This window comes from Exiguobacterium sp. s7 (assembly GCF_018618195.1).
Taxonomy (GTDB): Bacteria; Bacillota; Bacilli; order Exiguobacteriales; family Exiguobacteriaceae; genus Exiguobacterium; species Exiguobacterium mexicanum_A.
On the sequence record NZ_JACSLO010000009.1, the window covers coordinates 1 to 57215 of the forward strand.

Sequence of the window (57215 nt, forward strand, 5' to 3'; positions counted from 1 at the left end):
GTATGCTGACTTCTCGCCATAAAAAAACACTCCCCAATCAGATAAACAGATTTGTTATTTCATCTGTCTACCTATTGGGGAGCATATCAGCTTCGGGTGTTGATTTATGCTTTCGTGATGGCTTCACCACTCCAACGGATATTCGCTTCTAAGACGTTGCCGTTATCGTCGATATGTTCAAAACTCAGTTTCCCGTCGACGATGATCTCGCAGAGGCCGACGCGGACGTCGTCGCTCCAGGCGCGACGTGTCTGTGTCGACGCGTCGAACGTCGGGATTGATTCAGGAAAACGTTCCTGTAAGTGGGCCAAGTTATGATGGTCGAAGTGATACGAACGTTTGGACAATTCATTCGGTGCTTTGATGTCAAACGGCTCGAATCCTCGAACGAGTCGATTATTCCGGTAGAAGGCGAACACGCCGTTGTTCGGGTGGAGCGCTTTAATGTCATCGATTTCAATCACATAGGTCAGTCGTTGAATCCAACCGTTTTTTGCATCTTGACGCATCAAAATCCCTCCTTGTTCAATGGAACACGCCTTATTTTAGCGCTGACGCCCATGAAAATCAAGTTCAGGTTCTCGGTTGTCATTTCTCGGGTTATCCGCTACAATGGGTAAAGTGACTATGAGGTCTGGGCAATCGCGGGACGCAAGTCTTGAGGAAAGTCCATGCTCGCACAGCCTGTGATGGCTGTAGTGATCGTGCTACACGAAAAGATAAGTGTAGGCAACGCAAGTTGACGGCAGAAGAAGCACCTAAGTCCTCGGATATGGTGCAAGCTTCTTGAAAGTGCCACAGTGACGGAGTCTGATCGGAAACGTTCAGAGTGGAACGAGGTAAACCCCACGAGCGAGAAACCCAAACTATGGTAGGGGAACTTCCTGACTGGAACCGAACGGGACGGAAGGCGCCAATCGGCGCAGATAGATGATTGTCACTCCATCGTGCCAGGGAGACCGTTATGAGCACCGGAGTACAGAACATGGCTTACAGGGCAGCATAGTCTCTCATTTAACATTGACCAGGAGTTCAAGCAATCCTACTTGAGCTCCTTTTTACATGACCATTTTAGGAGTTACACTATAGAAAGTAGGGATAGTATGGCAAAACGTAAACTGATCGCCACCGCGGCGATGGGCATCGAGGCTCTCGTCGCCAAAGAAGTACGTGACCTCGGCTACACGTGTGAGGTCGAGAACGGACGCGTCTATATCGACGCGGAGATGGAGGACATTCCACGTCTCAACCTTTGGCTCCGGACGGCCGACCGCGTCAAGCTCGTCGTCGCCGAGTTCAAAGCGACGACGTTCACGGAACTGTTCGACGGTGTGGTCGAACTGCCTTGGACGGATCTCATGCCGTGGGACGCCCGGTTCATCGTCGACGGCCGCTCGGTCAAGTCGAAGTTGTTCTCGATCCGCGACTGTCAGAAGATCACGGAGAAGGCGATTGTCGACGCGATGCAACGCGGATACGACAAGCCGGGCGAGTGGCTTCCGAAGACAGGCGCGTACTATCCAATCGAAGTCGCCTTGTTGAAAGATGTGGCGACGATCACGATCGACACGTCAGGTGACGCGCTTCACCGTCGCGGGTACCGTGAGCTTCACTCACAGGCACCGCTCAAAGAGACGATGGCCGCGGCGATGATCCAGCTGACGAACTGGAAGCCGGACATGCCGTTCTATGACGTCTTCACCGGTTCTGGGACGCTCGCCATCGAGGCGGCGCTCATCGGTCGCAACATCGCACCTGGTCTCAACCGTGAGTTCTGTTCACAAGACTGGCCGTGCGTACCGAAGAAAGCTTGGTATGAGGCAATCAATGAAGCGAACGAGAAAGCGGAGTGGGACAAACCGCTCAAAATCTACGGCATCGACCTCGACCCACGCATGGTCAAGCTCGCCAAGGACAACGCCGAGCTCGCTGACGTCCGTGACGCCATCACGTTCGTCCACAGCGACGCGGCTGCCTTGAAGCCGAAAGAAGAGTACGGTGTCATCATCGGTAACCCGCCATACGGCGAACGGTTGCAGACCGAGGAAGAGATCATCGACCTGTACGAGCGGATCGGCCAGCAGTTCGCCAAGTATCCGGGCTATAGCGTCTACATGTTGACGAGCTATGAGGACTTCGAGAAGGCGTACGGCCGTCCGGCGACGAAACGCCGTAAGCTGTACAACGGAAATATTGAGACGCAATACTACCAGTTCTTCGGCAAGCGTCCGCCGAGACGTCCTGTTGAGTCGGCTGACTCAAAATAACAATTGGTCGAAGGATCGTAGACACTCGTCTATGGTCCTTTTTTGCTTGATTTTATGTTTTACAATATCGAAGGGCCGACAATTCAATCTCATATCGACGCGCCATAAAAAAACGCTCTCCCTTTGATCAGGAAGAGCGTGACGTCGATGATTCTTTCATATCGTTGTGGGTGATCCCGATAGCTTATTCTCCGACCATCCCGTCGCCATCATTGTCATGCATGTAAGGATAGAGCCAATGATCGCTTGTGATCGGCATGCTGAACCCGGCATCTTTTGCTTCTTGGATCGTCACTTGGCCGTCCCCATTCATATCGATGCTCGCGACGTCACCGTCTTCAGACACGGACTCGGCTTCAGTCGCACTCTCGGTCAGCCCGAGCGACTCGTTCACCTCGTCCGGGTTCACGTTGTCGAACGAATCGGTAATGACATTTCCTTTGACAGTGTATGTGTACTCATAGTGTGAAGGGATTTGTGTCTCCGTATCCGGATAGGTGATGATGGCCTCGAAGTCGGTCGCGCCGCCTGCGCTCCGGATCACGCTCTCCATGTACGCCTGGTCCCCGTGGCGGTTGAGCGTGCTGTCTTGCGGAGTGATGTTGAAGGCGTTCGAGACGCCGCCGAGCGAATCGGCGATGACGTGCCCTTCGTCGAGGTCGCGATGCTCGACACCAGGCACTTTCGCCTCGTCTGAATAATAGCGACCCGAAGACGTGACGTCCTCGAGCTCATCATCTTGCAAGACAATCTCGTCGGCGAGCACTTTCACGAGTTGTCCGTGCTCGTTCGTGAACGCCCAGTACTCGCGTTCCCCGTATCCGATATCGACGACGACATTATGCTCGCGGTCGCCTGACAAATCTCCACCCTCGACTTCAATCAAGTCGTAGCCCGTGAAGTGATCGTTCGTTCCGGTCTGGTCAGGGGGCTCCGTCTCAACGGTAACCTGTTCCTGAGGTTCCGTCTTCGACTCGGGATTCGGTTCTGTCTCGTTCGTGCAACCGGCCAACAACAGCATGGCCAGCGGGAAGGCAAGATAAGTAAGATTGTTTTTCATGTTAAAACTCCTATGTCTTTGATGCATACTTGTCCATTCTAGGAATCTTCGCCCACATTTACAAGCAAACGGATTGGAGGCGGTTTTAATCGTGCTTCCGACAAACGAGACAGATTTTGTCACAGATGGGGGAGGCGTCGCCCTAGGTACGAATGGTACAATGGGGGAGAACGGGTCGAACAGGGGGCTCTCGAGCGATTTGAGTCGCACACCCGAGGCGTTTCAATCATTTCGTTTCAGGCTATACATACGTATATATCGCTTGAGAGGAGACATATCATGCAGACATATACGATTGAATATGCGTTTCAAGATAAGGAACAGACGACACGAACGTGTGAAGTCGAGCTCGACCGGACGCCAGATTTAAAGGATAATGAGCAACTCGCCGACCTATATCAAATCGTGTCGGATGCGATTCGCAAGCCGATCACGAGTTTTGAGATTCTTGCCGTCCATTAAGTGAACCATCGACCCCGGGCGTACGCCATGGGGTTTTGTTCAGTCCATCGAAGAGGAGAGATGTTGAAATGAAGATCGTGGTTGTTGGGTTAGGGGATGTCGCGAAAAAAGCGTATTTACCGGTTTATGCCGGATTAGAAGGGGTGGACGTCTATCTCGTCTCGAGAGATGAGGCGAAAGCGGGGCAGCTCGTCGACAAATACCGATTCAGCGGCCATTACCGGTCATTACAAGACGTGCCGCTCGATGAGGTGGATGGCGTGTTGATCCATTCGACGACGTCGGCCCACGCGGACCAGGTCGGCTACGTGCTCGAGCGGGGCGTCCATGTGTTCATCGATAAGCCGGTCACGTTCTCGCTCGACGAGACGGAGCGGCTCGTGCGGCTCGCGGCAGACAATGGGGTCGAACTCGTCACCGGCTTCAATCGTCGTTTCGCGACGGCGACGGCGGCCTTGAAGGAAGTCACGGACCAAAACCTCGTCCTCATTCAAAAGAATCGCACGTATCAACCGGCGACGCTCCGAGAGTTCATCATCGAGGATTTCGTCCACGTCGTCGACACGCTCCGTTACTTGACGGGGCTCGCACCGGTTGAGAATTTGTCGGTGCGGACGCGCTATGAAGGAGAGACGCTGAAACAGTTGCAGATTCAATTCACGGCGGATGGGATCGAAGCGCTCGGGATCATGAACCGCGACAACGGTTGTACGGAAGAAGTGATGGAAGTGATGTCTCCGCGTCTGAAGCGGGTGTCCCGCGACGTCGAGCGCGTGTATGACTTCACGCGCGACGGCATGCTCGAGCGGGCTCTGAGTCCGTGGGAGTCGAACCTTATGCGTCGCGGTTTCACGACGATGATCGATGCGTTCATCAAGCTACTGAACGGCGAACCGAACGAGTCGGTGCTCGCTGCCGATAGTCTGACGACGCATGCGCTCTGTGAACGCATACTAGAAGAGGCTTCGCGCTGACCGTCTCGTTTCTGCGGTCCGTCGAGCGGGTAATAACTCCGTAAAAGGAGGGGATGCGCATGGACATTCGCGAGCTCGTCATGCAGGCGAATGATTTGTTATGGACGTACGTACTCATTTTCGTATTGATTGCCGGTGGGCTTTATTTCACGATTCGGATGGGGTTCGTCCAGTTCCGGATGCTGCCCGAGATGTTCAAGCTGTTATTCGTCAAAGGGATCAAGCACGAAAAAGGACAAGTATCGTCGTTCCAGGCGTTCGCCATCGGGACGGCAGCACGGGTCGGGACCGGGAATATCGCCGGCGTCTCGACCGCGATTGCACTCGGGGGACCGGGTGCCGTGTTTTGGATGTGGCTCATCGCGTTGATTGGTTCGGCGTCAGCGTTCGTCGAGAGCACGCTCGCCCAAGTGTACAAAGTGCATGATGGCAAAGCGTGGCGCGGCGGACCGGCCTACTATATCGAACGGGCACTCGGTCAGCGATGGCTCGGTATCGTGTTCGCCATTCTGATCACGTTCGCCTTTGGATTTGCATTCAACTCGGTCCAGGCCAACACGATCGCCTTGTCGGTCAACAACGTCTTCGAGATCGACACGCTTTGGATCGGGATTATTTTGGCCGTCGTGACGGGGATCGTCATCTTCGGTGGGATCCGGTCCATTTCGACGCTGTCAGGGATCATCGTCCCAATCATGGCTGGCGGTTATATCTTGCTCGCCCTGTGGGTCGTCTTGACGAATTTGGAGGTCGTCCCGGCCGTGCTCTCGGCCATTTTCTCAGAAGGTGTGCTCGGGTTCCGACAACTACTGGGCGGAGCGGTCGGTGCGGCCGTCTTGCAAGGGATTCGCCGAGGCTTGTTCTCGAACGAGGCGGGGATGGGGTCGGCCCCGAACGCGGCTGCGACCGCCGAGGTCAGTCACCCGGTCAAGCAAGGTCTCATTCAGTCACTCAGCGTGTTCGTCGATACGCTCTTTATTTGTACGGCGACGGCGATGATCGTCCTCATTTCTGGCGTGCCGGGTTCTGAGGATTTCCAAGGCATCGAACTTGCCCAAGAGGCGCTCCTCACCGAGATCGGGCCGGTCGCGACATCGCTCATGACGATCGCGATTTTATTGTTCGCCTTCAGCTCGATCTTGGCGAACTACTATTACGGGGAGACGAACATCGAGTTTATCTCGGAACGGAAAGTGTATCTCGTCATTTACCGGATCGCCGTCATCGGGATGGTGTTGTTCGGTTCGGTCCGTTCGGCCGGGCTTGTCTGGTCGATCGCAGACATCTTCATGGGTCTGATGGCACTCGTCAACATGTACGCCATCTTCCGGCTCAGTAAAGTCGCGAAACTGTTGCTTGATGATTACGTGGCCCAGAAACGAGCAGGGCGCGATCCGGTGTTCAATCGGGACGACGTCGAGCTGCCAGGGAAAGAGCACGTCGAAGCATGGGAAGCGAAACGAGAGAATATTAGTTGAGCGTAAGGCAAGGATTGACGCACAGCGCCAGCCTTGCCTTTGCTTGTTGAATGTTTTTATTTCACGTACCGCATTTATATAATAAAAATAGAAAAGAGAGCACGACATGATACAACCCTTTCTTCACACATTCAAACGATTTTTTGCCGAACGATTCTTCGATCAAGCCGCGATGTTGGCTTACTATTTCATCCTGTCCACATTCCCATTTCTATTGTTCGTCCTCGGTATCGTCGGGTGGCTGCCGTTCTCGAGCGGAGACGTCATCTCGGCGTTGTCCTTGGTGATGCCCGAGGCGAGTTATCGATTGTTACAAGGGAACATCGAGGCCATTTTTGATGATTCGAGACTACGCTTGGCCTCGCTCAGCATCTTACCGGCACTTTGGATCTCTTCGATGGCCGTCCAATCGCTCGTTCGCTCCTTGAACGACGCCTATCGACTGATCCGAAACAAAGCGTTCTGGCGCGGGGTGTTGCAAGACATCGCCGTGACGCTCGCGCTCATGTTCGTCCTGCCGTTCTCGTTGCTCGTCCCGGTCATCGAGACGGCGCTACGAGAGTTGGCGACCCATATCATCTTTATCGATGACATCGTCGCCCGATATGCCCAGATTTGGTTCTACTTCCGTTGGATCATCGGGACACTCATCCTGTTCAGTGTCTTCCTGCTCGTCTATAAGTGGTTGCCGAGCCATCGCGGCACATTCCGAGACAGCTGGGCCGGGGCGGCTTTTGCGACAATCGGCATCTTGACAGTTTCGAACGTATTCAGCTACTATTCACAGTATGCAAACTATGAACAGTTTTACGGTCAGCTCGGTGCCTTTATCATCTTGTTGATCTGGTTCTACCTGGCGGCCTCGGTCATCCTTCTCGGGGGACTCCTGAACGCCACGCTCATCGAACAAAAAGAAATATCCGGTTGACGTGTAAATCGTTGTTATCAATCTTTGATTCAGGGAATGATATCGATAAGATCACATCTTTTAATCGGAGGTGGGAAACATGGATATGCAACGGCTCGTACACAATCGTCGTTTCATCGATCAAACATTGTTTTACCTCGCCTTACAATTATGGAAGTGGGTCATGTTACTGCCGATCTTGTTCTATTTGGACGTTGAGATGAGTAGCGCTCCGTTCACCCAGTATGTGATGGTCAGTCTGTTACTGTACGTGGCCTTCCGCGTCATGCAGTACGTGATTGCCGGTCGAGCCTCTTTGATGGAGCTCCTTGAGTTCGGTTATGCGGTCTTATCGCTTCTGCTCGTCCTCTCGTTACTGCTTGAAGTGGCCGCCTCACCGGGAGCCATCGCTTTGATCATTGGTGTGTTCTTGGTTCATCCGTCGCTCGCCTTGCATCATTACCGTGACTTCTCGGAGCGGAAATGGTTGAACAAACAGTTTCAACTGTTTAGCCCGATGTTACGAAAAGGTGAGATTCCAGTCCATGTGCTCGTATTGACAGAGGATGAAATCATCATCACGGCAGAGAGTGGTAAAGAATACACGTATCGACATATTTACTGGGGCGGGTTCTATATTGAAAATGTCTCATGAAGGTGGTCTAGTCATTGAATAGTATCATTGTGATGGTGTTTTGGATCGTGACGTTTATCGTATTCTTCAAAGGGGCGTTCGACATGTGGCGCGAATGGCGCACCACGAAACAACGCTCTGTGTTATATTTTTTTATCGTATTGATGCTCACCTGGTTCTGGTTCAACCCATATCAGCTGACGGCGCTACATCCGTTCGTCTTGATGGCGTACTACTGGAACCGTAACCGATGGATGCGCAATGCGATGCTCGTCCTCGTGTTGGTGCCATTTTTCATTCAATTATGGTTCATGGCGAGAGCGATGTAATCGAGTCTCAAGCCCGCAGATATCATATCTGCGGGCTTTTCTTTAATGCATTGATCACAGTGCTCTATAAAACAAGCCGCGTTAAAGTAAAGATACATGACCGTACGCAACAAAAAAAACGCGAGCCGTTCGGCCCGCGTTTTTGATTGATGTTATTCTTTTTTCGCAACGGCGAGTTCAGCTTCCATTTCACTGAATTCACGGTTGATTCGTTTTTGTTCACGTTGGCTCGTGAACGTGCTGACGAGAACGATGGCAAGCATACTGAGGAAGAAGCCTGGCACCATCTCATAAATCACGCTCGAGAGTCCAGTCACGATCCAAAGGATGACCGTAATGGCACCGACAAGGATTCCGGCGAGGGCACCTTGACGCGTCATCTTGTTCCAATAGAGCGACAAGAGAATCGCTGGACCAAAGGCTGAGCCGAAGCCTGCCCACGCATAGCCGACGAGCGTCAAAATCGTGTTCGACGGGCTGAGCGACATGAGAGTCGCGACAACTCCGACCGTTAAGACACCGATTCGACCGGCGAGAACCATCGTCTTCTCACTTGCTTCTTTATTGAAGAACTTGCGATAGAAGTCTTCTGTCAACGCTGACGATGTCACGAGAAGCTGTGACGATACGGTCGACATGACCGCCGCTAGAATCGCAGCGAGCAAGAATCCAGTGATGAACGGGTGGAACAATACTTCTGAGAAGCGGATGAACACCGTTTCCGGGTCAGCCAGGGCATTCCCTTGACCACGGAAGTAAGCGATTCCGACGAGACCTGTCATAACGGCACCGATGATCGAGACTGTCATCCAGCCCATACCGATACGGCGTGCCGTCTTCAATGATTTCACATCACGAATCGCCATAAAGCGGACGATGATGTGCGGTTGACCGAAGTAACCAAGTCCCCAAGCGAGGAGACCGATAATCCCGAGCGTCGACGTCCCTTTAAAGAGGTCGAACAAATCTGTGTTGAGCGTCGTGGCCGTGTTGACGGCGTTTGAAACACCACCGACGTCTGTCAAAGCGACGATTGGGACGAGTACGAGCGCAAGGAACATGATGACACCTTGTGCAAAGTCTGTCCAACTGACGGCTGTGAAGCCACCGAAGAGCGTATAAAGAATGACGACGCTAATCGTCACGATGACGCCCATCTGATAGTCAAGCCCGAACGAGCTTGCGAACAACTTCCCGCCAGACACAAGTCCGGCTGACGTGTAGAACGTGAAGAAGATGATGATAACGGATGCAGACAGGATCCGTAGCCAGTTCGAGTGATCTCGGAACCGATTCTCTAAAAAGTCAGGAATCGTGATCGAGTCATTTGCCATCTCCGTGAAGACGCGTAGACGGGGAGCGACTAACAAGTAGTTCAAGTAAGCTCCGATGACCAATCCAACGGCTAACCAAATCGCTGATAATCCCGTGGCGTACATTGCGCCCGGAAGCCCCATTAACATCCAACCACTCATATCCGAAGCTCCGGCTGACATGGCGGTAACACCTGGCCCCATTTTACGGCCACCTAACATATAATCTGATGAATCGGTCGTTCGCTTATAGGCGACGTATCCGATGAGGAGCATCATCACGAGATAAAGCGCGATGGATACCCATTCTTGCCATAACATTTGATTACCTCCTGTACGTGTTCAATTGTTGTCGTTTTATCAATCGTAGTTCAACCATGTGTGAATCTCACACAAATGCGTCAAACTTGAATGACTCGGCGAACTTGTGACTAACCATAACGGACCTACTTAATCATTGCAAACTGTCATCTTTTCATAAAAATGGCTTTAAAGCGCATTGTATCAACGGATAAGACCGATATTTTTCACGGTTAAAGCTTAAATATTCTGACAATTAGTCATATAGGTGTTATCCCTGTGTCATCTGATTGTCATATAACTCGTCTATTTTCTGATGTTTTAACGCAACCACCCGCTCTTCCCTGTACAGGGAAGAGCGGGTGGTTGCTGTCCATTTATTCATAAGTAATGCCGAAAGCAATCTGTTCAACCGTACGCATCGTCGGGAACGTCTGTCCTGACTTGGCCTGCATGGTTACCAAAGCGTATTGTTTGCCGTCGCGTTCCATCAAGAACACCATCGTGTAGCCTGATTCGTCCGTATATCCGGTTTTCGTTGCGGTGACGAGCTTCGAATAGTGGATGCTCCGCTCGTTGATGGCTGATCCGAGATGATACCACCAACGTCGTTTCAAATCTCCGGCCTGATCGACAAACTTCGCCTCGTATTCGTACGTCCCGGCGATGTCGACTAGCTCTGGATACGTGCCGAACGCGTAGGTGATTTTAGCCATGTCGAGTGCAGTCGTAAAGTGTTCCGGGTCGGAGTAGCCGTGCGCATTCCGAAATTGGGTCCCGGTCAACCCGAGTACTTTCGAACGGGCGTTCATCAAGTCGACGAACTCGGATGTCGAACCGCTTACGTATTCGGCGAGGCTATTGGCGGCGTCATTCCCCGACTCGAGTAACGTCGCATAGAGCGCCTGGCGGACGGTGAGTCGGTCACCGACTGCGAGATGGACGATGTGACTGTCCCACGGGATATCGAGTGTCGACTGTTTCACGACGACCACGTCTTTGTCGAGCTCGTCTTTGTCGACTGCCGTCTCATACGCGAGGAGGGCGGTCATCAGTTTTGTCGTACTGGCGGGAAAGACGCGTTCCGATGCGTTCTTATCCACTAAAATCTGACCGTCCGTCAAATTGACGAACGCCATCGACCCGACGAGCAGATCCGGTGTATCGGCTGCTGCAATCGGTTGATGTGTCCATTCCTTGATTGGAATCTCCGGGAAAGTCGGTCCGGATTTGACGGGGACGGCTACCGGAGCGGATGGTTCTGCTTTTGGTTCTGAGTCTTGCTTGAAGCCGATTAGGGCAGGGATGATGGCGAGTAGTCCGATCAGGGCGAGGCCGACGGTCAATCGCCTCATGATGTACGTCTTTCTACGGTGTCTGCGGTTTCGTTTCACTATGTAATCGCTCCTTCATTGTTTACTTTTCTACCATAATGGATGGAGCCTCTTGAAATCGTCATCAAAATAAAGAATCAGGTCAATAATTGACGCGTATGAAATGAAGTGGAATGGGTATACACAATAACAGACACTCAACCCACTAAAGGAGGCACCTTCATGCATCGTTATCCATTCACCAATTCCCTGTGGCGTCAACACGACGAGACCGTACCGTATCCAAAGTTAGAAAGCTCGGTCTCATGTGACGTCGTCGTCATTGGAGCGGGCATCGCCGGGCTCGTGACAGCCTACGAACTACAGCGACGCGGTAAACAAGTCGTCCTGCTCGAGGCGGCCGAGGTCGGACGGGGGACGACCGGTCATACGACGGCGAAATGTTCCGTGCAGCACGGGACCGTTTACTCCAAATTGATTCGAACGTTCAATCATGAGACGGCCCGACTTTATTATGAGTTCAATCAAGAGGCCCTTCGCTATTTGCAGGACCAGGTCGCGGACGGTTTCGACATCGATTACGAGACGAAAGATTCTTACTTATATTCTATCGACGGATCGAGCCAACTCGTCGCCGAACGGGAGGCGTATGAGCAGCTCGACCTCGCAGGCGGGGACGCGAAGGAGGAAGTGAATGCCGCGCTCCCGCTCCAAGTGAAACAGGCCCTTGTCATCCGGGACCAAGGCCAATTCCACCCGGTCAAGTACTTGAACGAGCTAGCCGTTCGTTTCGTTGAGGCGGGCGGTCGACTCCATGAGAAGACGCGGGCGACTGAGATCAGCTCCGGACCCCGACCGATCGTCACGACATCGACGGGACGGCGGGTCCAGGCGAACCAAGTCGTCGTCGCCACCCATTACCCGTTCAATGATATCCGGGGACTTTATTTCTCGAAGTTCGAGGTCGAACGCTCTTATATCGTCGCTTGCGAGACCGAGCAAAGCGTGCCTGAGGGGATGTATTTGAGCGTCGATTCACCGAGTCGGTCGTTCCGTACGTTTCAGGAAGGGGAGAAGTCGTACATGCTCGTCGGAGGGGAGGGTCACTTGAGTGGTCACGTGACGGAGACACGCTCGCGTTATGACCGGCTCGAGCGGTTCGCCCATGACGTGTTCGAAACGAAGAAGGCCAGCTTCCGTTGGTCCTCACAAGACTTGATCACACTCGACCATCTCCCCTATGTCGGACAGATGTTTAGCCGGGAGCCGGATGTGTTCGTCGCGACGGGATTCGCCAAGTGGGGGATGACGAACGGGATCGCCTCGGGGCTCCTCTTGGCTGATCTGTTGACCGGTCAGGACAATCGCTTCCGAGAACTATTAAATCCACTCCGTTCCAAGTTCAAGTCGGCGGATGTCGGTCAGTTCTTGAAAACGAACCTCGACACGGCGACCCAGTTCGTCAAAGGTTCACTCGAGAAACCCGGTTCGCTCGACGACCTGCAACTGGACGAAGGAGGCATCGTCCAAGTCGACGGAAAGAAGGTCGGTGCCTATCGAGACCTCGACAACGAATGCCATCTCGTCTCGACACGGTGCACGCATATGGGCTGCACGGTCAATTGGAACGACGCCGAACGCTCGTGGGATTGCCCTTGCCACGGGTCACGATTCGATACGAAAGGGAACGTATTGGAGGGGCCGGCGACGAAGCCGCTCTCATATGAACGGAAAACCGATGTGTCGAAAGAATAGGCAACTTCCTTCGTCTATATTAAAGTAAAGAAGTAACGATATAACTGTCATAGGGGTGGAATCAGAATGGAACTAACAAAGCAGTGGCGTGACCATTTCAAACAATTGCGTGCCTTCGATGAGGCGATTTCTTTACTATACTGGGATATGCGCACCCAGATGCCGGAACAATCGGCACCGCTTCGGGCCGAGACGATCGGCTATCTGTCGACCGAGGCGTTCAAGCGCCAGACGAGCGAGTCGTTCAAAGACTTGCTCGCGCAAATGACCGAGACCGAGGAATTGACGCCGATTGAAGTCCGGTCGGTCGCCGTCGCCAAGACACAGTATGAGCGGAACGCTAAAATTCCTTCATCGGAATATCAGGCGTACGTGACGCTCGTCTCTGAAGCCGAGACGGCATGGGAGAAAGCGAAGGACCAGGATGACTGGCACATGTTCGCCCCATATCTCGAGAAGATCATCGGGTTCCAACGCAAGTTCGCGGAGTATTTCGGCTACGAGTCTCACCCGTATGATGCTTTGCTGTACGACTATGAACCTGGCATGACGGTCGAACAGCTCGATGCGTTGTTCCAGACGCTCCGGGACGAACTCGTCCCGCTCATCCGCGAATTGCCGGAACCTGTACAAGGACTCGACTGGGCGATGGACAAGTCGGTCCAACAGCGGTTGTGCGAGGATTGGATGCGTGTCGTCGACTACGATTTGACACGGGGCCGACTCGACGCGACGGTCCATCCGTTCGAGATCACGATCAACCGGCGCGACGTGCGCATTACGACAAAATATGACGAGGCCGACTTCCGCAACGCCTTGTTCGGGACGATGCACGAAGCGGGCCATGCCACGTATGAGCAACATATCGACTCGGAACTCGACGAGCTCGGGCTCGGAGGCGGGGCCTCGATGGGAATCCATGAATCACAGTCGCTCTTTTTCGAGAATTTTGTCGGGCGAAGCGAAGCGTTCCTGAAGAGCGTCTATCCGCGTCTTCAAACAGAACACCCTGCGCTTCAGGACGTTTCTTTCGAGACGTTTTATGCCGGGGTGAACGAGGCGAAACCCTCTCTCATTCGAATCGAAGCGGACGAGTTGACGTATAGTCTGCACATCATCATCCGCTATGAGCTCGAAAAGAAACTGATTCAAGGCGATCTTTCGGTCGAGGAATTACCAGAGGCATGGAACGCGCTGTATAAGGAATATCTCGGTGTCGATGTCCCGAGTGATGCGAAAGGCGTCCTGCAAGACGTGCACTGGGCCGGCGGTTCATTCGGTTACTTCCCAAGCTATGCACTCGGCTTGGTCTATGCCGCCCAATTGACAGAGGCGCTTCGTGATGCCCATCCAGAGTTTGAATCGCTCGTCAGCAGTGGCGAGTTCGGCCCGATCAAACAGTGGCTCGAAGACAATGTCCATCGTCATGGGAAGGCGCTCACCCCGAACGAGTTGATCAAACAAGTGACCGGGGAAGACATCTCGGTACGTCCGCTCGTGCGCTACTTGACGAGCAAATATAAAACGAACTGAGGCGAATACAGATGAGATTCTTCGCGCATCGAGGAGTGATGGCCCGCCATCCCGAAAATACGATGACAGCGTTCCGGGCTGCACTCGAGGCCGGGGCAGATGGGATTGAAGCGGACGTTCATATGACGAAAGATGGACGTCTCGTCCTCATCCATGACGAGACGATCAATCGGACGACAGATGGTCAAGGGCGGATCGCCGATATGACGCTATCAGAACTGCGAGCGGTCAACGCGGGCGTCACGTTCGCGGTCCACGAGCAGATTCCGACGTTAGATGAACTGTTCGATTTGTGTCAAGGGACGTCGGTGGTACTGAATCTCGAGGTCAAGACCGATATCGAACGGTATCCCGGGATTGAGCAGCGCCTGGTCGACACGATCCGTAACCGACGTGTCCCTATTGAACAAGTCGTGTTCTCTTCATTCAATCATGCGACGCTCAAACGTTTGAAACGGTTGGCGCCAGATATCGAGTGTGCGGTGCTCTTGGCCCAACCTCTCTATGACCTTGTGGCGTACTGTGCGAAGGTCGGGGCGACCGCCGTGCATCCGAACGTCCGGACGATGACCGATGAGGAAATCCAACAGCTGCAAGCAAAAGGGCTCGCCGTGCGTCCCTATACCGTCAAGACGGTGCATGACCTCGAACGGTTTCGCCGGCTCGGGGTCGATGCGGTGTTCGTAAACGACATCGACTGGGCCAAAGCACATTCAACCCCGTAACGTTACGCGTTGCGGGGTTTTTACATTAAGGTGAAGGGGAAGTGCGGGTAATGTAAAGAAAGCGGTTTCTTCTCGATGTGCCCAGCGGCATATTCAGAGCACACCGTCACCTTTACGCCATTGCTCCGTTGTCTTAAATTTAAGATGTCACCAGCTACATAGCAATCAGATGTAGCACACTTTGTAGCACGTATCAAACTTGTCGTACGCAGTCAATCGGTCAACCCAAGCAGAAAAAGGAGGAAATTTCACATGAAGAAATTGATGTCTTTACTTGGTACACTCGCCTTGGCGTTTGCACTCATCGTACCGGTCAGTGCGGATGGACACGAGAACGCGATGGTACGTGTACTCCATGCTTCACCTGATGCACCGGCGGTAGATGTCTACGTCAACGGTGAAGTCGCAGTCGAAGGCGCAGAGTTCAAAGCGCTCACCGACTATTTGACACTCCCGGCTGGAGATTACAATGTTGAGATCAAGCCGGCAGGTGATGCCGAGACGGTCGTCGTTGCGGCAGACCTCTCGATCGAAGCAGGCAAGTTCTACACAGCGGCAGCAATCGGCCAACTTGAAAACATCGAGATCGCGGCAATGGAAGACGATGCGAACTTTGAAGACGGTAAATCGAAAGTCCGTGTCGCTCACTTCTCACCTGACGCACCGGCAGTCGATGTAGCCCCTAAAGGTGGCGACCCGCTCTTCTCGAACCTTGAGTTCAAAGCAGTCAGCGACTATGGCACACTCGACGCTGGCACGTATGACCTCGAAGTTCGTCCGGCCGGCGCGACTGACGTCGTGAAGGCACTTGACGGTGTTGCCCTCGAAGGCGGTAAAAACTATACGGCGTTCGCCATCGGACTCCTTGAAGGCGAACCAGCGTTTGAAGTCCTCCTTGCAGCAGACGGCGGTGAAATGGCCGGAGCTCCAGAAACAGGACAAGGCGGTCTCGCTCAGACAGCATCAATGAACTGGTTGCTCGCAGCAGCGGTCCTTGGTGCAGCAGCAGCTGGCTTCTACGTCTTTCGTCGTCAGAAGCAAGACGCTTAAGCTTCTCTTGATTGGAACGCTATCGTTCCTTATGATCGCACCGGACGCGGACGCACCGGACGCGGACTCGAAACTGACGACCGTCGGTTTCGCCGAACCGCTCGTCCTGTCAGCGACCGAGATCGATCGTCAATCTTTTCACACAGAGACGTTCGTCCCAAAACGACTGAAGATTCCGTCGATTGATGTTGATGCCGTCATCCAACCGGTCGGGAAAGACCGACTCGACCGGATGGATACGCCGACAGACGCTGATGAGGTCGGATGGTATCGTTACGGGGCCAAAGCGGGTGCGACGGGTAACGTCGTACTATCCGGTCATCTCGATGACCTTCGCGGACCGGCCATCTTCGCAAACCTTGGCGAACTGCGCCTCGGAGAATCGGTGACGCTCCAGCGTAGCAAAAAGGTGATCGAATATGAAGTCGTCTCCGTCGAACGGTACCGACTCGAAGACGTTCCGCTCGCCTCGATCTTTGCGGCGACCCAAGCGACACGGCTTCAGCTCATCACATGTGCGGGCCCGTATGACCCGGAACACGGATATCGTGACCGCATCGTCGTCACGGCAATCGCCAAAGCATGAGCGAAAAAACCCTCGCACAAGGCAACTGCCTTGACCGAGGGTTTTTTCGTTTGTAGGACGACACAAGAAAAACGACTGCGGCCGAAATGAATCGGGCCCAGTCGTTTTTATGCGTCCATTCGATCAAGCAATTTGGACAGAAGAATCAATTCGTCATCTGAAAAGTCTTCGAACACGTCCATCAAGTACTCGATTTTCATATCTTCTAACGTCTCGAACAAGGCACGACCTTCCTCGGTCGCCTGTAACTCGACGACGCGACGGTCGCGTTCGCTACGTTCGCGTGAGATCAATCCTTTTTTCGTGAGCTCATCTGCGAGGGCCGTGATCATCGAAGCCGAGAACTGAAACTCGTTCGATAAGGCCGAGGCGATTTGAGGACTATTTTGACAAAGCGAACGAAGGATGAAGAATTCGTTGCGCGTCAAGTATTGAGAGAACATCGACCGGAGGTTTTTCTTCACTCCGCGATAGTTCATGCGAATCCCTCGCTCAGCATCAGCGACGAGCTGACGGCGGGATGCTGTTTGTACAGGCGTTGTCATCCTCAAGCGTACCTCCTAGGTAAATATCATTATTTGCATATATTTCAGAACATAAAAACATTCTACAACAAAAACATGAAGTCTGTAAAGTTATGATGGCTCTTCACGGATGCGAAGTTCTTGGATGACTTCATCGTAATGTTTTAAGTCCGGATAGAAGCGGCGGAAGAAGAACTCGATCTGCTGGTCATCCCCTTCGGCGAGCAGCTTGGCAAGGACTGCGTAAACGACACCCATCCCTTGCCGCGGCAATAATGACGACGGTAAGAGCGTCGCACATTGGATGGCCCGGTTGAAGTAACGATCGAGTGTGTCACTCAAGTCCTGGAACGTGCGAATCTCGGCATAATGGAACATGCGCGTCAATTCGATGATCGTCGACAGGTCGGTGTCGAGCAACCAGTCGCTCTGGAAGATGGCATTATCAAGCTTCTCGACAGTGACGTCATTGGCGATATAATAGTTCAAGTTGTCCCGGGTGATGCTCACTTTGTCCGGTGACTCGACAATCCGTTCGACCGTCTCCTGCTCGAACGTCCGCAGCTGCTTGCGGATGTTGACGAACTCGGAATCAGCGATTTCGAGCAGTCCCGCGACACGGCTGAAGCTGCGTTTGATCTCCGGCGGGACGGCGTTCGGGTTTTTATAACCTAGGTCGTGCTCAATCTCGGCCCAGGCGTGTTGCAAGATGGACCGGACTTGAATCTCGGCCTCTTTCTCCTCGAAGCGGCGATACTCCCCGAGAGCGAGCCGCTTGTCACTCAAACCGACGACGTAATGGACCGAGAGGTAGCCGAACTCGTTCGGGTCGAGCAGGGTGGATTTATCAATCGACTGTTCACGGTCGATTCGGAACTCGTCCTCAAGGATTTGGGCCACGGCCCGGACGTCGTCATGGAAATAGGTCACGATCCGAATCCCCGCCAAGTCTTGGACGTCGCGCAATGACCGGTATTGGTACGGTTTGCGGGACAGTTTGGCATATAGACTCTCCGCTTCCTTGGCCCGGGCGACGATCGAGTGGAACTGAATCCCGGCGTCATTCAATAGTTCACTGAGAAGCGACTTCAGTTTGGCGGCGAACGCCTCGTAATCCTCTTTCTCATTCATATAGTCGAGCATGATCGTATTCATATCCTGTCTCGGCATCTACATCACTCCTTGTCTCATTATAAGTAGTATAGCATCATTGAAATCGCTGTCGCACCTGTCTGCCGTCCCTATGATACAATACGGCTTGGAACGGGAAGGAGTGTCGCATGTGAGAGTGAGCCATACATTGAAATCGATGGAGCGCGAGAAGCTCGAGATCGTCGCCGGCCTGTTGCAACAGGCCGGTTATCGGGCGGGGAAGATCGATTGGCAGACCGGGGTCAATATCGTCCGTCTCAGCCGTGAAGGGGTCTCGTCTGAACCGGAGGAACGGGCACGAATCCAAGGCATCGTCGATCATTTTGGAATCGATGACTGGACCGCCACGTTTTCTTGAGTCCCTCTTTTTCAAATCGCTGACGGAAAATGGGTTTTACGACTCATTTTTCGGGAATAGTATATTATTCGATTTTAGAACAGCGGACGTTTAGGAGGATGAATATGTTAGAAACAAGAATCGTGCGGGATATGACCTCGGTCGATCATGAAGTGAATGGAATGGTGTCAGGCGGATGTGTCAACGAGAACATTTACTTATTTGCCAAAGATGAAGAATTGACGGTGCGTCTTGCCGCAGAAGCAGGTGTACAACCATACCGCATCACTGAAAAAGGATTGTGGGAATCACTCATGTCGAAGTTCACGAAAAACTCGGATGACCGCATCGATCAGCTCGAGAGCCTCGGTTTGACGAAAGAGATGGTCGAGTCACTCGAAAGTGAAATCCAAGCCGGGAAGATCGTCCTTGTTTGCGACAAATCATAAAAACAGCCGGAACTGATACGGATCAGTCCCGGCTGTTGTCATTTCGTCTCGTAATAGGCGTTCACGATCCGGCGCAGCGAGCGCTCATTCAAATCGAGCGGTTTGAACCCGGCGTCCTGCAACAGGCGTTTCGTGTTCGCATCCTGGAATGAGATGTTGCGGTTCAAGTACGGGTTGAATACTTTTACCATCTCGTTGAACGTCTGCTCGACGTTGCTCAACGAGGACGTCGCCGTCTCGGTGATTTTCAAATGCGGGAACTCGAGCGCCTGCTTCATATATTCGAGCATCGTCTCGTTGCGCGGCGGGGCATCGTTCGTCACGTTATAGATGGTATCCGGCTTGGCGTGTTCGATGGCCGCGAGTAGCACGTCGGCGACATAGTCGACCGGGACGAGGTTCGACGTGCCCGTCTCAGAGCCGAGAAGTCGGATCGGACCGACAGGCGCGCCTTTGCGTTCGAGTCGACGCTTGAACACTTCCAGGGCCCGCATATAGCCGTACATCGTGAACTTCGAATCGGCTTCGCCGGTCTTCGAGTCACCGACGATGATGGCGGGCCGGAAAATGGAGACGGCCAGGTCATGCCGGGCTTCCCAAACGGCTTGTTCGGCATGGGCCTTGCTCTCCTCGTACGGGTTATGGAACGTTTGATCGGTCGCATACAACGTCTCATCTCCGTTCTCGCGTGCGCCGAGCGTATACGCCGTACTGACGTGGAAGAAGCGGGGGCAGTGCAAAGCTTTCGCGAGGTTGAGCGATTGCTGAGTCCCCGTCAAGTTCGTCTCGAACAGCTCATCGCGGAGCTCCTCGTCGAATTTGACGAGCGCGGCCATGTGGAGTACCAAGTCGAAGCTCCGCTCATGTTTTTTGATAAACTCATCGTCCGCTCCAAGGAACTGGGCGGTCAAATCCCCAGCCAGCACTGTCATCGAGCGGCGTTCGTCCTGCGAGAACATCGCCTCCACTTTTTCAGGCGTGCGGGCGAGGACACATAACGTGTGGCCTCGATGAATCAACTCGCGGGCGAGCCGCCCTCCTAAAAATCCGGTCGCACCGGTCATAAAAATGTTCACAGCGTTCTTCCTCTCTTTTCAGTCTCTCCCCATCATAACAAGCGACGGCGGAATGAGCCACTTTCAGCCCGATGTTTCAAATTAGGGGTTTAACATTTTTTAAAGTGGGTTATGACTTAAGGAGAAGCGTACGCAAGGTACGTCATGACAGTGTTGATCTGTCAAATAACTTAAGTGAGGTTTTTTAGAATCATGGCTAATCTATTCGGAACTGACAAGGATGGCAACAGGAAGAAGCAAGAAGAGATTGAAAAAACGGTTCAGGAGAAAGGGATCACTCAGATCCATATGTACTTCTCCGACGTGCTTGGAGACTTGAAGCTATTGACTCTCTCTGCAAAATTGTTGCCGGAAGTTTTTGAAGGGAAGACGATGTTTGACGGTTCATCCATCGCTGGTTTTTCTTCCATCAAAAACTCAGACCTATTCTTGAGACCGGATTTAGATCGTCCACGCTACGAACAGGACGGGGACGAGAGCATCCTCGCGTTCTTCTGTGACGTCTGCACGCCAGACGGGGAACGGTATGAGTTCGACCCGCGCAACGTCTTGAAGGATGCCCTCGAGCGCGCTGCTCGTGACGGATACTCGATCTTCGTCGGCGCCGAGCCGGAATTCTTTATCTTCGACGAAAACGGAGAGTTCTATGACGAGGCCGGATACTTCTCGACACGTTCGGAAGACAAAGGCTATGAGGTACGTCAACATATCGCCAACCGGTTGAGCGATGTCGGCTTCAACATCGAAGCGGTCCACCATGAAGTGGCACCGGCCCAGCACGAGATCGGCATCAAGTACGATGACGCGTTGCATACGGCCGACAACATCCAGTTCTTCAAAGAAATCGTCACGTTGGCAGCCCAAGAGAAAAACGCGAAAGTGTCGTTCTTGCCGAAACCGCTCCGCGACGTGAACGGTTCGGGAATGCACCTCAACATCTCGGTCTGGAAGAACGACAAGGACGGCAATCCGACGGTCAACGCGTTCGAAGAGCCGGAGTCGGATTACGGCCTGTCGGTCACAGCCCGTCATTTCATCGAAGGCATCTTGAAGCATGCCCGTGCGACGGCCATCTTCACGAACCCGCTCCCAGAATCATATGAACGTCTCGTTCCAGGCTTCGAGGCACCGGTCAACATCTGTTGGAGCCCGTCGAACCGCAGTTCGATGATTCGAATCCCGGCGTCACGCGGCAGTGCGACACGCGTCGAAGTCCGTAACCCAGACCCGAGCGCCAACCCATATCTCGCCCTCGCGGCCCTGATTTACGCTGGACTCGAAGGGATCGAGCAACAGCTTGAGCCGTCATCACCGAACGAGGACGACTTGTTTGAGTACTCGGCCAAACAAATCGAGAGTCAAGGCATCTCGTCACTCCCGGCGACGTTCCATGAGTCGATCCAATCGCTCAAGTCGGACCGGTTCCACGATTACTTCAACCATGACTTGATCGACCGCTACTTGTCGCTCATCCAAGTCCGTAAATAAGCAAAACATACAAAAGCCCATTCCTCGGCCGAGGAATGGGCTTTTACGCTTAATGAATACCGCGCATATACTTTTTGATGACCGGGGCGAGTGCGAACAGGATCAGACTGAGCACGATGGCCGCGCCACCGATAATCCCGAAGTAGAGCATCTCGTTCTCCGGTGAATAGAAACGGACGAGCTGAGCGTTGATCCCTTGCGCCGCCGCGTTCGACAAGAACCAGAGCGACATCGTCTGGGCCGAGAAAGCGGCCGGGGCGAGTTTCGTCGTCGCCGACAGACCGACCGGCGACAGGCTGAGCTCACCGAGCACGACGATAAAGTAGCTAAGGACGAGCCAGAGCGGGTTGACGAGCGTGTCCGGGCCCCCGAAATAGGCCGGGAGCAAGATCACCAAGAAACTTAACCCTGCGAACAAGATCCCGAACGCGAATTTCGTCGGGATGCTCGGCTCACGGTCACCGAGTCGGACCCAAAGCCATGCGAACACCGGTGCGAGCATGATGATGAACAGCGGGTTGAGCGACTGGAACCAGGCCGGTGAGAGCGTGATCCCTAAAAATTCAAGGTCGGTCCGCTTGTCGGCATAGCTGGCCAAAATCGTCGCCCCTTGCTCTTGAATCGCCCAGAACATGACCGAGGCGATGAAGAGCGGGATGTAGGCGATGATTCGTGACCGTTCGACTTCCGTCGTTTTCGGACTGCGATACATGATAATGAAGTAAATCGTCGGAATGGCGATCCCGAACACACCGACGAGGCCGATGAACGTGTTGATCGTGAACAAACCTTGCGGGATGAGCACGGCCAACAGGCCCCCGATGAGGACGACCGCGATCGTCGTATACTTGATCGCGTTTTTCTTCTCAGACGGCGTCAACGGGTTCGGCACATATGAACCGGCAAGACCGAGGTTGCCTTTCTTCGTGACGAGGAAGACGACGAGACCGATGAACATCCCGACCGCGGCGAGTGCAAAGCCCCAATAGAAGCCGTAGCTCTTTTGGACCCCACCGACAATCAAAGGTGAAATGAAGGCACCGAGGTTGATCCCCATATAGAAGATGCTGAACCCGGCGTCACGACGACGGTCCGTCTCGTGATACAGGTCACCGACGATGCTTGAAACGTTCGGTTTCAACAAGCCCGTACCGATGACGATCAACGCCATCGAGATGAACAAGAACGTCAGGCTGCCTGGAATCGACAAGACGATATGACCGAGCATGATGAACACGCCGCCGAAGAAGACGGCCCGAGACGTCCCGAAGACACGGTCGGCGAGCCATCCCCCAATGACCCCCGACATGTAGACGAGTGCGCCGTATACCGACATGATTGACAAGGCGACATTCTGGTCGAGACCGAGACCGCCCTCAGATACCTCGTAGTACATGTAGAACACGAGGATGGCGCGCATCCCGTAATACGAGAACCGTTCCCAAAACTCAGTGAAGAATAGCGTGAACAAGCCTTTAGGCTGTCCGAAAAAACCTTTTTGTGGCACGCTGTCCACAATTTTCTGTTTATCGATCCTTTCCATGAAAGATCCCTCCTTAACCGTATCATCATAAAAAAGAATCATTATGTTTGTAAAGAATAAACGAATGAAAAATTCAAAATTTAATGATATTCGAACGAAATCAAAAACCACACTAAACGACTAGGTTCAGTGTGGTTTTATAAGTCAAGCTGTCTTTTGTTTCGCTTCGGCTGCGCTGACGCGGCGTCCAAGTTGCCAATAGATGAGTCCCGACACGCAGCTGGCCGCCCCGACGAGGATCAACGCGATATGTCCGGCGCGTTGGTCGAAGAACAAGCTTGCCATGATCGGTGCGGTCACCCCACCGATCAACCATTGGATGCTGGCGGCCCCGTTGTAGGCACCGCGCATATTCTCCGGAGCGATCAAGGCGATGAACGTCTGTTGGACCGGGGACATGATCATCTCGCCGAGCGTATAGAAGGCGTACACCGCGAGCAAGACGCTGACGAGAACGAGGTACGGTGTCCCGAGTGAATAGAGGAGACGCGGCATGACGGCGATCAGAATCATGCCGACCCCGAAGATGGTCGCCCCGGCGAGCATGACGTTGCCGAACGGCTTGCGGCCGAGTTTCGAAGCGATCGGGAACTGGAACAACACGACCATGATGCCGTTCAAGGCGAGCATATAGGCGAACGGGTTCTCACGATCGGTGTACGATGGCATCGACTCTCTCAAGAAGAGGGGCAGCATGCTCTCGATGAGCGAGAAGCCCATCGAGATGAAGACACCGGCAAAGATGAACACGAGGAACACCTTGTCATTGTAGAACACGCGCAGGACATCCCGGTTCGACGGCGTGTCGACATCGGTCGTCTCTGGGAGTGACTCCCGGATGAAGCGACCGAGGACGAGTGCGTACAAGACGAAGACGAGAGCGGCCGAGTAGAAGATATACTGCCGGTCGATAAAGAGGACGGCACTCCCGAGGAGCGGGCCGAATGCAGCCCCGATATTGTGCCCCATCCGCAACAGACCGAACGCCTCGTTCATCTGTTCGGGCTCGGTCACATCGGCTACCATCGCGCTTGCGGCCGGGTGGAACAATGAGTTCGTCAAACCGAGCATGGCGTTCAAGAGAAGGAGCGGCCAAAACGTTTCTGCGAAGGCGAAACCGACGAGGGCGAGGGCGTCGCCAAGAATGGCAGCCATCATGATTGGTTTGCGGCCATACAGGTCTGCGAGCCGTCCACCGACGACCGATCCGATGAGCGCCATGATCGGTCCGGTCGCCATGATGACCCCGACCTGGATATAACTGTCGAGCTTGTCGCTATAGTAGAGGACGAGGAACGGTGCGATCATGAACATCATGACACCGGTGATCGTCTCTCCGAGGAAGCGGATCCAAATGTTACGGTCGAGCTGTTTGAGTGATTGAATCATTAAGGTCACCTGCTTTAGTTGATAGAATAAGAAAAGGGACGCAGCATGCACAAAGGCATACGCGTCCCTACGATCTTAGGCATGCCTCGGAAGGCAGGCGACATCACGGATTCAAATCACGGAGAGGCGCCTGCCGGTCAATATGAACTTGGACGTGCGAGCGTTGAATGACTGACATCGGTACCTCTCCTTTCTGCATTGGACTGTCTTCTCTTCAAGATTATGATATTTCCGTGAAATGTGTCAACATAAATCGTCAATGTGTCATAATAATTCGTTCAAATTCTTTCGGCTGAGCCGGTAGTCGATCAACCGAGAGAACACGACTTGAATCATCGCCGTGACCGGTACACTGATGAACATCCCGACGAGACCGAACAGGCTACCCCCGATGATGATCGAGGTGATGACCCAAAACGGGGTGATGCCGACGCTGTCGCCGAGAATCTTCGGGCCGAGCCAGAGTCCGTCGAATTGTTGCAACAAGAAGATGAACAAGAGGACGATGAGCGCCGTGAACGGGTCATAGAAGTAGGTGATGATGAACGCCGGAATCATCCCGAGCAGCGGACCGACGTACGGGATAAAATTCAAGACGCCGACGATGACGCCGAGTAGAAGCGCGTAAGGTGCCCCGATGATCAACAGACCGGCGACGGCCAACACCCCGATGATGAGGCAGTCGATCGACTTCCCGATGATATAGCGTTTGAAGATGTAATCCATCTCTTGAAAGATGTCGATCGTCGTCTTAGCCGACGCGACCGGGAACATCGCATACAACAGCCGCTTGAACATGCGGGCAAAAACCTCTTTGTCTTTTAACAGATAGATTGAGATGACGATCCCAATCAAGAAATTGATGAGCGTCATCGTGAAGCTCGACACGTAGCTGACCGACGACAAGACGGCGGTCTCGACCCAGCCCGAGTAACGTTCCTCGAAGCGGCTGAAATCGATGGCTTGGGCGATCGTCGCGTTGTACTCTTTCAAGTACGTGTTCAACTTGGCGAGGAACCCGTCAATCTGTCGGATGTAGAACGGGAGCTCTTCGATGAGTGAGGCCACACTCGAGTAGATGCGCGGGAACAATGTCACAGCGGAGATGACAAGAATCCCGATGAAGACGATATAAACGATCAGCAAACCTTGATAGCGTTTTAATTGAAACCGTTCTTCTATATAGGACAGGACGGTATTCAGGAGCAGCGCGATGGCAATTCCCATGATAATCGGCGTCAGCAACTGGAACGTGTAGTGCAACACACTAGAAATCGTGTCCGGTTCACTGATGACTTTCCATAGGACGAGCAGAATCAATCCGATCACGCTCAACTTCCAAATCAATTGACGATTTAATTCCAAAGGTCCATCCCCTCATCTTTTAAATTTTGTAGAATAGTGTTCACTTTGTACTATGACCTTTTTTTTATCGGGATTCAATAGGCCACACCCATTTTCGAAAAAGGATTGACAAGATTGGTAACGTTTGGTTAACTAAGTGACATATTACAAAAAGACAAATCGCATATAAAAACACTTTCTATCAAGAGAAGCGGAGGGACTGGCCCGATGAAGCTTCAGCAACAGATTGTTCCAATACTGTGCTAATTCCAGCAAGGTGACCTTGAGAGATGGAAAGGTGGTTGTTTGAATACGTCCGTATCTCGACACCCCTTTCCGCGGAAAGGGGTGTTTTTTGCATAGGAGGACTATTCATGACAGACAGACGCTCACACTTACTTAAAACTTTACCACCCCAACATTTTGTCGGACTCGCCGATGAAGTCGCAGCACTTGAACAGGCCGGTCGCGATATCATCCGACTCGGTCAAGGGACGCCGGATTTGCCGACGCCCGCCCCAATCTGCGACGCACTTCAGACGGCGCTCCTTGATGCCTCGACCCATCAATACGGTCCGTTCCGCGGTCAGGCCCGTCTGAAGCAAGCGGTGGCGACGTTTTACTTGAATGAGTACGGCGTCGAAGTCGATCCCGAGACGGAAGTCGCGATCCTCATCGGTTCCAAGTCCGGACTCATCACGTTGCCGCAATGTGTGCTCGAGCCAGGGGACGGGATCTTGCTGCCGAACCCGGGCTATCCCGACTACATCTCCGGGGCACGACTCGCCGGTGCCGTCGTCCGTGATCTCATCTTACGCGAGGAGCACGGTTTCCTCCCTGACTATGAGACGCTCGATACGGAAGGGGCGAAACTCATGTATTTGAACTATCCGAGCAATCCGACGGGGGCCGTCGCCACACCAGCCTTCTTTGATGACACCGTTCGGTTCGCCCAGGAGCGGGACTTGATGGTCGTCCATGACTTCGCGTATGGCAGCATCGGGTTTGATGGACACGTCCCGCCGAGCTTCCTGCAGGCGAAAGGGGCGAAAGAAGTCGGGATCGAGGTATATACGATGTCGAAGGCGTTCAACATGTCCGGTTGGCGCGTCGCCTTTGCCATCGGGAACGCGGACATCATCGAGGCGATCAATACGTATCAGGACCACGTCCACGTCAGCGTGTTCTCGGCCATCCAGGCGGCGGCTGTCGCCGCGCTCGAGGCCCCACGCTCCATCCGGGACGATTTGGCCCGACTCTATGAGGCACGGCGTGATCGCCTGATCGATGGGTTGAACCGGGCCGGTTGGGCCGTCGAGCCGCCGGAGGGTTCGTTCTTCGTCTGGGCGAAAGTGCCCGAGGGCGATGCCAAATCGTTCTCGCGTAAGTTATTGTACGAGGCAGGAGTCGCCGTCACACCGGGCTATTTCTTCGGTTCAGAAGGGAACGGATACGTCCGCTTCGGCCTCGTCTCGCCCGAGCCGAAAATCGATGAGGCCGTCGAACGAATCGAGCGGTTGTTTGCCGCCTATGAGGAGGTGCGGGCATGATTCGTCAGGCCGTCCTTGAATATGACCACGCCGATGACGCGCTCGACCGTCTTGATGACTTAGTCGACGGCCGACGTGCCCACGTCCTGCGCGGTCAGAACGGGTACGAAGTCGTGCGGGCCGTCCATCCATCCATCACGGACTATCCGGCCACGACGTTCCGTGGGGAGTGTACGGACAAGGAAGTCGAACGGCTGATTTTTGAAGACGTCGATGTCCTCATCGCCATCGGGGGCGGGAAGCTCGTCGACACGGCCAAACTCGTCGCCTATCAACAGAACGTGCCGCTCATCATCGTCCCGACACTCGCCTCGAACTGTGCGGCGTTCACGCCTCTCAGCGTCGTCTATCGGGAGGACGGGAGCTACGACCGCTACGACATGTTCCGCGTCGTCATCGAACGGGTCATCGTTGACTCGCGGGTCATCTCGCGCTCTCCATATGAATATTTCCGAGCCGGTGTCATCGACACGGTCGCGAAGTTTTACGAGGCCCGTTACTTGAGCGGTGACAGCTCGGTCGACGCGGGCGTCAACACCGGGCTCGTCTTGGCCCAGCAGTGCGGGCGTCTCGTCGAACTTGATTTGAGCGAGCACGCTTTTGAGTCGTATAGTGATGACGTCCGCTTCGCGGTCGATCACGTGCTCGCCATCGGAGGTGCCGTCGGAGGATTTGGTGACGCCGGGACACGGGTCGCCGTGGGCCATGCGGTCCATAACGCTCTCAGTCGCTTCGAGTCGACGCACCGTTTCTTACACGGGGACAAGGTGGGCTTCGGCTTGATCGTCCAAGAGCGGTTGCGGTGCTCGGCCGATACCGCGTATTTGGAGGCTTGGCTAAGCAAGTTCGGTGCCCCGACGACGCTCGAGACGCTCGGGGTCGGGTCGAGCGAGATCCCGGTATTGGTCGACTCCGTCATGACGGAGACCGAGCTGCAACAGTTGCCAAAGCCGCTCGATAAAGACTTTCTGAAAATAACATTTGAAAATTTGCAATTTTCTATTTACAAATAAAAGAATTGAAAGTAAGATGATAACAATTAAATAGACCGATTGCTTATCAAGAGTGGTGGAGGGACTGGCCCTATGAAACCCGGCAACCAGATCATTATGATCATGGTGCTAATTCCAACAGACGGAACGTCTGGGAGATGAGCGTGTCCGACTTTGTCTTGTCGTGCCCGCCACTCTTCATGAGTAGCGGGCTTTCATTTTGGAGGAGGAAAAACAGATGAACATCAAACAGAAAACAGCACTCGTAGGAACTTCACTACTCGCCGCTATCGCACTCTCGGCGTGCGGTCAATCGGACGCGAGCGAATCGCTCAGCACGGAGTCGCTCACGATCGGCGTCACGGGGGGTCCACACCAACAAATCGCCGAAAAAGTGCAAGAACTCGCGGCCGAGGACGGCCTCGAGCTCGACATCAAAGTGTTCAACGACTATAACACCCCGAACACGGCGCTCGCCGAGGGCAGTCTCGACGTGAACAGTTATCAGACGCTCTCATTCCTTGAACTGCAAAAGTCCGACAAAGGCTATAAGATCGACGACGTGTTCAAGACCGTCGCGTTCCCGATGGGTCTTTACTCGGAAAAGTTGACCGACATTGAGGACTTGAAAGAAGGCGACAAGGTCGCCGTCCCGAACGACCCGGCGAACGAGCTGCGCGCACTCCGTCTGTATGAGACAGCGGGCCTCATCACGCTGAAGGAAGGCTTGACGGACAAGGCGACGAAACGCGACATCGCCGAGAACCCGCTCAACCTCGAATTCATCGAGCTCGAGGCGTCTCAGCTCCCGACCCAGCTCCCGGAAGTCGCACTCGCGGCCATCAACACGAACTTCGCGATGGGTGCCGGCCTGTCAATCAACGAGGACGCCTTGTTCCACGAAGACACGGTCGACAACCCGTATCCGAACTACGTCGTCGTCCGTACCGACAACAAGGATGACGAGGTCGTCGCGACGCTCAAGTCGTACTATCACTCGGACGAGGTCCGGACGTTCATCGAAGAGACGTTCGACGGCTCGATCGTCCCGGCGTTTTAAGGAGGGCCTATGATCGCACTTAAAGGAATCACGAAGACGTTCACGGTAAATAAAGGTGCTGTCACCGCACTCGACGACGTCTCGCTCACGATCGAGAAAGGCGAGATCTTCGGCATCATCGGCCGAAGCGGGGCCGGCAAGAGCACGCTCATCCGCATGATCAATCTGCTCGAACGCCCGACGTCGGGCCAGGTCGAGATCGAAGGGCAGGACATCACGAAGCTCGACAAACGTGGGCTCTCAAAACTCCGCCATCGAATCGGAATGATCTTCCAACACTACAACCTGCTCAAGACGGCGACCGTCGAAGAGAACGTCGCCATCCCGCTCCGGCTTGAAGGTCTCGACAAGGCAACGATCCGTGCTCGCGTCGACAAATACCTCGACATCGTCGGCTTGACGGACCATCGGAAACATTATCCCGAGCAACTCTCGGGCGGACAGAAGCAACGTGTCGCCATCGCCCGGGCCCTCGCGCATGAGCCGGACATCCTGCTCAGCGACGAGGCGACGAGCGCGCTCGACCCGGAGACGACCGAGTCGATCCTCGACCTCTTGCTCGACATCAACCGCGAGCTCGGACTGACGATCTTTTTGATCACGCACGAGATGGAAGTCATCGAGCGCATCTGTGACCGGGTCGCGGTCATCGAGGCCGGCCGAATCATCGAGGAAGGGGACGTGCTCGACGTGTTCTCGGACCCGCAGCATGCGACGACACGCAAGTTCTTGAAGACGAACCTCGATGTCCCGAAAGAGGTTGTCGAAGAGTTGAGCACGCACGGGATGCTCGTCAACTTGTCGTTCATCGGTCATCAGAGTGAACAGGCCGTGCTCGCCCAGTTGACGAAACGGTTCGGCTTGCTCCCGAATATCATCGGGGGCGGCATCAAAAAGCTAAAAGGCGGTCTCGTCGGCAATCTGCTCGTCCATTTGGACGGGGATGAGGCCCAGACCGACCAAGCCGTCCGCTTCTTAGAGGCGAGCGGTGTGAAAGTGAAAGAGGTGACGAACCGTGCTTCAGTTTTGGGAAAATTGGGGTGACTTGATTTGGACGGGGACGATCCAGACGCTCACGATGACCGGCATCGCGCTCGTCATCTCGACGTTGATCGGACTGCCGCTCGGGACGCTTCTCGTCTTGACGCGACCGAACGGCCGGCTCGCCAATCGTTATTTCTACGGGGCGTTATCAAGTGTCATCAACGTCGTCCGTTCCATCCCGTTCATCATTCTCTTATTCTTCATCCTCCCGTTCACCCGTTTTATCATGGGCACGACGATTGGCGTCCAAGGCGTGCTGTTGCCGCTCATCGTGTTCACGGCCCCGTATATCGCCCGGCTCATGGAGTCGGCGCTACTCGAGGTCGACCGTGGGGTCGTCGAGGCGTATGAGGCGATGGGCATCTCGACCCGTAAAATCATCTGGTACGTGTTGATCCGGGAGGCCCGCTCTTCAATCGTGCTCGGTTTGACGATCGCGACGATCGGTTTGATCGGGGCGACCGCGATGGCAGGACTCGTCGGGGCCGGAGGACTCGGCGATATCGCTTACCAATACGGGCATCTCCGGTTCGAACCGGAGGTCATGTACGTGACCATCTTCGTCTTGATCCTGCTCGTCCAATCGATTCAATCGTTCGGTAACCGCTTGGCGGCCCGACTCAAGAAGGCATAAGAAAAGAGCTCTGCTTCGGCAGGGCTCTTACTTGTTGTCGAGCAATCGTTTCAATTCGGCGATTCGGTCATGGCGCGGGATGAACGTACGAATCTCTTTCTCGCTGAACCCGATCTGAATCCGATTGTCGTCGACGACGATCGGACTCTTCAAGATTTGGGGGTGCGACGCCACAAAGCTGTACAGCTCACGGAGCGACATCTCGTCAAGTTGGTCCGCCGCTTGTTTGTACACGCTCTTTTGGACGGACAACAGGTCGGTCGTCCCGTTCTCGGTGAGGCGGAGCATGTCTTTGAACTCGGTGAACGACATCCCTTGATCGGTCAATTTTTTCTCGATGAATGGGATGTTCTGTTCGCGTAACCAATCAATCGTCTTACGGGAAGAACTGCAGCTTGTATGTGTGAATACGGTGACCGTCACGGCAACCACTTCTCCTTTACGTAAGTATGGACTTCTCTATTTTCTCTCATTCATACGTTTCGAACGCGAAATATGTTTCAAATCACATATACTTTTTATCGCCATCGGATGATTTGTCGTCAGTCAGTTCGGGTACATGACGAAAGAGACCATAACCGAGGAGGGATTTACATGTTTGATTACACGGTCAAGACAGACCAGACGGTCGAAGCGGTCGTCGAGAAGCTGAAAGCGACGCTCAAGGAAGAAGAGTTCGGAGTGCTCTGGGACTTTGATTTGAGCGAGACGCTCGAAGAGAAAGGCCAAGCGATCGACGGGGACTATCGCATCCTTGAAGTATGTAATCCGAAAGAAGCGAAGAAAGTCATCACGGCACATCGGGAAGGCGGCTATTTCCTGCCTTGTAAGCTCGCTGTCTTCACGAAAGACGGGGCGACCCATGTCGGGATGCCGAAGCCGACGAAACTGATCGAGCTGATTGAGGATGAGTCGCTTCAATCGATCGCCCACGACGTCGAGACGCGACTGACGCGTGCGATTGATCAAGCCGTATAATTGAATGAGCGAACCCGTCCATGAGAGTGGACGGGTTTTTTCCTGTTCCTCCTTAAAGTCATATAATGGTAAAATTGGTACAAATAGATTTTAAGGGGCGGATGATTTGAAAAAGTTAGCCAGTGCACTCGTATTATCCATGGGCTTATTGGCCAGTTGCGGTGGGGAAAAGCCAGACGTCGTGAACTTGTCGTATGTCGATGCGCATTGGACCGTTAACAAGTATGCCGAAGAGAAACTGATTTCCCTTCATTCAGCCGACGAGACACTTCAAGCCTGTACCGGTGACTTGACGACCGAGCTAAAAGGCGACTTGACCGTATTCGATACGATTGTGGCGAACCGCTATCCGATGACGGACACGGGTGAAGAGTATGCGTTCAAGGCCGTATCGTATATGAAAGGAGATGAGAATTATGCCATTTGTCGTGATATGGCATCAAATCGATTCTCAGCGCAAGTGATCGAGTCGTTCCCTGACGATGTGGACGTGAAGACAGGTACACCGATTAATCGCTATCCCGTAGTCGGACCGGCCGACGATTCCGCCAAAACCGCCTTGCGCAATGCGGATGAATTGAATGAGTCAGGCAACCCGATTGAACCGTTCCTCGATACGATTGTCGCCTTCTCCCCGGCTCTGTACGGCGAGATTGAATTGGAGGTCGGAGGAATGCCGAGTCCATATCCGTTGTTCTCGTTCGACCCGTCGATGGCCGGCATGACTGATATCAAATTGGCAATTGGTTATGACAAGCTCACTGAGAAACCGTATTTGCTGCTCATGTTTGCGGATCTTTATTTCTCTGTGACTCCGCTCGAATCGATGATTGACCCGACGACAGAAGGACATACATATGAGGGGTTAACCGTCGAACGTCTCCCGCTTGAGACGGAGCTCGTCCCGGACAAAACTTACCCGCTGTATGAGTTTTCCTATACCCGTGATGGAAAAGTCGTCAATGAGACGATGGCGTTCAACTACCGCACCTCTGATTTATTGTCGACAGCGGAACGAAAGAAGCTCGAGACACAGCTTGAGGAAGACTACATGCCACTTGTGACCGGTCCACTCATTTACCTTCACCAACAACCGTTCAATACAGAATCTCCTTTGTCATACCCTGCACTCTTAAAAGCGGCCGGCAACGAGATGGACGACCTCGTCCAAGCGATCGACTCTGCGGAGCCGACGAACCGTTCAGGCGAGGAGGGTGACTACAGATACTTGACGATTGTCGATGGACACAAAGGTCAAGAGTTCGAGGTGACGTATAAACAGCGATCGAAGAAGCTGGATATCTACGTGACCGACCGATCAACCGAAGAGACATATAAACTGACGAGCGAAGGGGCCGAGACGTTCTTGTCTTACTTCCCTGATTTGAAGAAGAAATGAGTGGAATCAACATGAAGAAACGAGCGTTGATGGCATTGTCACTGTTATGGTTGACGGCAGGCTGCTCGGAAGATGTGGACGTCGTCCGCTATGGCCATATCGAGGAGCACTGGCAAGCCGAACGGGTTACGTTGAACAGTCAAGAGCCTGTAGTGGATGCCGAAACAATTTTGAACCAATGTGAAGACAAGGAACGACTGACCGAACTAGATGGAGAGACGTTTTCAATCCTCGGGATGGCGTATGCGACCCGGGCCCCGCTTATGAATGATGACTATTATGGATATAGTTTTAATGAAGTGACCTATGTCGAGGGGGATACAATCTATGCGCTCTGTAAATCAGACCGGATGGACGGGATGGAAGGGTACCGGGCCGTCGAGCTCGAGGCACGGCCGTCTTTCTTAAAAGACGAAGTTGGCACGGAGATCTCGTTCCTTCCGAACGTCCATGTCGCGACGGAGAACGAGCGGGCCTCGCTACATGAGCCGGACGCCTTCTATGACAATGGACAAGACATGGAACCGTATCCGGTCACACTTATGAGGATTTCGCCTGGATTTAGCGGCACGGTCGAGATTGGGATTGAAGAAGGGGGCTACTTTAACCCATTCTTCCACTTTTTGCCGAACCTTAGACCGTCCGATGTGTTTATCGCATTAGGACGAGATAAGGCCACGAACATGCCTCATCTGCTCCAGTCTTATGGTGGAGACAAGGCTCGCTATTCCTCCTCCATTTTACAAGATGCCGATTTGCTCAACGGGGCTGACAGTTTAACCTTCCGTCGAATCCATAACGGCGGCACGATGGAACCGATGACACCTTATCCGCTATATGACCTCACGATTGACGTGGACGGACAAAACGTAACAAAAACCGTGTCGATGCGCTATCGAACGAGCCCTCTCCTTACAGATCCTGCAGATCTAGACGAGATAGCGGTCGCTTACCTCCATCAGTATCCGTATCACCGGGAAGTCCCGCTCCCTTACCCTGATGCGGTGAACGTGAGCGGAAAAGCGTATGACCGATTGGTCGAAGCCCTCGAGACCGCTAGACCGTCGACGAAGAGTGGTGATACGAAAGACTATAAGTATTTGACGCTGTTGCACGGGAATCTCGGTCAACAGTTCGATGTCAGTTACCAGCAACGGTCGAAGAAAGTCGATGTCTTCGTGAAAGACGTGAAGTCCGGGGAAGTGTTCAAACTGTCGAGCGCTGGGGCGGAGACGTTCCAAGAGTTATTCCCACAGGCTTTCGAATGAACAGATTGGACGTGAATCAGGGAGGGATGCGCTGTTGAAACGCATGTTAGCTGGATATGTCATCTGCGCGGGACTGTTGCTTGGAGGTTGTGCCAGTAGCGAGGAAGACGTGGATCCGTCTCGTATCGAGTACCAAACGATACATACTGATGGGGACTACGGGCCGACACGCACCATTACCGACGCTGAGACGAATGCCGAGCTTGACCGAACGACCGAAGAAATCAAATGGGAAGACCAGCCCGTCCCAATCGATCGTGATCCGGATGTAAAAGCGACGTTCGTGTTCACGCCGGACGATGCGCCCGAGCGTTCGCTCGACTTCGGAATCTGGTTCGATGAGCGGATGATCGGCGGTATCGAGCCGCAGGACAGCCGGGGTGAACTCACGGCCGACCAAGTCACGCTGTTCAAATCAATATTCGATGACCAGGAATGATAGGGGACCCGTGCACTGCACGGGTCCTTTGTTCATGGACTTAGCAGTGAACCAACTGGAAAACACTTCAAATTCAAGATATTGACTCAATTTCAAAAACCGACGCTATTCAGGACTTTTCACACAGGGTACACTAGAATTCCGCTACATTCCAGGAATAAAGCACTAAAGGAAATCGAGAAAAGAAGGTAGGAATAATCGGAATGGAACTGACAAAGACCGCTAGCCTCTCATCCCCTGACGTGCTCCGTGCCCTCGAGGCCAACGTGGCGATGATCCGATTCGACCGTCAACGACGCGTCGTCGATGTGAACGACCTCTTCGCCAAGGCAATGAAATATAAACGTGACGAAATGATCGGGATGCACCATCACTTGTTCTGCACGCCAAGTTTCGTCAGCAGCCCGGATTATCAAGCGTTTTGGAACAAGCTGTTCGACGGTTTCAGTTCGGCCGACAAGATTGAGCGCATCGACGCCCGTGGCGATTCGATTTGGCTCGAGGCCACCTATATGCCGATCTATGAACAGGACGAAGTCGTCGGCGTCGTCAAAATCGCCTCCGACATCACGAGTCGCCAACAGACGATCGAAGAATACGCGCGCTCATTCCGTGACATGGCAGAAAACCTCGACACCCGGGCCCAACGCGGCATGGAAGAGAGTCAACAGTTGAAACAGACGATCGAACGCCTTGATGCGGACTCGAATCAGAACTTGAAGACGCTCGCAAACTTGCAAGAGCAGGCGGGCGAGATCACGAAAATCGCCAGTACGATCAAAGAGATTGCCGCCCAGACGAACCTGTTGTCGCTCAACGCCGCCATCGAGGCCGCACGGGCAGGTGAGCACGGTCTCGGCTTCAACGTCGTCGCGACCGAGGTGCGGAACCTGTCACGTCTCGTCGAACGCGCCGTCATCGAAGTGCGCTCGAACACGGATGGGATGAACAAAGAGCTCGTCTCGATCGTCGACGGTGTATCCCGCTCCAGTGCAGACATTCAAGAGAGTGTGCGCATCATGGAACAGACACTCGAGCGGTTCGAGCATATCGAACAGTCGGCCGAATCGCTGAACGGGACAGCCGAGCGGTTCACCTCCGCCATCTAAAAAAACCAATCGGACATGCCTCCTGACAAGGGACACGTTCAATTGGTTTTTTTGATTTGCAGCGTATGGCCATGCTGTTTCAACCAGGCCATCGCGCCGGCGACGTCTGGATACACTGACGCAAGCTTCGACCAGAACGCTTTCGAGTGGTCGAAATGAACGAGATGGGTCCATTCGTGGGCGATGACATAGTCCATGACGTCCCGCGGGGCGAGCATGAGCCGGACGTTGATCGAGATTGTCCCGGTCGAACTGCATGACCCCCAGCGCGTCTTTTGGTGGCCGATGCGGATTCGGCTCGCCTTCACACCGAGCTGACGTTCATAGTGGGGCGCCCGATTCGTGACGTAGTCGAGAGCCCGCTCGCGGAGCCAAGCTTCGTGCGCTTTCCGAAGCGATGACTCGTCCCATGCAGCGGGACAGTGAAAGTTTTCGCCGTCGAAACAGAACCTTGTCTCGGTATCACGTTTGACGAGCGGGAACGTCTCCCCATGTAGGTTCAACCTGTCGTCGGGCAAGGCGTCACGCTTCGGCAATGCGGCGAGGCGATCTTCGATCCAGCCGGCATGCTCCGTTAAAATCGTCTCGACGACCCGGTTCGGGAGCCTAGCTGGAATCCGCAGCTCGATTCCGTCCGGCGTTACGAAGAAGGCCGCCCGCTTCCGGCGTTTATGGCGGATGATGGTCACGTCCATCAGGTTCACCTCCTTGTAGTATCTCGGTCGATTATAGCCGACGTGCCCCGAATCCGCCATCGTTTTGCGGACTCGGACGTCCGTTTTTTGTTACAGTAGGAGTAGGAGGGATGAACATGAAATCAATCTTACATCAATCGCTTGACCGGACCGGAACAGATTCGGTGAAATGGGACGGGCTCGACCGCTGGTTCCATTTGAAAGATGACGTCTTGCCGCTTTGGGTGGCGGACATCGATATCCGCACGGCCCCGTCCATCTCAGAGGCGCTCACGGCGCAGGCCGCGACAGGCGAGTTCGGATACACATTATTCTCTAGAGAGGCGCAAGCGGCTGTGAGTTCATGGTACGACCGCCGTCACGGGCTCAACGTCGATGCCAATCACGTCTTGTTCTCGAGTGGAGTCGTACCGGGATTGACGCATATCGTCGAGGCGTTGACGGAGGAAGGGGATGGGGTCGTCATCCAGTCGCCCGTCTATCCGCCATTTCATGAACTGGTCACCGGGTTGAAACGGGAGTTGCTCGACGCCCCGCTTCGTCAAGTCGATGGTCGCTACGAGATGGATTTTGATGCACTCGAGACACAGATGCGCAAGGCGAAGCTGTTCTTGCTCTGCTCGCCGCACAACCCGGTCGGACGGGTATGGACCGAGTCCGAGCTGAAGCAAGTCGTCGAGCTGGCACGTCGCCATGACGTTATCCTCGTCACTGATGAGATCCATGCTGATTTGACGTACCCGTCACAACGGCACACTGCCCTCAATAGACTCGATGACTCGGTCATCACGGTGAGTGCGCCGTCAAAGGCGTTTAATATCGCTGGACTGTTCGCTTCTTACATCATCTGTCCGGATGATGCGATGCGTAAACGAATCATCCAAGTCCAGAACAAACATCACGTCCTGCCGACACCGTTCGCGAACACGGCCATCATTGCCGCCTACACGGATTCGCGCGCCGAGCGTTGGCTTGACCAGTTGACGGCCGAACTCGAAGAGCAGGCGACGTACCTCGTCGAGCGGCTTCAGGAAGAACTACCACAATTGAAGACGTTCATGCCCGAGGCGAGTTATCTCCTCTGGATCGACTTCGCGGGGCTCGGTCTTGAACCGGAAGCGCGGAAGAAGTGGCTGCACGAGCAAGTCCGTCTGTTCTTGTCACCAGGCCTCCCGTTCGGTGCGTCAGGGACGACGTTCGAACGGCTCAATTTCGGGACGGCACGACCGGTGCTTGACGAGGCACTCAAGCGCCTGACAGAACATGCCGGTGGAAAGGCGTTTGTATGAATCAAGAAACGGGAAAAATTTCACAATGAGCCACAAAACTGACATGGCAATAGAAAGCGAGTGAATGCGATGGAGACGATCAATTGGAAAAAGAAGATGGAAGAACAACTGAGGCGTAGCGGATTCACGTTACAGGTCGAGAACATGGCCAACCTTGGTCTGACGGAGATTCATGCATCTTCGTCCCCGTTGATCTCGTATCCGCTCCGGATTCGGCTGTACGTGCGTATGGGATGGCTCATGTGCACCGTCGATGCGACCTCGGTCGATCGGAACGAGGACCATCCGCTGTTCGAGCGCATGATCGCCGCCGTGTTCGAGCGCATCGTCCGCCATCTGTATCACGCCTATGACTTCCATGTCTTGACGTACATCGGTAACACGGGCAACTATATCGCACCGAAGGACTCGGAGACCGGGGAAATCGTCCGCTTGCTCGCGCAACTGTGGACCGACCGCTCCTACCTGCACTTAGAGACGTATGAAGAGTATCCAGCGTTATACGTGACGCCGCCATGGGCGCACCAAGCCTACGCGTTTGAGAGCACCGAAGACGAATGGATTGTCTATGCGGGCCGGAGCGGCCGTCCGGCGACGGACTATCGCGCCGACGGGACCGAACTCAAACCGCATCGCCTGGCGGAGGGGGACTTGTTCTTCCCGGTGCACCGGATTCAGAAAGACCGAGGCACGCTCGCGCTCGCCGAATGGTTACGGCTCGAGCGTCGGGAGGTCGAGGATTTCATGCTCGCCTTCATGAAGACGATCCAAAAGTTCGATCCAGCCTTCGGATTTTCTTGGGGTGGGGTGGACACGTTCTTTCACGGGGTACCGGTCGAGCCATACGCGCAAGTACTCCGGCTGGAGAGCGGGAAGCGACGTTATCGGGTCATGAACAACTCGGCGAAGCGATTGTTCGCGGTGGCTGACGATCCGCTCGAATGTTTGAAAGAAGTCGAACAGACGTTACGGACGGTCCGATTACCGGAACAACGCGTCTCGGCACTCGGGCAGCTCGTCATGGGCATTTGGCAACAGTTCGAAGCCGACGAGACGACGTATATCCAAAAAGTCGCCTATCGCGGCATCTCGCAGTTCCAAATCGAAGAAAAGATTGGTCATGCCTTGGCGAACCGGCAACGAATTCGCTGGATCGATAAGGCCGACCCTCGCCAGTCCGTCATCGAATTCGCCCATCTGCGGATTTCATTCCCGAAACGACCACCCGGTATCGTCACCGTCGAACCGGTCGAATCTTCTTATGAGAGAGGTGCACTATGAGAATCGTTGATGCACGTGCCATGTCAATCAGCCATGAGGACTTGATCGCGGTCAGCGAGACGTCCGTCTATTACCGCGAGAAGTCGGGTGAGACAAGTTTCTCGATCTTCCGCTATGACGAAGAAGACGGTTCCGTCACTCCGGTCGGCCGTCGTGTGTATGAAGACTACGGGATCTCGAAGCTGTTCGTCAGTAAGGACCGCGTCTATTTCTTGAACGAGACACCGGACCGGACCGGGGTCGTCCGAACGGAACTGATCGCCTTTGATTACCGCTCTGGACAGGAGGCTGTGCTCGCGACATTCGAGAAGCGAGGCAACAGTACGCTCTATTGGGTACTCGCCGATCGTTACTTCCTGTTCTTGACGAGTTTCGGGGATGCGGATGAGGCATGGTTGTATGATGCCGAGACGTCGTTCCAAGAACGGATCCGTGATGAACGGCTCGTCGGCCATGCCGGTAAGTTCCGCGAGCTGTATCTGTTCACGACCGAGCTGGACGGGCTCCCTTATATCGTCTGTAACGCCCGATTGGACGAGTTCGCCTATTACGAGGCGCTCGAGGACGGACGGGTCTCGCCAGACGATGCGATCGACCACTCGGAAGCGATCCTCATCTGTTCGCTCGACGAGGCGGTCGAGGCTATCCGGGACCGACAAGGGGAGATCCCGTTCGAGGACTTGATTCGGCTCCATGGGGAAGGGGACACGGTCCAATATCTCGGGGAACGGGACGCGAAACTGCGGTTCTCTGCGTTCGTCGATGCAGCGAATGAGGAGACGATTTATGAGTTGACGGCACCGGACGTGCTCCGGGAGGTCACGGTCGTCGACTGGGGGGCCTATGAACCGATCGACTTCACGTATGATGATGTCAGTTCGACGGTCTTTATCAAAGTCGAGGAATCGGAAGATCACACCGAACTGATTGACGCGACGACCGGTGCCCGCTTCCTCGATACGGCTCCGTTCGAGCGCGTACTCGCTTCGACCTATTTCATCCATGAATCGGCTGAAGGAGGGGGCGGCGTGAGCATCTTCAACCTCGAGACGAACGAACGTCAAACGTTCGAGGACGCCTACTATACAGTGCTCGATGAGACGATTGTCATCCTCTCGACAAAACAGTTATGACAAAAACACCCGAACCTATCCTGTTGATAGATTCGGGTGTTTTATCGTGGTTTACATAATAAGTTATCGTAAACCGGTTAACGCTTGTTTTTTCTTCTCGTCACCGATATGGGCATATACTTGCGTCGTCGCCACCGACTCGTGTCCGAGCAGTTGTTGGATCGTCAAGACGTCGACCCCGCTCATGGCGAGACGAGAGGCGAACGTGTGTCGCAATTTATGCGGCGTGACCTGCTTGTGCGTCAAAAATGGCAGATATGGCTTCAAGCGGTCGATGTGCCCTTTCAACGCGTGCTGCACCGTGCGGACCGAGATCCGTTTGCCTTTCTCGGAGCAGAATAAGGGACCTGCGCCTTGACCACGATATCCGTCGAGGAGCGGCTCGAGCGGGGAGGCGATCGGGATGACGCGTTCCTTGTTCCCTTTCCCGATGACACGGATCGTCCCGTTCTCTCGGTCGATGTCGTTCCAATCAAGGCCGACAAGTTCGGAGACACGCATCCCGGTCAACCCGAGCAGTTGGATCATCAGGAAGTCCCGGTCCCGATTGCGTTCGTACCAGCTCGCCTCGCGGTCGGACATGCCGACGTTGCTGCGGACGAGCGTCGAGAAGTCGAGCCATTCCTGTTCGGTCAAATAGACCGGGTTGCGCTTGGCGCGCTTCGGTCGCTCGACGGCCTGGAACGGGTTGTGCGCCGTGATGCCCGTCTCGATCAGATGATTGAACAGCGACTGCATCGACGACAGTTTGCGGTTGATCACGCTCGGTGCGTTGTCGAGCTCGAGGGCGAGGTACGTCGCGTACGCCTCAGCCCCGGCATGGTCGAACTCGACGAACGATTCGATTTCGACCGATGACGGGTCGAAATCGGATGCACTCGCGGTCTCGACCCAGCGGAAGAAATCCAAAAAATCATACAGATAGCGCTGCGCGGTCTGCTCCGAGTAGTGTTTGGCGGCCATGTGGTTCAAGAATCTTTGGATGAAGCCCGGCATGCGTTCATAGCCGCTCAAGTTGAAACGTCTCGCGTCGACTTTCGTTGGTGATTGGCCGAGCTGGCGGAATATACTCAAAAAATCGCTCCTCGCTTAATGATGGATTGACGTGACGATGCGGTCTTTCCCGGCCTGTTTCCCGGCCCGGAGCCGGTCGTCCGCCTCTTTGACGAGCGTGTCGACGGGCTTGAACCCGCGGTGTGTCGTGACACCGAATGTCATTGTCACGCTGAGCCGTCGTCCCTCATAAATCGTCTCGAGAGATTTGATTTGCTGTCTCAGGTGGTCGATCGCTTGCGCCGCCTCGTCCTCTGACTGGTCCGTCAAGAACAAAAGAAATTCCTCGCCGCCCCAACGGACGGCAACGCCGTCGGTCCGCGTGAGTGCAGAGGCGACTTGTTTGAGCACAAGGTCGCCGCAGTCGTGGCCATGCCGTTCATTGAACGACTTGAAATGGTCGATGTCGGCCAAGACGACCGCATACGGGCGTCCCGACAAGACCGCTTCACGGATCGCCTCTTCGATTAAACGGTATCCGGTCGTACGATTATAGAGACCGGTCAGACCGTCCCGCGAGGCGAGGGTATGTAGCCGTTCGTTCGTCTGTTCGAGTTCGGACGTCACCTCGACGACCGCCCCTTCGAAGATGAATGACAGCCCGGCGATCAAGGCGATGGTCGCGAGTAAACATGTCACCCCGATGACTTGCTCGAGGGTCGGGCCGAGCGGCGATGTCCCGTCCGTCACGTTCACATATAAATAGCCATAGATTACCATGGCGAGCATCGTCGAGGCGATCCGGATGGCCCGGCTCACGTTCGGCATGAAGAACACGCCATAGGCGACCGTGAGGATGAAGTAGTGGACGTTCGCGCCCCAGCCAAGGACGATTGTCGAGATGATGGCGTTATAGACGACCTCGACGAAGAGACCGATGAAGAACGTCCGATAATATCGTTTATGTACAAAATAAAAAGACAATGTGTAATAGAGAACGCTGAGTACGTTCGACCAGGCAAGGACGGTTACGTCAAGTCGCCAAAACGTGATCAAGAACACGACATGGATGAGCCAAGCGAACACGTTCCCATAAAAAGTGATGCGGTAATTATATAGTGTACCGCGACGTTCCTCATAGGCTGTTCCCACGCGAACACCTCCTTTTTTCAGTATACCGAACCCATCCTCATTTGCCCATGCCTATCCAACAATCGATTAAAATTGACACGCACAAACGCCTTTAAATCGCACGTATAGTTGCGTGAAATAGATATTTCACGCAACGTTTGTTCACGCGCCATTTTCATCCGAGACAACATCAACCTTCGAACCAGAAAGATAATGTCATATATCATGGTTTACATAATAAGTTATGGTGAACCAATTGATTTGTTTTAAAAATTTGAAAGAGTTACAGTTGTATGATAAAAGAAAATAAAGCTTGAAACGGTGATTCAGGTAAAGGTACACTGAGAACGTAAACAAAAGGGGGATTTCAGGATGGACGATCAACGTTTGAAACAATGGCTCACCGAAGCGAAGACGATTGCTGTCGTCGGCGTGTCAGCGAACCCGAACAAGACCGCGAACCAAATCGCAGAGTATCTGCTGTTGCAAGGTTACACGGTCATCCCTGTCAATCCGACGCTCGAGACGTGGAACGGACGCAAAGTCTATCCGACGGTCGAGAGCATCCCGGGGCGCGTCGATATCGTCGACGTCTTCCGACGCAATGAGTATTTGGCCGGCGTGGCCGAAGATGCCGTCCGACATGGGGATGTCGGTCTCGTCTTCAACCAGCTCGGGCTCACCAGCCCGGACGCCGAGCGGATCGCTCGCGATGCCGGACTCGACTACATCGAAAATCGATGCATCTATGTCGAGCACGCCCGCCTTCTCGGTTAAGACCTACCTCCTTGGTAGGTCTCCTTTTTTTCACGAGCCCCGCTCGCGGAGGGAGGCTTGCCAGAATCCAAAAACAGCTATACAATAGGATAGAAAAACGAACGTGTGTTCGAAATTGAGGTGACGAAGATGTCAACAGACTTATTTAATTACAATGAAGACGCCATCCAGGTGCTCGAAGGACTGACTGCTGTCCGGAAACGTCCGGGGATGTATATCGGTTCGACCGACCATCGCGGCTTGCACCATCTCGTCTATGAGATCGTCGATAACGCGATCGATGAGGCGCTCGCCGGATTCGGTGGCCAAATCGATGTGACCATCCATAAAGATGACGCCATTACGGTACGCGACCACGGGCGTGGTATGCCGACTGGGATGCACGCCTCCGGGAAACCGACGCCAGAGGTCATCTTCACGGTCCTCCACGCCGGCGGTAAGTTCGGCCAAGGCGGCTACAAGACGTCAGGCGGACTCCACGGGGTCGGCGCCTCGGTCGTGAATGCACTCTCGAGCAAGGTCCTCGTCACGATTTATCGTGACGGCAAAGTGTTCGAGCAGACGTTTGCCGACGGTGGGATTCCGCAGACGACGCTCCTTGAGACCGGAAAGACGCGTCAGACGGGGACGAGCGTCTACTTCAAACCGGACGCCTCGATCTTCTCGACGACGACATATAACTACGACACGCTCGCTGAACGGCTCCGTGAATCGGCATTCCTGTTAAAAGGATTGACGATCACGTTGACGGACGAGCGTTCGGATAAAGAAGAGACGTTCCATTACGAGGAAGGGATTGCCGAGTTCGTCCAATATTTGAACGACGACAAGGCGACGCTTCATCCGATCGTCTACTTCGAAGGGACGGAGAACGATATCGAGCTAGAGCTCGCCTTCCAGTTCACGGACGCCTATTCTGAGAACGTCCTCTCGTTCGTCAACAACGTCCGGACTCGTGACGGCGGCACGCACGAGGTCGGCGCCAAGACGGCGATGACCCGCATCGTGAACGAGTATGCCCGTAAGAACGGATTGTTGAAAGAAAAAGACAAGAACCTCGACGGCGGTGACGTCCGCGAAGGCTTGACGCTCATCGTCTCGGTACGGATCCCGGAAGAATTCCTCCAGTTCGAGGGGCAGACGAAATCGAAACTCGGTTCGCCCGAGGCACGTACGAGCGCTGATGGTGTCATGGCCAAACAACTGACGATCTTCCTCGAGGAGAACCCGCAGATGGCGACGATGCTCATCAAGAAGGCGATCCGCGCCGCCCAGGCCCGCGAAGCCGCCCGGAAAGCCCGGGAAGAGGCGCGCAACGGCAAGAAGAAGAAACGTTCGAGCATCTTGAACGGAAAACTGACGCCGGCGACGTCGAAGAACGCCGCCAAGAACGAACTGTTCCTCGTCGAGGGTGACTCGGCCGGCGGTTCGGCTAAACAGGGCCGTGACCGGACGTTCCAGGCCATCCTGCCGCTACGCGGGAAGGTCATCAACTCGGAGAAGTCGAAACTTCAGGACATCATGAAGAATGAGGAAATCAATACGATCATCCACGCGATTGGGGCCGGGGTCGGCCACGACTTCGACCTTGAGGACTGCAATTTCGACAAAATCATCATCATGACCGATGCCGATACGGACGGGGCCCACATCCAAGTGCTCCTGTTGACGTTCTTCTTCCGTTATATGCGCCCTCTCGTCGAGGCCGGCAAAGTGTTCGTCGCCTTGCCGCCGCTCTATCGGATTTCGAAAGGGAAAGGCAAGTCGGAACAGTTCGAGTACGCTTGGGACGAAGAGGCGCTCGAGAAGCTCGTCAAAGTGTATAAGAAGGGCTATATCCTCCAGCGCTACAAAGGTCTCGGTGAGATGAACGCCGACCAGCTATGGGAGACGACGATGAACCCCGACACACGGACGCTCATCCGTGTCACGGTCGACGATGCTGCCGTCGCCGACAAGCGTGTCTCGGTGCTCATGGGGGACAACGTCGCCCATCGCCGGGAATGGATCGAGGAGAACGTCGCCTTCGGCCTCCAGGAAGATGATTCGATCATCGCCAATGAACACGTGACTAAAGCGATTGAGGAAGTGATGTAACGATGTCGACGATTCAACACATTTTAAACTTGTCGCTCGAACAGGTCGTCGGTGACCGCTTCGGGCGTTACTCGAAATATATCATCCAGGACCGGGCCCTCCCGGACGCGCGCGACGGCCTCAAACCCGTTCAGCGCCGCATCCTGTATGCGATGCACCATGAAGGCAACACGAACGAGAAACCGTACCGCAAATCGGCCAAGACGGTCGGTAACGTCATCGGTAACTATCACCCGCACGGTGATAGTTCCGTCTATGAGGCGATGGTACGCCTATCGCAGGACTGGAAGTTGCGTTACCCGCTCATCGACATGCACGGGAACAACGGCTCGATGGACGGCGACTCGGCTGCCGCGATGCGGTATACCGAGGCCCGTCTGTCGAAGATTGCCGGCGTCATGCTGACGTCGATCTCGAAGAACACGGTCGACTATACGCCGAACTTTGACGATTCGACCGAAGAGCCGCTCGTCTTGCCGTCACTCCTCCCCAACCTGCTCATGAACGGGACGACGGGGATCTCTGCCGGTTATGCGACCGAGATCCCGCCGCACAACTTGACCGAGGTGCTCAACCTCGCCATCGCCCGCTTGAAAGGTGAGGTCGAGACGACGAATGACGCATTCCGTTATATGCAAGGACCTGACTTCCCGTCTGGCGGGATTGTCATGGGCAAAGACGGCATCTTGAAGGCGTTCGAGACCGGAAAAGGCAAGGTCATCATCCGTGCCAAATCGGTCATCGAGCCACTTAAGGGAGGCCGTGAACAGATCACCATCACCGAACTCCCGTATGAGGTGAACAAGGCGAACCTCGTCAAGAAGATGGAAGAGCTCCGTCTCGACCGCAAAGTCGAAGGTGTCGCCGAAGTCCGTGACGAGACCGACCGGACCGGCGTCCGCGTCGTCATCGAATTGAAGAAGGAAGCCGATGCGGAAGGTGTGCTCCATTTCTTCTTGAAGCATACCGATCTGCAACTCGCCTACAACTACAACATGGTCGCCATCGTCAACCGGACACCGAAACAGATGGGTCTCTTGTCGATCATCGACGCGTACTTGAAGCACGTCGAAGAAGTCGTCACCCGTCGCACGACGTTCGAGCTCGATCAGGCGAAGAAACGCGCCGAAATCGTCGACGCGCTCGAACAGGCCATCTCGGTCCTTGACGAGACGCTCGAACTCATCCGTTCGGCCAAAGACAAGTCCGAGGCGAAACAGAAGCTCATGGAGCGGTTCTCGTTCACGGACCGTCAAGCCGAAGCGGTCGTCATGCTCCAACTTTATCGGTTGACGAACACGGATATCGTCGAGCTCCAAAAAGAGGCGAAGGCGCTCCAAAAAGAGATTGCTCGCCTCGCCAACATCTTGAACGTCGACGCGACGAAACGGAAGCTCATCTCGAAAGAGTTGACCGCGCTCCGTGACGAGTTCGGCGACGCACGGCGCTCGGTCATCGAATCGGAAGTCGAAGAGTTGAAACTGAAGACAGAGGTCATGATCGCCGTCGAAGAGACGATGGTGTTCGTCAGCCGCGACGGGTACGTCAAACGTTCATCGATGCGCTCATATGGCGCCTCGAGCGACGAGATGCCGGAGATGAAGCAGAAAGACCGTCCCGTCCTCGTCACCCAGGCGATGACGACGGACCACTTGCTCGTCTGGACGAACAAAGGCAGCTACTTGCTCATCCCGGTCCATCAGATTCCAGAGTCGAAATGGAAAGACGCCGGACAGCATGTGGCCAACCTCGTGCCAATCGAAGGCGAACAAGTCGTCTCGGCCGATGTCGTCTCGACGTTCGACACCGACGCGCACTGCCTGTTCGTCACGCGTGAAGGCATGGTCAAACGGACGCCGCTCCGTGACTATGACGCCCAACGCAAGTCGAAGGCGCTCATGGCGCTCAAGTTAAAAGGTGACGATGAGGTCGTCTTCGCTGGCATCAGTGACGGTCCAGGACAACTGTTCCTCGTCTCTGAGCGCGGCTATGGCCTCTGGTTCAAAGAAGACGATGTTCCGGTCGTCGGCCAACGTGCCGCCGGCGTCAAAGCGATGAACTTGAAAGATGGCGATGTGGTCGCCGATGCCTTTGCCTTCTTCACACCGCCGCTGTTCGTCCTCGTGACGCAACGTGGAGCGGTCAAGAAGATGAAGCTCGAGGATCAGTTCGACTGCACGAACCGCAACTTGCGCGGGACGATGCTCATCCGCGAAGTCAAATCGAAACCGCACCAGATTCGTCGTGTGCTCCCGGTGCATGACGATGAAACGCTCCACATCATCGGGAAAGAGAAAGCGAAGACGGTCAAGACGAAGCAATTGACGCTCTTGGACCGCTACGCCAACGGCTCATTCGTGTTTGATGAAGAGACGTTCGGTGAGATTGAGGACGTGTATCTCGATTGAGATCGAACTAAAGAAAACCCTGTACCAGAGACGATTGTCTTTGATACAGGGTTTTTCTTATGGATTCAAAGCTCGGCCTCTATCAGATAGCGCTCCAAATCGGTCTGTTGGCGCAAATGATGACGGGTATGCATCCCGATGAGGTCGTACCATTCCTGGGCGTTCAGCCAACCGAAACCGCCATGCCGGGCTTTGACGTCAAGGTTCGCCGCGCGGGCGAGCGGTTCAAGGCGGTTCAAGCGTGCAGATAACTCGTCGATTCGTCGTTCGAGCATCTCGCGCTTGTCCGTATTGTTCGGAGGTTGGTTCATCTCATCAGGTAAGCGGATTTTGACCGGTGGGAAACCGCCCATCCGGAACAATCGTTCACCGAACTCGGTCTTCCCGAGCGGTTGTTCTTCAGTGGAAGCGAGACACCGTTCAATCTCGTCCGCATATTCCTCGGCCACCACGATGATATGGTCGTACATCTGCCCGATTGACCAAATGCCTGCTGCTGCCTGATAACGGAGCTGCCGCTCGGTATAGCCGTCCAAGTCTGCTTTGAACTGGGATAACAGTGAAATCGGCATGTCCAACCTCCTTCGATTTGATTCTCTATCCAGTATAACACGGAGGCATCAGCTGATTTTTTCAACTCCATGTCACATTAGTTTCTCTTAGGAGCGGGTATTTCTAAAAGGAACAACGATCTCTTTTGGCGAATGGGACAGGAGGACAAATCATGGGGGGATACGTATGTCACAGTGGCTCGATTGGGCCAAGCGGCTACAGGCGCTGTCACAGGCTGGCTTGACGTTTACGAAAGACGAGTTCGATCGAGAACGTTACCTCGAACTCCAACGAATCGCGACCGAGATGTTCGAGCAACAATCTAATCTTGCTTTGCATGAAATCACCGAATTGACCCACGTCGATGGTTATCCGACACCGAAGCTCGACGTCCGAGGCGTCGTCTTCAAGGATGACGCAGTGTTACTCGTCAAGGAAAGGTCAGACGGACTTTGGACGCTTCCGGGTGGCTTTTGTGAGATCGGACTGTCCCCGGCAGAGAACATCATCAAAGAGATCGAGGAAGAGGCCGGTTTCGATGTCGCACCGATTCGGCTGCTTGCTTTGTTCGACATGCATCATCACGACCATCCGCCGTTGTCGCAGCATTACTATAAACTGTTTATCGAATGCGAGTTGATTGGTGGAGAGGCGCAAATTAGTCATGAGACGAGCGAGGTTGCGTTCTTTACACGAGACGCCTTACCACCTTTGTCACTTGCTCGGAACACGCGAGAGCAGCTCTATATGTGTTTTGAGGCCCGTTGGCAAGAAGATTGGACCACGTTATTCGATTAAGGGGAGGGGATTCCATGAAAGTCACACGTTTTGATCACGTCCATCAACTGACGTTTTTCGCACCCATCTTACCAATCAACGTCCAACTGATTGAACGTGAGCTCGGGCTTGTCTTGATCGATACAGGGCTCGCGCAGAACGCGGAATCGATTTTAGCGTATATCGAGACGTTCGAACGCCCGCTTCTCGCTATCTTGTTGACGCATGCCCATGGAGATCATGTCGGCGGTGTCGATACGATTTTGAAAGCCCATCCTCATGCCGAGCTGTACGTCTCGAGGCGCGACGCCCGTCTCCTTGAAGGGGACCGGACGACTGACTCGGACGAGAGGGCTCTCAAACTGAAGGGTTCTCTCCCGAAAATCCACTCCTTGCCGGATAAATTGCTTGACCCAGGTGAGCGGCTGTTCGGCTTACGGGTCTATCCGGCAGCGGGTCATACCCCTGGTTCGATTGCTTTTTTCGATGAGAAAGAGCGGATTTTGTTTGCGGGAGATGCATTTCAGACGCGTGGGGGAGTCGCCGTGGCAGGGGACGTCCGTCCGTTGTTCCCGCTGCCGGGTATCGCGACATGGGATAAGCGTGCAGCGTTAGAGCATGCGGAGAAGTTGATCGATCTCGCACCGCAACGTACGTTCGTCGGTCATGGGCAACCAGTCGCCGGGACACATCGGCTCTATTTGGCACTGAAGCGGGCCAAACGCAAGCAAGCACGTCTATTTTTACGATAATCCGGGGGTGCTCACAGGTGGAATTACGCGAGATTCAGACGACAGATTATCAACTGGCCGAGCAAATGCTCGAGATTCAACGAAACGCTTATGCGGTCGAGGCCGAGCTAATCGGTTTCGATGAAATCCCAGCGCGTTATGAAACGGTCGAGGTGATCCAGAATCTGCCCGGTACGAGCTACGGTTTGTATAACGACGGGCGGTTGATCGGCTTTATCACGATTGAAGCGGCTGAGAACACGGTCGAGGTCACAAAACTGTGCATCGATCCTAGATATTTCAGGGCGAGACTTGCAACGACGTTGCTCGAACACGTGCTCAGCTTGCACGAGGACAAACTCGTCTATGTGCACACCGGCAAACATAATGGACCGGCCAAGAAACTGTACACGAAGCTCGGTTTCGAACCAAGCGCCGAGTTCGAACCGGAACCAGGTGTCACTTTGATTCGTTTTACACGATCTTGAATCCCTTTTCTCAAATTTCAAATTCCGTCTCACTACTTTAAGTATACTAAAGGATTGAGACGAAGTTTTATTTTTACTGATAATATATGTTATGTTAACTAAGGGAAAAGTTAAGAAAATCGATGCCAGATATGAGGTCTCTCCTCTCGAAAAAAATCAGAATATCTTGTACCAATACAACGTCATATCGATGTTCGGATTGCCGGTCTGTTTGAGCGTATCGATACCTCCGAGCGCGAACCCTTCTTTCGCATAAAATCGACACGCGATCACGTTATCGTTCTGCGCTTCGAGCGACAATCCAAGCAACGAGTGCTCGATTGCCCACGTCTCTGCAACTTGTATCAGCAAATGGCCAATCCCGCTGTGTCGATAGCTATTACGGACCGCGATGTTCTCGATATACGCAAAACGGTTCCAATCTTTCACCACACGGATCTGTCCGATACATGTCGTCTCGTCGAATGCCAAGAATACTTGTTTGTCCTCACTGTTGATGTATTCATGCCAGTCCAGTGAATCGTTCGGGAAGCTCGTCACACGGGCTTTCTCATATAACTGTTCCTCGTACGTCCAACCCCCGTCACAAAAGCTCGGAATGATTTTCCCGAGGATTGGAAACGGTTCGTTTGCTTCGTTCACGACGTTGATAGACTCCTCATTCAACGCTTGAATCGAGATGTCTAGTGCATCTTCCATTGCAGCATTCTCCTTTCGATATGTCATGACCGCTCTTACATCGTCTCACCAGACTAGCCATACAGTGATGGTTATGAAATCAGGATTGGCGGCTCTGTTGATATCACTTCGACCACATCATTTGATGTCAGGAACACGTAATGTTGAATATCATAAACCGTTTCGTAAATGTTCTCCGACTCTTCAGCTAACCATTTTAAATAGCTGGAATCGCTCACTTTAAAGAGTGTCCAGTCGCTAAAAAAATCAGGGTCATAATGTTTATATAAATGCTTTAGCGTTTTGAAAAGCGTTCCTTCGTCTGTATTTCGATACGATTGCACAAGTCCGTCAAACAAGAACGTATAGGTGTTCTCATCCGCATCCATAAACACGAGTCTTAATCCGTCTTTGTCATCAATTAGCGCCTGCAGTTCCAGCTTAGCCGGTATCTCTGGGTTAACGGCCCATCTTTCCCATTTCTCCACGTGTATCTCCTTCTTCTACTCTCATTATCTCTACATTACATACCCATCGAGAATAGGGCCATGAAATTCCAAAGTGACAATCCTAGTGGAATGAGCGACAGGATGGTCACCCATCTTTTCTTTGTAAATAGTCCAATCAATAGTGTAATTAAGCCTATTGCTAAAACGATGATCATGGTCATAAAGGTCATGGTTGATCCATCTCCCGTAGCTAGATTATTGTAACTGGTTTTTAAGATGACTTCTAATCATTCACAACTCATCTTTTATATGATTTGCTAGATTGCTATGAAACTCCTCTTTCTGTTTGATACATCATGGCCAACATCGACGATTCCTTAACTCAACTTCATTCATTGTTGGACAAAGTCCCTTTCCCATCCGCACAACTATTTATATACATGTCCACAACTGTTTCGTCGGAAATTGTAAACTGTATCACTTAACTGAATCGTTAATTCAAGGACATGATAACGCTTTATGGATTTATGTTTTAAATATAAATTCAACTCTGTTTTTCAGTTCTTAGGTGTTGCCTGTAAGCGTATGTCATGCTATTTTTAGACAGATGATAACTTAAGGAGGAACTTGAATGAAACGTATGACAAAAGGTTTGACAGCATCCCTATTATTGGCTGTCCCGCTCGCGGCGTGTGGTGATTCTAGCACCGATCAGGCCGAAACTTCGCGCTGGGACGAAATCAAAGAAGACGGTACACTCACGGTCGGTACGGCCGGTACACTCTATCCTGCCTCATTCCGGGAAGAGGATAGCGATACATTGACGGGGTTTGATGTCGAGCTCATGAAAGAGGTCGGGAAACGCCTCGACCTCGAGGTCCAATTCAAAGAGATGGCGTTCGACAACATGTTGACGAGCGTCCAAAACGGACAAGTTGACGTCGCAGCGAACGATATCTCGGTCACAGAGGACCGGAAAGAGAAGTTCGCCTTCTCAACACCGTACAAGTACACGTACGGGACGGCCATCGTTCGCAAGAGCGATTTGTCTGGCATCGAGTCAATTGAGGATTTGAAAGGCAAAAAGGCCGCTGGTGAAGCGACGACCGTCTTTATGGACGTGGCACGTCAATACGGAGCCGAGGAAGTCATCTATGACAACGCGACGAACGACCAGTACCTTCGTGACGTCTCGACAGGACGGACCGACGTCATCTTGAACGACTACTATCTTCAGACACTCGCCCTCGCCTTCTTCCCGGACTTCGATATCACGATCCACCCGGATATCGCCTATAACCCACAGGAAGTCGCGTTCTTGATGGACAAAGAGAATGCAGAGCTCCAAGAGAACATCGACCGCGTCCTTGGCGAGATGCTTGAAGACGGTACGGTGAAAGAATTGTCGGAAACGTTCTATAACGGAGCCGATATCTCGGTAGAACCGGACGTCGACGCGACGATCGTCGAATTGGACTAAGCGGTCATGTTCGAAGGTGTGAAATGGGAAGCAATCTTCGACGTCGACCTGGCTGTGCGCTCGTTCCCTTATCTGCTAGGCGGTTTGCCGAACACGCTTTGGATCTCATTCGTCAGCATGTTCTTCGGCTTGTTGCTCGGTCTCGTGCTTGCCCTTGGGAAACTGTCACCGTCCCGGATGCTGCGGTTCCCGTCGACGTTCTATATCTCGTTCATGCGGGGCGTGCCGATTTTGATTATCCTGTTCATCTTATATTCAGGGTTTCCATTCATCGGCATCGAGTTCGCGGCGCTGACGGCGGCGGTCATCGGGTTCAGTCTGAACTCGGCGGCCTATATCGCTGAGATTATCCGGTCGGCGATCCGTGCCGTCGATCCGGGACAGGTCGAGGCGGCCCGCTCGCTCGGGATGAACAAGTGGCTGACGCTCAAAGGGGTCATCTTGCCGCAGGCGACGCGAATCGCGCTCCCCCCGCTTTCGAACGTGTTCCTCGATTTGATTAAAGCGAGTTCGCTCGCCGCCATGATCACCGTCCCTGAAATTTTCAACAAGGCGAAGATCGTCGGGGGCCGGGAGTTCGACTATATGACCGTCTATCTGGTCGTCGCCCTCATCTACTGGGGCATCTGTACGTTCATGTCGTTCTTCCAAGATTGGCTCGAACGGCATTTTGAACGCTATTTGGATACACCGAAGCGATGACTGACTTGCCTCATACAGGCAGGTCAGTTTTTTTGTCGGGCGGTTATCGCGAAAGTGACATGGTATAGTCAACTTATTCTATATTTCGCTTCAAAGGAGACACATCACCTATGTTCTCAAAGCTATTATTCGTCGCATCCGGCCTCATCACACTCACGTATATTTTGTTCGATGGACCGGCATGGGTCAGTGCCTTAAACCCATACACGAGTATGATTGTCCTTTATTACTTGGTTTTTAAGTTCCCGAGCCGGAAAAGAGCGAAGGCGGCCTCTTCAAATTGACCACACGTGACGTACATATTTTGAAGCGCTGGTCTTTAGCGTTCCATCTCGGACCGCGAGTGTGCTATGATTTTCTTAATTATCAGAAAATAGACGGGGGAATTTTATTATGGTGCAACAATGGACGACACATTTAAACGATCAAGTGATCGGGCAGTCAAAGGCGATCAAGCTGTCGACGATCGCCCTCCTCTCCGGGGGACACGTCCTGCTCGAGGACCGACCGGGGACAGGAAAGACGACGCTCGCGCGTAGCCTGGCCACCTCGGTATCGGCCGCATTCCAACGCGTACAGTGTACGCCGGACACGTTGCCGAGTGACATTTTAGGGATGGAACTGTTCAATCCGACGACAGGCACGTTCGAACGGAGAACGGGCCCAATCTTCACGTCGATTTTACTCGTCGATGAAATCAACCGGACGACACCACGGACGCAGTCGGCACTGTTAGAGGCGATGCAGGAGCGGCAAGTGACGCTCGGTGAGGTGTCACTTCGTTTACCGGACCCGTTCTTCGTCATCGCGACGCAAAATCCGTTCGACGGGCAAGGGACGTTCCCGTTGCCTCAGGCGCAGCTCGACCGCTTCTTATTCAAACTGTCACTCGCCCCGCTCTCACGAGAGTCGGAACGCCGGTTGCTGCGTAATGAGCATTTGAGTTCGGCTCCGTTCACGTTGCAACAGACCGAGCTTGTCGAGATGCAGCAAACCGTCCGTGACGTCTTGTTTCACGATGCGATGGAAGATTATCTGCTCGATTTCGTCGAGGCGCTCCGTCATCACCGAGACATCGAGGTCGGACCGAGCCCGCGGGCGACGCTCGCCTACACGATGGCAGCTCGGGCGCATGCCTATATGGACGGACGGGATTACGTCACGCCTGAAGACATTCGCGCGCTCGCCCTGCCCATCCTCGGCCACCGGATCGTCTTGACGGTCGAGGCGTCGCTCAAGACGAAGCCGTCCAAATTGATCAAGTCCGTTCTGGAGACCATCCCGGTCCCGTCAGAGGTGTGACATGCAACTCGTCAGCCCTCGCTACCTCGAGTCCGGGTATATGTGGCTCTTGTTCGTCGTCGGGGTGTTCACCGCCCTATACGGGAACGTCTTCCTCGCAAGTGTGATTATCGGGTTCAGCCTGTATGCGCTCATCATGCCGGAGTTATTATTCCGACTCGCTGAGTACGTCCACGTCGAAGTGACTGACGAACTGAAGCTGTTCCCGAACGATGAAGAGACGTATACGCTCAAATTGATTTCGACGGCGCCCGTGCCCCTTGGCGTCGTCCGATTGTCGGGTTATCTCCATCCGACCGTCGAGTCGGAGGCGCACGCCTTCTGGCGCCAAGAGAACTTTGTCGGTCGTGAGGCGGCCGTCGCCTACACGCTTCCACTCAAGGCAATCAAGCGTGGTCCGATCCGCATGGAGGCGATCGGCATGGAGATCCGGGACCCGCTCCGTATGTTCTCACTCTATAAAGAAGATCCGCTCGACCGTATCGGGTATGTGTTCCCTGAATTCCTGCCTTATCCGATCCCGAAACGTCCGCCGACGTTACCAGGCGAAGAGATGGTCCGTCATAGCGCCTACCGTGACCCGGAGACGTTCCAGTCGGTGGCGCCGTATCACGGACAGCCGATGCGGCAACTGTATTGGTCGGCCTACGCGAAGACAGGTGAACTGCTCGCCCGTACCGAGCAACCCGTCCAAGCGAACGAATATGTCGTCGTGCTCGACTTGTTGACGAAAGACGGACGCGCCCTCACCCATCAGATGGAGCGGTTGATTTCACAGGCTGCGGCGCTATGCCGCGACTTCGAGAAAGAGAACGCGAGCTATGGGCTGATTGTGCCGACATTGACGAAGGAAGGGATCACCTATGACCTCGCCCCGGGGAGCGGTGAGACGCATTTCCGCAAGGTCATGACGACGCTCGCCTGCCTGTCGGAACGGGATTTCCCACTCGCCCGGTCGCTATTCGAACGGAAGGTCGCCAAATACGGCGGCAGCCAGTCCATTTTACGACTGGGAGGTGACGGACGATGAGACTACTCTGGTGGGTGTTCGCCGCGTTCTATGTCGGTCACGTGTTTCCGCTCGTCTTTCTGCTGACGCTCCGTTTGCCGCGCAACTGGCAGCTTGGGGTGCAGACGGCCCTGAGCATCGCCGCGCTCTTGTTCTCGTATGAGATGAGCATCACGCTACTGTTGTTCACGTACGTCCACGCCTTTATCCGAACTCTCGATTGGACGGACCGTTACGCGATCGCAAGTGTGCTCTTCCTCATTGTCGATTGGTTGTTCCCGCCGGCGTCTCAGCCGCTGGCGATGATCGTCTTCCCGTTCTTGTTCTTGTTTTGGCAACGGAGCCTGTATTATCGCCGTGACTATAAACGGATGTTGTCCACGCTCGTCGTCGCCCTAGGGGTCGGCCTCGGTTTAGCGATAATCATCCGGACCATCAAAGAGCTATTGTTCGGCAACCTCGTCGCCTGGATTCAGCCCATCCTGATTTGGATCGGCGGTTGGTTCGACGGAGTCAATCTCGATCCGACCGATCGCGTCAACCGTATCCTCGTCCCGGACAATCCGAACATCGATGCCGAGACGATTTCAAACGAGACGTTACTCGAATCGGCGACGAATCAATCGCTATTCTTGGTCGTCACGTTTCTCGTCGTTCTCGTCAGCGTCATCGCTTTATTCATCTATGTGCAACGCCGAAAAGAAATCCATGAGGATGGGACGGTGCCGAAGCAACGCCATCAAGCGGCCGATTCGGTTCGC

The 57215-nt window shown here is 53.8% G+C and carries 57 protein-coding genes, 1 other RNA gene and 2 riboswitches (1 of these 60 running past the window's edge); of the genes, 41 read left to right on the forward strand and 17 right to left on the reverse strand.

The genetic code is table 11. The annotated features are described in order from the left end of the window. Positions 1 to 104 precede the first annotated feature (104 nt). Positions 105 to 509, reverse strand: a complete 405-nt coding sequence (locus tag KNP79_RS11380; RefSeq protein WP_034777681.1) for a hypothetical protein — start codon at positions 507 to 509, stop codon at positions 105 to 107. Positions 510 to 630: 121 nt separating this feature from the next. Here KNP79_RS11380 and rnpB point away from each other — a divergent pair. Beyond that, positions 631 to 998, forward strand: an RNA gene (gene rnpB, locus KNP79_RS11385) — RNase P RNA component class B. A gap of 105 nt (positions 999 to 1103) precedes the next feature. After that, on the forward strand, positions 1104 to 2267 hold the full coding sequence (locus KNP79_RS11390; RefSeq protein WP_034777680.1) for a THUMP domain-containing class I SAM-dependent RNA methyltransferase: 1164 nt from the start codon (positions 1104 to 1106) through the stop codon (positions 2265 to 2267). A gap of 184 nt (positions 2268 to 2451) precedes the next feature. Here KNP79_RS11390 and KNP79_RS11395 read toward each other — a convergent pair whose 3' ends face one another. Next, positions 2452 to 3327: a DNA/RNA non-specific endonuclease gene (locus KNP79_RS11395; protein ID WP_215192417.1), complete on the reverse strand. Its 876-nt coding sequence runs from the start codon at positions 3325 to 3327 to the stop codon at positions 2452 to 2454. Between the two features lie 279 nt (positions 3328 to 3606). Here KNP79_RS11395 and KNP79_RS11400 point away from each other — a divergent pair, with 279 nt between their 5' ends. The 6 genes from KNP79_RS11400 (at position 3607) to KNP79_RS11425 (ending at position 8111) form a co-directional block, all read left to right on the forward strand. After that, positions 3607 to 3789 carry a hypothetical protein gene (locus tag KNP79_RS11400; protein ID WP_034777673.1) on the forward strand — a complete coding sequence of 61 codons (183 nt, stop codon included), beginning with the start codon at positions 3607 to 3609 and terminating at the stop codon, positions 3787 to 3789. 68 nt (positions 3790 to 3857) lie between these two features. Continuing rightward, entirely contained in the window at positions 3858 to 4763 is a 906-nt protein-coding gene (locus KNP79_RS11405; protein ID WP_214753257.1) for a Gfo/Idh/MocA family protein, read from the forward strand. Between the two features lie 59 nt (positions 4764 to 4822). Next, a complete protein-coding gene (locus KNP79_RS11410; RefSeq protein WP_215192418.1) occupies positions 4823 to 6241 on the forward strand; it encodes an alanine/glycine:cation symporter family protein in 1419 nt (472 codons plus the stop codon). 106 nt (positions 6242 to 6347) lie between these two features. Then, complete coding sequence (locus KNP79_RS11415; protein WP_034777670.1) at positions 6348 to 7169, forward strand: YihY/virulence factor BrkB family protein; 822 nt, start codon at positions 6348 to 6350, stop codon at positions 7167 to 7169. A gap of 79 nt (positions 7170 to 7248) precedes the next feature. Then, a complete protein-coding gene (locus KNP79_RS11420; RefSeq protein WP_138859391.1) occupies positions 7249 to 7803 on the forward strand; it encodes a hypothetical protein in 555 nt (184 codons plus the stop codon). 14 nt (positions 7804 to 7817) lie between these two features. After that, on the forward strand, positions 7818 to 8111 hold the full coding sequence (locus tag KNP79_RS11425; protein ID WP_233004283.1) for a hypothetical protein: 294 nt from the start codon (positions 7818 to 7820) through the stop codon (positions 8109 to 8111). A gap of 152 nt (positions 8112 to 8263) precedes the next feature. Here KNP79_RS11425 and putP read toward each other — a convergent pair whose 3' ends face one another. Beyond that, on the reverse strand, positions 8264 to 9745 hold the full coding sequence (putP, locus tag KNP79_RS11430) for a sodium/proline symporter PutP (RefSeq protein WP_138859392.1): 1482 nt from the start codon (positions 9743 to 9745) through the stop codon (positions 8264 to 8266). A 356-nt stretch (positions 9746 to 10101) separates the two neighbouring features. Beyond that, positions 10102 to 11079, reverse strand: a complete 978-nt coding sequence (locus KNP79_RS11435) for a D-alanyl-D-alanine carboxypeptidase family protein (protein WP_215192420.1) — start codon at positions 11077 to 11079, stop codon at positions 10102 to 10104. Between the two features lie 201 nt (positions 11080 to 11280). Between KNP79_RS11435 and KNP79_RS11440 the strand changes: the two genes are divergently transcribed. From KNP79_RS11440 to KNP79_RS11460, 5 genes are all read left to right on the forward strand, one after another. After that, positions 11281 to 12813: an FAD-dependent oxidoreductase gene (locus KNP79_RS11440; RefSeq protein WP_215192422.1), complete on the forward strand. Its 1533-nt coding sequence runs from the start codon at positions 11281 to 11283 to the stop codon at positions 12811 to 12813. 66 nt (positions 12814 to 12879) lie between these two features. Beyond that, positions 12880 to 14346: a carboxypeptidase M32 gene (locus KNP79_RS11445; RefSeq protein ID WP_215192424.1), complete on the forward strand. Its 1467-nt coding sequence runs from the start codon at positions 12880 to 12882 to the stop codon at positions 14344 to 14346. A gap of 38 nt (positions 14347 to 14384) precedes the next feature. After that, positions 14385 to 15071: a glycerophosphodiester phosphodiesterase gene (locus KNP79_RS11450; protein ID WP_256443873.1), complete on the forward strand. Its 687-nt coding sequence runs from the start codon at positions 14385 to 14387 to the stop codon at positions 15069 to 15071. Between the two features lie 252 nt (positions 15072 to 15323). Continuing rightward, positions 15324 to 16121: a DUF4397 domain-containing protein gene (locus KNP79_RS11455; protein ID WP_034777661.1), complete on the forward strand. Its 798-nt coding sequence runs from the start codon at positions 15324 to 15326 to the stop codon at positions 16119 to 16121. Further along, positions 16069 to 16707: a class F sortase gene (locus KNP79_RS11460; protein ID WP_235420194.1), complete on the forward strand. Its 639-nt coding sequence runs from the start codon at positions 16069 to 16071 to the stop codon at positions 16705 to 16707. Before KNP79_RS11455 ends, KNP79_RS11460 begins: the two co-directional genes overlap by 53 nt. Positions 16708 to 16814: 107 nt before the next feature. Here the strand turns inward: KNP79_RS11460 and KNP79_RS11465 are convergent, their stop codons facing one another. After that, positions 16815 to 17252, reverse strand: coding sequence for a MarR family winged helix-turn-helix transcriptional regulator (locus KNP79_RS11465; RefSeq protein WP_034777659.1), 438 nt, complete (start codon positions 17250 to 17252; stop codon positions 16815 to 16817). Positions 17253 to 17342: 90 nt separating this feature from the next. Continuing rightward, complete coding sequence (locus KNP79_RS11470) at positions 17343 to 18401, reverse strand: GTP pyrophosphokinase (protein WP_200881484.1); 1059 nt, start codon at positions 18399 to 18401, stop codon at positions 17343 to 17345. 112 nt (positions 18402 to 18513) lie between these two features. Between KNP79_RS11470 and KNP79_RS11475 the strand changes: the two genes are divergently transcribed. Both KNP79_RS11475 and KNP79_RS11480 read left to right on the forward strand, forming a co-directional pair. Then, positions 18514 to 18741 carry a hypothetical protein gene (locus KNP79_RS11475; protein WP_157964157.1) on the forward strand — a complete coding sequence of 76 codons (228 nt, stop codon included), beginning with the start codon at positions 18514 to 18516 and terminating at the stop codon, positions 18739 to 18741. Between the two features lie 104 nt (positions 18742 to 18845). Beyond that, positions 18846 to 19169, forward strand: coding sequence for a YflT domain-containing protein (locus KNP79_RS11480; RefSeq protein ID WP_034777657.1), 324 nt, complete (start codon positions 18846 to 18848; stop codon positions 19167 to 19169). 38 nt (positions 19170 to 19207) lie between these two features. On the opposite strand, the gene KNP79_RS11485 is transcribed toward KNP79_RS11480, so the two are convergent. After that, a complete protein-coding gene (locus tag KNP79_RS11485) occupies positions 19208 to 20245 on the reverse strand; it encodes an SDR family oxidoreductase (RefSeq protein WP_215192428.1) in 1038 nt (345 codons plus the stop codon). A 192-nt stretch (positions 20246 to 20437) separates the two neighbouring features. Between KNP79_RS11485 and KNP79_RS11490 the strand changes: the two genes are divergently transcribed. Next, positions 20438 to 21733, forward strand: coding sequence for a glutamine synthetase family protein (locus tag KNP79_RS11490; RefSeq protein ID WP_034777655.1), 1296 nt, complete (start codon positions 20438 to 20440; stop codon positions 21731 to 21733). Between the two features lie 49 nt (positions 21734 to 21782). On the opposite strand, the gene KNP79_RS11495 is transcribed toward KNP79_RS11490, so the two are convergent. The 3 genes from KNP79_RS11495 to KNP79_RS11505 all read right to left on the reverse strand — a co-directional run bounded on the left by KNP79_RS11495 (position 21783) and on the right by KNP79_RS11505 (position 26030). Further along, positions 21783 to 23276: a peptide MFS transporter gene (locus tag KNP79_RS11495; RefSeq protein ID WP_215192430.1), complete on the reverse strand. Its 1494-nt coding sequence runs from the start codon at positions 23274 to 23276 to the stop codon at positions 21783 to 21785. Between the two features lie 144 nt (positions 23277 to 23420). Continuing rightward, the gene (locus tag KNP79_RS11500) at positions 23421 to 24665 is read right to left on the reverse strand and encodes an MDR family MFS transporter (RefSeq protein WP_034777653.1); all 1245 of its coding nucleotides are present in this window, start codon (positions 24663 to 24665) and stop codon (positions 23421 to 23423) included. Between the two features lie 264 nt (positions 24666 to 24929). Continuing rightward, positions 24930 to 26030: an AI-2E family transporter gene (locus KNP79_RS11505; protein ID WP_215192432.1), complete on the reverse strand. Its 1101-nt coding sequence runs from the start codon at positions 26028 to 26030 to the stop codon at positions 24930 to 24932. A gap of 175 nt (positions 26031 to 26205) precedes the next feature. Then, positions 26206 to 26306: riboswitch (SAM riboswitch) on the forward strand. Between the two features lie 77 nt (positions 26307 to 26383). On the opposite strand from KNP79_RS11505, the gene KNP79_RS11510 reads away from it, so the two are divergent. From KNP79_RS11510 to KNP79_RS11530, 5 genes are all read left to right on the forward strand, one after another. Further along, the gene (locus KNP79_RS11510) at positions 26384 to 27559 is read left to right on the forward strand and encodes an aminotransferase class I/II-fold pyridoxal phosphate-dependent enzyme (protein ID WP_034777650.1); all 1176 of its coding nucleotides are present in this window, start codon (positions 26384 to 26386) and stop codon (positions 27557 to 27559) included. Continuing rightward, the gene (locus KNP79_RS11515; protein ID WP_214753270.1) at positions 27556 to 28572 is read left to right on the forward strand and encodes an iron-containing alcohol dehydrogenase; all 1017 of its coding nucleotides are present in this window, start codon (positions 27556 to 27558) and stop codon (positions 28570 to 28572) included. Before KNP79_RS11510 ends, KNP79_RS11515 begins: the two co-directional genes overlap by 4 nt. A 40-nt stretch (positions 28573 to 28612) precedes the next feature. After that, a riboswitch (SAM riboswitch) is annotated at positions 28613 to 28716 on the forward strand. A gap of 73 nt (positions 28717 to 28789) precedes the next feature. After that, positions 28790 to 29611, forward strand: coding sequence for a MetQ/NlpA family ABC transporter substrate-binding protein (locus tag KNP79_RS11520; protein ID WP_152567737.1), 822 nt, complete (start codon positions 28790 to 28792; stop codon positions 29609 to 29611). 9 nt (positions 29612 to 29620) lie between these two features. Then, positions 29621 to 30655 carry a methionine ABC transporter ATP-binding protein gene (locus tag KNP79_RS11525; RefSeq protein ID WP_214753272.1) on the forward strand — a complete coding sequence of 345 codons (1035 nt, stop codon included), beginning with the start codon at positions 29621 to 29623 and terminating at the stop codon, positions 30653 to 30655. A 34-nt stretch (positions 30656 to 30689) separates the two neighbouring features. Beyond that, complete coding sequence (locus KNP79_RS11530) at positions 30690 to 31289, forward strand: methionine ABC transporter permease (protein WP_251130456.1); 600 nt, start codon at positions 30690 to 30692, stop codon at positions 31287 to 31289. A 27-nt stretch (positions 31290 to 31316) separates the two neighbouring features. Here the strand turns inward: KNP79_RS11530 and KNP79_RS11535 are convergent, their stop codons facing one another. After that, a complete protein-coding gene (locus KNP79_RS11535) occupies positions 31317 to 31712 on the reverse strand; it encodes a Spx/MgsR family RNA polymerase-binding regulatory protein (RefSeq protein ID WP_021067479.1) in 396 nt (131 codons plus the stop codon). Between the two features lie 171 nt (positions 31713 to 31883). Between KNP79_RS11535 and KNP79_RS11540 the strand changes: the two genes are divergently transcribed. The 5 genes from KNP79_RS11540 to KNP79_RS11560 all read left to right on the forward strand — a co-directional run bounded on the left by KNP79_RS11540 (position 31884) and on the right by KNP79_RS11560 (position 36482). After that, the gene (locus tag KNP79_RS11540) at positions 31884 to 32267 is read left to right on the forward strand and encodes a DUF302 domain-containing protein (RefSeq protein ID WP_034777646.1); all 384 of its coding nucleotides are present in this window, start codon (positions 31884 to 31886) and stop codon (positions 32265 to 32267) included. Positions 32268 to 32373: 106 nt separating this feature from the next. After that, positions 32374 to 33666, forward strand: coding sequence for a hypothetical protein (locus KNP79_RS11545; RefSeq protein WP_215192434.1), 1293 nt, complete (start codon positions 32374 to 32376; stop codon positions 33664 to 33666). An 11-nt stretch (positions 33667 to 33677) separates the two neighbouring features. Then, complete coding sequence (locus KNP79_RS11550; RefSeq protein ID WP_215192436.1) at positions 33678 to 34934, forward strand: hypothetical protein; 1257 nt, start codon at positions 33678 to 33680, stop codon at positions 34932 to 34934. 34 nt (positions 34935 to 34968) lie between these two features. Continuing rightward, the gene (locus KNP79_RS11555) at positions 34969 to 35373 is read left to right on the forward strand and encodes a hypothetical protein (RefSeq protein WP_214753280.1); all 405 of its coding nucleotides are present in this window, start codon (positions 34969 to 34971) and stop codon (positions 35371 to 35373) included. Between the two features lie 203 nt (positions 35374 to 35576). Beyond that, complete coding sequence (locus KNP79_RS11560) at positions 35577 to 36482, forward strand: methyl-accepting chemotaxis protein (RefSeq protein WP_034777642.1); 906 nt, start codon at positions 35577 to 35579, stop codon at positions 36480 to 36482. A gap of 38 nt (positions 36483 to 36520) precedes the next feature. Here the strand turns inward: KNP79_RS11560 and KNP79_RS11565 are convergent, their stop codons facing one another. Continuing rightward, on the reverse strand, positions 36521 to 37177 hold the full coding sequence (locus tag KNP79_RS11565) for a M48 family metallopeptidase (protein WP_215192438.1): 657 nt from the start codon (positions 37175 to 37177) through the stop codon (positions 36521 to 36523). Positions 37178 to 37293: 116 nt separating this feature from the next. Between KNP79_RS11565 and KNP79_RS11570 the strand changes: the two genes are divergently transcribed. From KNP79_RS11570 to KNP79_RS11580, 3 genes are all read left to right on the forward strand, one after another. Further along, positions 37294 to 38466, forward strand: a complete 1173-nt coding sequence (locus KNP79_RS11570) for a MalY/PatB family protein (protein WP_215192440.1) — start codon at positions 37294 to 37296, stop codon at positions 38464 to 38466. 69 nt (positions 38467 to 38535) lie between these two features. Next, complete coding sequence (locus KNP79_RS11575) at positions 38536 to 39747, forward strand: hypothetical protein (protein ID WP_215192441.1); 1212 nt, start codon at positions 38536 to 38538, stop codon at positions 39745 to 39747. Continuing rightward, a complete protein-coding gene (locus tag KNP79_RS11580; protein ID WP_215192444.1) occupies positions 39744 to 40880 on the forward strand; it encodes a hypothetical protein in 1137 nt (378 codons plus the stop codon). The genes KNP79_RS11575 and KNP79_RS11580 overlap by 4 nt, the downstream gene beginning before the upstream one ends. A gap of 63 nt (positions 40881 to 40943) precedes the next feature. Here KNP79_RS11580 and KNP79_RS11585 read toward each other — a convergent pair whose 3' ends face one another. Together KNP79_RS11585 and KNP79_RS15875 are read right to left on the reverse strand one after the other, a co-directional pair. Next, a complete protein-coding gene (locus tag KNP79_RS11585; protein WP_215192446.1) occupies positions 40944 to 41954 on the reverse strand; it encodes a tyrosine-type recombinase/integrase in 1011 nt (336 codons plus the stop codon). Positions 41955 to 41969: 15 nt separating this feature from the next. Next, entirely contained in the window at positions 41970 to 43025 is a 1056-nt protein-coding gene (locus tag KNP79_RS15875) for a GGDEF domain-containing protein (RefSeq protein WP_215192448.1), read from the reverse strand. A 351-nt stretch (positions 43026 to 43376) separates the two neighbouring features. Between KNP79_RS15875 and KNP79_RS11595 the strand changes: the two genes are divergently transcribed. The 3 genes from KNP79_RS11595 to parC all read left to right on the forward strand — a co-directional run bounded on the left by KNP79_RS11595 (position 43377) and on the right by parC (position 48286). After that, positions 43377 to 43781 (forward strand): CoA-binding protein, encoded by a 405-nt coding sequence (locus tag KNP79_RS11595; RefSeq protein WP_034777629.1) that lies wholly within the window; start codon positions 43377 to 43379, stop codon positions 43779 to 43781. A 129-nt stretch (positions 43782 to 43910) separates the two neighbouring features. Beyond that, complete coding sequence (parE, locus tag KNP79_RS11600; RefSeq protein ID WP_031200243.1) at positions 43911 to 45878, forward strand: DNA topoisomerase IV subunit B; 1968 nt, start codon at positions 43911 to 43913, stop codon at positions 45876 to 45878. A 2-nt stretch (positions 45879 to 45880) separates the two neighbouring features. Continuing rightward, positions 45881 to 48286: a DNA topoisomerase IV subunit A gene (gene parC / locus KNP79_RS11605; RefSeq protein WP_138859420.1), complete on the forward strand. Its 2406-nt coding sequence runs from the start codon at positions 45881 to 45883 to the stop codon at positions 48284 to 48286. Between the two features lie 65 nt (positions 48287 to 48351). Here parC and KNP79_RS11610 read toward each other — a convergent pair whose 3' ends face one another. Then, positions 48352 to 48858 (reverse strand): DinB family protein, encoded by a 507-nt coding sequence (locus KNP79_RS11610; protein WP_215190069.1) that lies wholly within the window; start codon positions 48856 to 48858, stop codon positions 48352 to 48354. A 166-nt stretch (positions 48859 to 49024) separates the two neighbouring features. Between KNP79_RS11610 and KNP79_RS11615 the strand changes: the two genes are divergently transcribed. Genes KNP79_RS11615 through KNP79_RS11625 form a run of 3 tightly spaced genes read left to right on the forward strand, consistent with a single transcriptional unit; the run spans position 49025 to position 50834 of the window. Then, positions 49025 to 49636, forward strand: a complete 612-nt coding sequence (locus KNP79_RS11615; RefSeq protein WP_034777626.1) for an NUDIX hydrolase — start codon at positions 49025 to 49027, stop codon at positions 49634 to 49636. Positions 49637 to 49650: 14 nt separating this feature from the next. After that, complete coding sequence (locus KNP79_RS11620) at positions 49651 to 50367, forward strand: MBL fold metallo-hydrolase (protein WP_034777625.1); 717 nt, start codon at positions 49651 to 49653, stop codon at positions 50365 to 50367. Positions 50368 to 50384: 17 nt separating this feature from the next. Next, positions 50385 to 50834 (forward strand): GNAT family N-acetyltransferase, encoded by a 450-nt coding sequence (locus KNP79_RS11625; RefSeq protein WP_215190070.1) that lies wholly within the window; start codon positions 50385 to 50387, stop codon positions 50832 to 50834. A gap of 156 nt (positions 50835 to 50990) precedes the next feature. Here KNP79_RS11625 and KNP79_RS11630 read toward each other — a convergent pair whose 3' ends face one another. After that, on the reverse strand, positions 50991 to 51533 hold the full coding sequence (locus KNP79_RS11630; protein WP_215192450.1) for a GNAT family N-acetyltransferase: 543 nt from the start codon (positions 51531 to 51533) through the stop codon (positions 50991 to 50993). A gap of 71 nt (positions 51534 to 51604) precedes the next feature. Next, a complete protein-coding gene (locus KNP79_RS11635) occupies positions 51605 to 52000 on the reverse strand; it encodes a hypothetical protein (RefSeq protein WP_214797498.1) in 396 nt (131 codons plus the stop codon). Between the two features lie 592 nt (positions 52001 to 52592). On the opposite strand from KNP79_RS11635, the gene KNP79_RS11640 reads away from it, so the two are divergent. The 6 genes from KNP79_RS11640 to KNP79_RS11665 all read left to right on the forward strand — a co-directional run. Further along, positions 52593 to 53441, forward strand: a complete 849-nt coding sequence (locus tag KNP79_RS11640) for a transporter substrate-binding domain-containing protein (protein ID WP_215192452.1) — start codon at positions 52593 to 52595, stop codon at positions 53439 to 53441. 6 nt (positions 53442 to 53447) lie between these two features. Further along, positions 53448 to 54143, forward strand: a complete 696-nt coding sequence (locus KNP79_RS11645; RefSeq protein WP_214763133.1) for an amino acid ABC transporter permease — start codon at positions 53448 to 53450, stop codon at positions 54141 to 54143. 110 nt (positions 54144 to 54253) lie between these two features. Then, the gene (locus KNP79_RS11650; protein ID WP_214763132.1) at positions 54254 to 54427 is read left to right on the forward strand and encodes a hypothetical protein; all 174 of its coding nucleotides are present in this window, start codon (positions 54254 to 54256) and stop codon (positions 54425 to 54427) included. 109 nt (positions 54428 to 54536) lie between these two features. Beyond that, positions 54537 to 55445 carry an AAA family ATPase gene (locus KNP79_RS11655; protein ID WP_214763131.1) on the forward strand — a complete coding sequence of 303 codons (909 nt, stop codon included), beginning with the start codon at positions 54537 to 54539 and terminating at the stop codon, positions 55443 to 55445. Position 55446: 1 nt separating this feature from the next. Then, positions 55447 to 56475, forward strand: a complete 1029-nt coding sequence (locus KNP79_RS11660; protein WP_034777619.1) for a DUF58 domain-containing protein — start codon at positions 55447 to 55449, stop codon at positions 56473 to 56475. Then, positions 56472 to 57215: the 5' portion of a hypothetical protein gene (locus KNP79_RS11665; protein WP_214763130.1), read on the forward strand. Its footprint extends 234 nt past the window's final position; only the first 744 of its 978 coding nucleotides appear in the window; it begins with the start codon at positions 56472 to 56474; the stop codon falls past the right edge of the window. Before KNP79_RS11660 ends, KNP79_RS11665 begins: the two co-directional genes overlap by 4 nt.

What these genes read in the sequence shown, in the direction of transcription:
- KNP79_RS11380 (WP_034777681.1), bottom strand. Translation starts at nt 509, where the DNA reads ATGCGTCAAGATGCAAAAAACGGTTGGATTCAACGACTGACCTATGTG.
- KNP79_RS11390 (WP_034777680.1), top strand. Translation starts at nt 1,104, where the DNA reads ATGGCAAAACGTAAACTGATCGCCACCGCGGCGATGGGCATCGAGGCT.
- KNP79_RS11395 (WP_215192417.1), bottom strand. Translation starts at nt 3,327, where the DNA reads ATGAAAAACAATCTTACTTATCTTGCCTTCCCGCTGGCCATGCTGTTG.
- KNP79_RS11400 (WP_034777673.1), top strand. Translation starts at nt 3,607, where the DNA reads ATGCAGACATATACGATTGAATATGCGTTTCAAGATAAGGAACAGACG.
- KNP79_RS11405 (WP_214753257.1), top strand. Translation starts at nt 3,858, where the DNA reads ATGAAGATCGTGGTTGTTGGGTTAGGGGATGTCGCGAAAAAAGCGTAT.
- KNP79_RS11410 (WP_215192418.1), top strand. Translation starts at nt 4,823, where the DNA reads ATGGACATTCGCGAGCTCGTCATGCAGGCGAATGATTTGTTATGGACG.
- KNP79_RS11415 (WP_034777670.1), top strand. Translation starts at nt 6,348, where the DNA reads ATGATACAACCCTTTCTTCACACATTCAAACGATTTTTTGCCGAACGA.
- KNP79_RS11420 (WP_138859391.1), top strand. Translation starts at nt 7,249, where the DNA reads ATGGATATGCAACGGCTCGTACACAATCGTCGTTTCATCGATCAAACA.
- putP (WP_138859392.1), bottom strand. Translation starts at nt 9,745, where the DNA reads ATGTTATGGCAAGAATGGGTATCCATCGCGCTTTATCTCGTGATGATG.
- KNP79_RS11435 (WP_215192420.1), bottom strand. Translation starts at nt 11,079, where the DNA reads ATGAGGCGATTGACCGTCGGCCTCGCCCTGATCGGACTACTCGCCATC.
- KNP79_RS11440 (WP_215192422.1), top strand. Translation starts at nt 11,281, where the DNA reads ATGCATCGTTATCCATTCACCAATTCCCTGTGGCGTCAACACGACGAG.
- KNP79_RS11445 (WP_215192424.1), top strand. Translation starts at nt 12,880, where the DNA reads ATGGAACTAACAAAGCAGTGGCGTGACCATTTCAAACAATTGCGTGCC.
- KNP79_RS11450 (WP_256443873.1), top strand. Translation starts at nt 14,385, where the DNA reads ATGGCCCGCCATCCCGAAAATACGATGACAGCGTTCCGGGCTGCACTC.
- KNP79_RS11455 (WP_034777661.1), top strand. Translation starts at nt 15,324, where the DNA reads ATGAAGAAATTGATGTCTTTACTTGGTACACTCGCCTTGGCGTTTGCA.
- KNP79_RS11465 (WP_034777659.1), bottom strand. Translation starts at nt 17,252, where the DNA reads ATGACAACGCCTGTACAAACAGCATCCCGCCGTCAGCTCGTCGCTGAT.
- KNP79_RS11470 (WP_200881484.1), bottom strand. Translation starts at nt 18,401, where the DNA reads ATGCCGAGACAGGATATGAATACGATCATGCTCGACTATATGAATGAG.
- KNP79_RS11480 (WP_034777657.1), top strand. Translation starts at nt 18,846, where the DNA reads ATGTTAGAAACAAGAATCGTGCGGGATATGACCTCGGTCGATCATGAA.
- KNP79_RS11490 (WP_034777655.1), top strand. Translation starts at nt 20,438, where the DNA reads ATGGCTAATCTATTCGGAACTGACAAGGATGGCAACAGGAAGAAGCAA.
- KNP79_RS11495 (WP_215192430.1), bottom strand. Translation starts at nt 23,276, where the DNA reads ATGGAAAGGATCGATAAACAGAAAATTGTGGACAGCGTGCCACAAAAA.
- KNP79_RS11500 (WP_034777653.1), bottom strand. Translation starts at nt 24,665, where the DNA reads ATGATTCAATCACTCAAACAGCTCGACCGTAACATTTGGATCCGCTTC.
- KNP79_RS11510 (WP_034777650.1), top strand. Translation starts at nt 26,384, where the DNA reads ATGACAGACAGACGCTCACACTTACTTAAAACTTTACCACCCCAACAT.
- KNP79_RS11515 (WP_214753270.1), top strand. Translation starts at nt 27,556, where the DNA reads ATGATTCGTCAGGCCGTCCTTGAATATGACCACGCCGATGACGCGCTC.
- KNP79_RS11520 (WP_152567737.1), top strand. Translation starts at nt 28,790, where the DNA reads ATGAACATCAAACAGAAAACAGCACTCGTAGGAACTTCACTACTCGCC.
- KNP79_RS11525 (WP_214753272.1), top strand. Translation starts at nt 29,621, where the DNA reads ATGATCGCACTTAAAGGAATCACGAAGACGTTCACGGTAAATAAAGGT.
- KNP79_RS11530 (WP_251130456.1), top strand. Translation starts at nt 30,690, where the DNA reads ATGACCGGCATCGCGCTCGTCATCTCGACGTTGATCGGACTGCCGCTC.
- KNP79_RS11540 (WP_034777646.1), top strand. Translation starts at nt 31,884, where the DNA reads ATGTTTGATTACACGGTCAAGACAGACCAGACGGTCGAAGCGGTCGTC.
- KNP79_RS11550 (WP_215192436.1), top strand. Translation starts at nt 33,678, where the DNA reads ATGAAGAAACGAGCGTTGATGGCATTGTCACTGTTATGGTTGACGGCA.
- KNP79_RS11560 (WP_034777642.1), top strand. Translation starts at nt 35,577, where the DNA reads ATGGAACTGACAAAGACCGCTAGCCTCTCATCCCCTGACGTGCTCCGT.
- KNP79_RS11565 (WP_215192438.1), bottom strand. Translation starts at nt 37,177, where the DNA reads ATGGACGTGACCATCATCCGCCATAAACGCCGGAAGCGGGCGGCCTTC.
- KNP79_RS11570 (WP_215192440.1), top strand. Translation starts at nt 37,294, where the DNA reads ATGAAATCAATCTTACATCAATCGCTTGACCGGACCGGAACAGATTCG.
- KNP79_RS11575 (WP_215192441.1), top strand. Translation starts at nt 38,536, where the DNA reads ATGGAGACGATCAATTGGAAAAAGAAGATGGAAGAACAACTGAGGCGT.
- KNP79_RS11580 (WP_215192444.1), top strand. Translation starts at nt 39,744, where the DNA reads ATGAGAATCGTTGATGCACGTGCCATGTCAATCAGCCATGAGGACTTG.
- KNP79_RS11595 (WP_034777629.1), top strand. Translation starts at nt 43,377, where the DNA reads ATGGACGATCAACGTTTGAAACAATGGCTCACCGAAGCGAAGACGATT.
- parE (WP_031200243.1), top strand. Translation starts at nt 43,911, where the DNA reads ATGTCAACAGACTTATTTAATTACAATGAAGACGCCATCCAGGTGCTC.
- parC (WP_138859420.1), top strand. Translation starts at nt 45,881, where the DNA reads ATGTCGACGATTCAACACATTTTAAACTTGTCGCTCGAACAGGTCGTC.
- KNP79_RS11610 (WP_215190069.1), bottom strand. Translation starts at nt 48,858, where the DNA reads ATGCCGATTTCACTGTTATCCCAGTTCAAAGCAGACTTGGACGGCTAT.
- KNP79_RS11615 (WP_034777626.1), top strand. Translation starts at nt 49,025, where the DNA reads ATGTCACAGTGGCTCGATTGGGCCAAGCGGCTACAGGCGCTGTCACAG.
- KNP79_RS11620 (WP_034777625.1), top strand. Translation starts at nt 49,651, where the DNA reads ATGAAAGTCACACGTTTTGATCACGTCCATCAACTGACGTTTTTCGCA.
- KNP79_RS11630 (WP_215192450.1), bottom strand. Translation starts at nt 51,533, where the DNA reads ATGGAAGATGCACTAGACATCTCGATTCAAGCGTTGAATGAGGAGTCT.
- KNP79_RS11640 (WP_215192452.1), top strand. Translation starts at nt 52,593, where the DNA reads ATGAAACGTATGACAAAAGGTTTGACAGCATCCCTATTATTGGCTGTC.
- KNP79_RS11645 (WP_214763133.1), top strand. Translation starts at nt 53,448, where the DNA reads ATGTTCGAAGGTGTGAAATGGGAAGCAATCTTCGACGTCGACCTGGCT.
- KNP79_RS11650 (WP_214763132.1), top strand. Translation starts at nt 54,254, where the DNA reads ATGTTCTCAAAGCTATTATTCGTCGCATCCGGCCTCATCACACTCACG.
- KNP79_RS11655 (WP_214763131.1), top strand. Translation starts at nt 54,537, where the DNA reads ATGGTGCAACAATGGACGACACATTTAAACGATCAAGTGATCGGGCAG.
- KNP79_RS11660 (WP_034777619.1), top strand. Translation starts at nt 55,447, where the DNA reads ATGCAACTCGTCAGCCCTCGCTACCTCGAGTCCGGGTATATGTGGCTC.